Source organism: Streptomyces meridianus (genome assembly GCF_023703325.1).
Lineage (GTDB): Bacteria > Actinomycetota > Actinomycetes > Streptomycetales > Streptomycetaceae > Streptomyces > Streptomyces meridianus.
Genome location: NZ_JAMQGM010000039.1, coordinates 1 through 55,308 on the forward strand (window position 1 = coordinate 1; position 55,308 = coordinate 55,308).

The window sequence follows — 55,308 nt, forward strand, 5'->3', positions numbered from 1 at the left end:
GCGGACAAGCGGCGGGCGATCGCGGCGGCGAGGGAGATCGCGCAGATCGCGGCCGATGAGCTGGGTATCACCGACGCCCTGGACTGCTTCACCACGGGGGCGCTCGGGGCGTGTGGCGCGACCTTTGTCAATCTGGCCACCAGTTTGGGTCTGCTGCACGGATAGGTGACAGTCGGGTTTCATGCCGCGAGGGCTGCGGCGGGTTTCATGGTGGTCTCGAACTCGATGGGGGTCAATCGGCCGAGCCGCGCTTGTCGGCGGCGTCGGTGGTAGGTCCGCTCGATCCAGCTGACGATCGCGATGCGGAGGTCTTCGCGGGTGGCCCAGGGGTGACGGTCCAGGACGTTGTTCTGCAGGAGCGCGAAGAAGGATTCCATCGCGGCGTTGTCGCCGGCGGCGCCGACTCTGCCCATGGAGCCGGTCAGGCGGTGACGGTTCAGGGCGTGGACGAATTTTCGTGACCGGAATTGCGACCCGCGATCCGAGTGGACGGTGCAGCCGGCCACTTGCCCTCTCCGGGCGACTGCGTTGTCCAGCGCGTTCACCGCGAGGCGGGCCTGCATCCGGTTGCTGATCGAGTAGCCGACGATCCGGCCCGACCAGGCGTCCTTGACCGCGCACAGGTACAGCTTGCCCTCACCGGTGGGGTGTTCGGTGATGTCGGTCAGCCACAGCTGGTTCATCGCGGAGGCGGTGAAGTCCCGCCGGACGAGATCGTCGTGCACCGGCGGTCCCGGCCTCTTGCCGTTCTTCGCTCGCTTCTTGCCGAAGGCCGACCACCAGGCGTTGTCGCGGCAGATCCGCCAGGCGGACCGCTCGCACATCCGCTGGCCGGCGGTTTCGGCTTCGCCGGCGAGGAACCGGTAGCCGAACTCGGGATCATCGCGGTGGGCGTCGAACAGTGCGTTCGCGCGGTAGGCCACGGTGATCTCCGCATGGGTCACGGGCTGATGGAGCCAGCGGTAGTAGTGCTGGCGGGAGAGCTGGAGCACCCGACACGCGACCGCGACGGGGATCCCGTCGGCGGCGAGCTCTCTCACGAGCGGGTAGAGCCTTTTGCCGGCAGGTTCGCCTGCGACAGATACGCCGCCGCGCGGCGCAGGACCTCGTTCTCCTGCTCCAGCAGACGGATGCGCTTCTTCAGCTCGCGGTTCTCCGCGGACTCGGTCCTGGTGACACCGGGCGTCTCGCCGTCCTCGACGGCGGCTTGGCGCATCCACTTCGACAGGGTCATCTCATGGATGCCGAAGTCCTTCGCGATCTGCGCGAGGGTGACGCCCTTCTCGCGGCTGCGGGCCACCCGCACGACGTCGTCACGGAACTCTTGGGGATAGGGAACGGGCACAGCGACATCCTTCCAGGCCGCCCTACAGGCAAGCCAGATCAGATGTCACCAGACCGTGCAGCAGACCCGCTGCTGTTCGGGAAGCAGCCGTGAGTCGGTGGGGTCGCGAGACCGGTTCTAGTCAGGCGGTGTTGAGCCGAGTCGCGTGCCGGAAGCTGTTCGTGCAATAGGTTTGAGGCAGGAGCCGGGCACAGCCTGAGAGAGGGAGCCACATGGCCGAGTACCTCATCTACTTCAATCAGCAGTGGGTGGGCGACCACACCGAGGAGTGGTTCCGCGGGCGCGGGCGGCTCGCCATGGCTGTGGTGGACGAGATGAAGGCTGCCGGCGTGTACGTGTTCGCCGGGGGACTGGAGGAAGAAGCCGACACGGCCTTCAGCGCTGACGCGACCAGCGGCAGGTTGAGGTTCACCGACGGCCCCTTCGTGGAGACCGAGGAGTTCCTGGGCGGGCTCACCGTGGTGGACGTTGCGGACGACGAGGCCGCCAGGATGTGGGCCGGCAAGATCGCGGAAGCGTGCGGCTGGCCCCAGGAGGTTCGCCGATTCAAGCCGCGGCCCGGAACCCGGTGAGCGCTCAGTGAGAGCCTGCTCCTGGTGACCAGGAGCGTGCGCCCTCCTCAGGTAGGCCGAGGATCAGTGGTTCAGCGCTGAGTCAGAGCACCCTCTTCGGTGACCGTGAGCCAGGCCTGGGGACCGCCCGGTGCGCAGTCACGGCCGTTGGGGTAGTCGGGCTTCGGGGTGACAGTGATCGATTGTTGGAGCACGGTGCTTCCGCGGTTGTCCTTGAAGGACAGCGTGACGTCCACAGGTTCGTGTGGAAGGTCGGGCACGACCACCCATCCCGGTGGCCCGGCGAACTCGGGGGTGGGTGGGGTGCTCGTCGCCGGAATCTCCGGTACGGCGGGGGTCTCGGTGGTCAATACGGGATTCCCGGGTTCCCTCGGTGGGTCCGGTGGGACCTCCCGCAGTCGTAGGACATCTCTCCGGCAGGCGCCGTCCCAGCAGATGAGCATGGTCGCATCGACAACCGTGCGCGCCAGCTTCGGCGCGACGCTCACCCGGATTCCGGTGTACGAGTCCATCAGGGTGCATATCTGGCCGGGGCCCCCACAGGCGATCAGCAGCGCCAGACCTGCCGGGAACGCAGTTGCACGGACTGCCCGCCTCGAATGCCGCACATCTCTTGAGCCCACCATGTCGCGTTGATAATGGCACAGCGTCAAGGTGCGGTCCCGTCCGTAAGACGTGCTCCCACGTGGGCGGCGGCTCTCGGCGGCGGAGCGTGGTCGATCGGCCATGTCGGGATGGATCAACTGCGTCCAGAGGGCCGGGGCGTTCAGCCCGGGCTTCTCGCCCAAGTACCGGATGCTGGACAAGGCCCCGTAGGGGGGACCTCCCCGGTCCGCGCACTGCGGTGCAACCAAGGTGACCGTGGCTTGCACGGTTCCCAAGCCGTGACAAGTTGCCGACCGTTGGTGGGGTGGCACCAGCTTCTCGCTGTGCCCCACCTGCCCGGTGTTGCGCAGGAGGGGAAATCAGCAATGCCCGACAACCTCGCATGGATTGCCGATGCCTGGGGAAGCGCGAATTTGAATGCCACCGACCTCTACATCACCTGCGCCCGCGGCCTCAGCCCTCGGCAGCTGGCCGAACGGATGGCCGATCATGAGCCTGTCGAAGTCGGACCTGCCCTCACCATCGAGGAAGCGTCCCGGATGGTCGACCTCACGCAGATCTACTGCGTCGGCCGCATGGGCCGAAGCGGCGACTGGTCGTTCATCGTTGAGTGCGGGGGCAGCGAAGGCTGGTCCCTCGACCCGGCAGTGTCCCGCGGCGCGGAGGTGCTGATATTCGACCCACGGCCGGATGATCCGCCCTCCTTCTTCAGGTACCTCGCCGACGGCGAGCTGCAGCTGCACTGCGAGTTGGGCTTCGGCTACGATCCTGCGGGCGCCCGGCCTGACCTGCTGCGCCCGGCGCTGGAAGCGGCCGGAGTCATCCCGCCGGAAGACAGCATCGACGACCTGTTCGGCGAGGCCGACGCGTTGTCGTCCGTCGAAGAGAAGCGCCGGGTGTTGAAGGTCGTCGGTGAGTGTTTCGGGCTGTCACTGCCGCGGCAGATGATCGAGCGCGGGAGTCTTCCTGTTGTGGTCACCCGCACTGCACCTCCGGCCTCCTGGTGACCACGAGCGTGCTCAGCGACCCTCACGGTGACGACGCAGAGCAGGAAGTCGCGGAGGCCGTCGCGGGCGAGTTGCAGCTCATGGATCCGCTGGTCCGCACGTCGCGCGAACGAGCCGCTGTCGAACGGCAAGCCGCCGTGATCGGCCGGCGCGGCCCGGGCCTCGGGTGTAGGACGCATGTCCGACGCGACCGGGCCGCATGACTCAGGTGCTCCGCCGGGCGGACGGGTGAGATGGGATGCATGTCTGATCCTGTGGTTCCGCCCGAGCCTGTTGTCCGCGACCGTCTTGCCGGGGAGAAGAACGTCTGGCTGTGCACTGTGCGTCCGGACGGTACTCCTCATGTGACGCCGGTCTGGTTCGTCTTCGTGCGGAACGCCTGGTGGATCGGTGCGGACAGCGGATCGGTCAAGATCCGCAACCTCGAGAATGCCCCGCAGGTATCCCTGGCGCTGGAGGACGGCCGGTTCCCCGTTGTGGCAGAGGGGGAGGCCGTGCTGCACCGAGGCCCGTTCCCGGAGCAGATCGTGCACGCCTTCGCCGCAAAGTACGGATGGGACGTCACGGCCCCGCGCCGACCGGACGGTAGCCGCGTGCTGCTCGAAGTTCCGGTCCGTCGCTGGCTGCTGGCGGGAGCGGCCCAGCGATGGATCCGCCGGATCGCGCTGTGTCCCGGAGGGGCTTCGACGGAAGCGGTCCGGCGCATGCACCCGCCGGCCGCGTCCCCAACCTCACAGGGCAATACAGCTAGGGCGACGTCCCCTCGTCGACCATCTTCATCTCCCGTACCTTCTCCGGATAGTCCTCCAATTCGAAGGAGCCGTATTCGGGCTTCCCCGCCCGCTCGTACGTGCAGTACAGGACCCCGCTCCCCGTCTGCTGCACGGCGGCGAGCTTCATCGCGGCGGGTACCGTCCCCTCGGCGAACAGCCGCTTGCCGGTGCCGAGGACCACCGGTTCGATCAGCAACCGGTACGCGTCGACCAGATCGTGCTGTTGCAGGGTGCGGATGAGGTTGCTGCTGCCCTGGACGTTGATCTCGCCGCCGGAGCGCTGCTTCAGCCCGGCGACCGCCTCGGCGACGTTCCCCCGGGCATCGCCGCGGAGCAGGTGCGCGTTGTTCCACTCCACCTGGTCCAGGGTCCGTGAGGCCACGTACTTGGGCATGGCGTTGAGCTTGGTCGCCACCGGGTCGTTCTCGTCGGTGATCCGCGGCCAGTGGGCGGCGAAGATCTCGTACGTCCTGCGCCCCAGCAGCAGCGATTCCATCCCGGCGAACTGCTCGACCATGATGCGGCCCATGTCCTCGTCGGCGTACGGGACCGACCAGCCGCCGTGCGCGAAGCCGCCCTCGCGGTCCTCGTCAGGGCCACCGGGGGCCTGGGTGATGCCGTCCAAGGTCATGAACGCCGATACGACCAGCTTGCTCATCGTCTTCTCCCCTCGAGGAGGTGGCGGATGTGTCTCCCCCTGGTCAGGCCCGGCCGGCGCGGAGAACCCGTCGTCGGCACGTCGCCTCGTGCAACCCATCCTTCACCACGGTGAGGGGGCTCTCCATCCGGAAGAGGAGAGCTCGCGACCGGCTGTCTCCGGCTGCCCCCGTGGACGCCGTGTACGGGCTGGTCAGCCCATGCTTTTCGCCCCGTCCAGGGACTCGCGGACGATGTCGGCGTGTCCGGCGTGCTGGGCGGTCTCGGAGGCGATGTGCATCAGCACCCGGCGGGCCGACCACCGTGCACCGGGCTCGAACCACGGGGCCTTGGGCAGCGGCTGGGTGGCGTCCAAGTCGGTTAGTTCGGCGACCAGTTCGTCGGTGCGACGGGCCACCTCGGCGTAGTCGGCCAGGACGCCGGCCAGTGTCTCGCCGGGCAGCAGCCGGAACTCGTCGGCCCGCCGGGCCAGGTCCTCCTCGGTCATCGAGGTGAAGTCGCCCATTGCGGACGGGCCGTCCAGGATGAAGTCCACCCAGCCCCGCTCCACCGCAGTGACGTGCTTGATGAGGCCGCCCAGGCACAGTTCGCTGACGGTGGTCCGCTGCGCCGCCTGCTCATCGGTGAGATCGCGGGTGGTGAACCGCAGGAAGTGCCGGTGCTTGGCCAGCGTCTCCAGTAGATCGGCTCGCTCGCCGGTGGTCAGGTCGTTGACGGTCATGTCTCCACCTTCCGTCGTTCCTGTCGTTCCTGCCGTCCCTCAAGGCCCACGCTAAGAGTAATAGCGGTCACTTTCTGACCTGAATACGGGAAGAATCGATGACATGGCGAACACCAGTACCCGGACGCTGCGGCTGCTTTCCCTGCTCCAGACCCACCGGTACTGGCCCGGGACCGAACTGGCCGACCGGCTCGGAGTCTCGGTGCGCACCCTGCGCCGGGATGTCGACCGGCTGCGCGAGCTGGGCTATCCGGTCGACGCGCAACGGGGCGTCGACGGGGGCTACCAGCTCGCGGCCGGTGCGGCCCTGCCGCCGCTGGTGATCGACGACGAGGAGGCCGTCGCCCTGGCCGTCGGGCTGCAGGCAGCCGCGCAGGACGCGGTGGAGGGCATCGCCGAGTCCTCGGTCCGGGTGCTCGCCAAGGTCGTGCAGGTGATGCCCGTGAGGCTGCGGAACCGGGTCGAGGCGCTGCGCGCGATGACCGTCCCCGTCCGCTGGGACGACGCGACCGGGCCGGCAGTCGACCCGGGCGCGCTCACTGCCGTCGCGCTGGCCTGCCGGGACAGCGAACGGCTCCGCTTCGCGTACACCGGTGCCGACGGCCGGGGGAGCGAACGCCACGTCGAGCCGCATCGGCTGGTCCGCATCGGCCGCCGCTGGTACCTGGTCGCCTACGACCTCTCCCGGAACGACTGGCGCAGCTTCCGGGTCGACCGGCTCACCGTCCCGCACGGCACCGGCTCCCGGTTCCGGCCGCGCGATCTGCCTGCGGACGACGCCGCTGTGTTCGTCCGGACCGGACTGGACAAGCTGCCCCGCCCGTACCGGGTGGAGGTCCTGGTCGATGCGCCGGCAGCGGTCGTGCGCGATCGGATCGGCCGGTGGAGCACTGTCGAGGAGGTCGACGCAGAGCACTGCCGGATGCGCATGACCACCGACTCGCTGGACTGGCCGGTCATGGCGCTGGGCGTCCTGGACGCCGACTTCCGTGTCCTCGGCCCGCCCGAACTGCTCGACCGGATCCACGCGTGGGGCGCGCGGTTCGGTCGGGCTCGGGGTGCCTCGCGACGTCGACCGCGCTCCTCTCGGTGGTGCTCGTCCCCGGGCAGTGACGGGTGATGCCGGGGAACGGGGACTCGGCATCCCCGGTACCGATCGGCCCGGCCTTCCGGGAACAGCTGAACGGCGAGGGCAAGCCGCGTCGGCGGGCTCAACGAGGGCCGGTGTTCTGTGTCCAGACATCCCGGATCGTTCGGTAGTCGGTCACGACGATTCCCTCCTGCCGGAGCAGGTCGTGTGCCTGCGGGGACATCAGGAATTCGTAGTCGGTGCGGCGGACCGGCCAGCCGTCGTCGACCGCCTGCGCGTCCGTGCCGCCGAGGCCGGGGTGGACGGCCCATTCGCTGAGTCCGGCCGGCAGTTTGTGCAGCAACCGGACGTATCGCGCCGCCTTTCCCTCGAGGTCGAGGGAGAAACTGTCCAGGAAGTCGTTGTCGATGACCGGCAACCCCCGCTGCCGCATCGCCTGCCGTTCGGGCTCCAGCCAGACCCGGACGGCGAGGCCGTACTCCGCGGCCAGTTCCACGGTGAGATCGAGGATGTCGTCCCGCCCGCCGTCGGCCAGGCAGTGGAAGTCGAGATGAGTGGGCGTGAGCCCCGCGTTCCCGACGGTGTCGATCTGCGCTCGGAACTCCAGCTCGATCTCGTCGAGACGGGCCTGACGGAGCAGCGCGGCACGTCCGGCCGGCGTCGGGGCGAACAGGTCGCCTGCCGCGTCGAGCAGCGAGGGGACGTCCTCCCCGGCGGCCATCGGTCCCCACCGGAGGCGGGGCGTCTCGCAGACCAGCGTGAGGTGGACCCCGAAGGGGACCCCTGGCCGGCGGCGGAGAAGCCGTATGGCTTCCGGCGCCGCGGGACACGGGGTCATCAGGCTGCACGAGGCCGCGATGCCCTGCTCGATGGACTCGATCACAGCGGTGTTGATCGAGGGGTGCGTCCCGAAGTCGTCGCAGTTGACGATCAGCACGCGGGCGCCCGGGGGATGCCCCAGTAACTCGCTCGACAGCACCGATGAAATAACGGTCTCGCGTGTCCGGTCGTCTCGGTCCATGCCCTGCAGTCTGCGACGCCGGGCCGGGAAGGGGCGTCTGTTCTCCCGCCCGTCCCGGCTCGGTCGGCGGAAGGCATACCGGTCATCCGTGACGGCACCGCCGCTCCCACTGGAGATGCAGGCTGAGCGCCCCGGGGGCAACCCTCCGGCAGCCCCCGGGGCAGGACGTCATCGACGTCGGCGGACCGGTCGAGCAGTCAACGTCCGTCCTGCAAGCGGGTCGCGGACGGATGGAGGTACGGGCAGGCCTACCCGAAGGGGGCGGCCCGACCTCACCGGTACCCCCGGCATGTCCGGCCCCGTCCCCCTCCGGCCGGCCGCGCTACGACACCACGGCGACGCGCTCGGCTGTCGCTGCGGAGGGACGTCCGAGCGCCCGGTAGGACCAGTCCGCCGCCTCCCACCGCGCACGATCCAGCGTGTTACGCCCATCGATCACGCACTTCTCGTCGACCATGGAACCGAGAACCTCCGGGTCGATCTCCCGGAACTCCTGCCACTCCGTCAGGTGCAGGATCACATGGGCACCCTGCGCCGCCTCCAGCGCGGACGAGGCGTACGACAGGCCGGGGAATGCCTTGCGGGCGTTGTCCATGGCCTTGGGGTCGTAGACCGTGACCTGCGCACCCTGCAGCAGGATCTGCGCCGCCACGTTGAGGGCCGGGGAGTCGCGGATGTCGTCCGAGTTGGGCTTGAAGGCAGCACCGAAGACTGCCACCCGCCGGCCGAGGAAGCTGCCGCCGCACTGCTCGCGGGCCAGTTCCACCGTGCGGGAGCGGCGCCGCATGTTGATGGAGTCCACCTCGCGCAGGAAGGACAGTGTCCGGCCAGTGCCCAGTTCGTCGGCACGGGCCATGAACGCGCGGATGTCCTTGGGCAGGCAGCCGCCGCCGAACCCGAGGCCCGAGTTGAGGAACTTGCCCCCGATCCGCTCGTCGTGGGAGAGCGCCTTGCTGAGCTGCACGACGTCGGCACCAGCGCTCTCACAGATCTCGGCCATCGCGTTGATGAACGAGATCTTCGTCGCCAGGAACGAGTTCGCGGCGGTCTTCACCAGTTCGGCGGTCGGGAAGTCGGTCACGACCAATGGCACGCCCTGGCCGATCGGGGTGGCGTAGACCTCCCGGAGCATCGACTCGGCGCGCTCGCTGCGGACGCCCACGACCAGGCGGTCCGGGTGGAGCGTGTCCCCGACCGCGAAGCCCTCGCGCAGGAACTCCGGGTTCCAGGCCAGTTCCGCCTGGTCTCCGGCCGGGGCAAGCGCTGCGAGGCGCTCGGCGAGACGGTCCGCGCTGCCGACCGGCACGGTGGACTTGCCCACGACCAGAGTCGGTCGCGTCAGGTGCGGGGCCAGTGCATCGACTGCCGCGTCGACATGGCTCATGTCGGCCGCCGTGCCATCGCGCTGCTGCGGGGTGTTCACGCACACGAAGTGGACGTCCCCGAACGCGGCGGCCTCCTCCCAGGAGGTGGTGAAGCGCAGGCGTCCGGTGGATCCTTCGAGCCCGGCGACGTGCTTGGCCAGGAGCTCGTCCAGCCCCGGCTCGTACATCGGTACCCGACCGGCCGACAGGGCAGCGACCTTCTCTGGGACTATGTCCAGACCCAGCACCTCGAAGCCCAGTTCGGCCATGCACGCGGCGTGCGTGGCGCCCAGGTATCCGGTCCCGATCACGGTGATTGTGGAGACCATGAACATCAACTCTTTCGAATGCAGTGTGTTTTCGACCGCGATCGTCCGGCGCCCGGGCCGTTCCGAGGGCATCGGTACGGCGACGCGATCACGTGTGCGAGTGACGGGCGTGCACCTCGGCTCGTTCCAAGACGGGCCCGTCCGTCAGGCGGGCTGCTTGACGGCCTCGATTGTCGAAGCCGCGCCGGTCGGCCGGCCCAGGGAGACCTCGGCGCCGTTCTGACGCGTACCCCAGCCGGTGTTGGCGCAGGTGGCGATGCCGTACCAGCGCAGCCAGCGCAGGACGGTCCAGGCGAGGACGATCGCCAGCGGCATGGCGAGCCAGGTCAGCACGCGCGACCGGATGCGCTCGTCCGTTCTGATCACGCCCAGGTAGCGCAGGCCCTGGGCCCAGCCGATGAGGAACGGGATCAGGAGCATCGACGCGGGAGGCAGGTTGTTGTAGGCGATCGGTTCCACCAGCAGCAGCCACACCATGACCGCCTGGACCAGCACCATCTGGTACCAGCGCATGAGGTGCAGCCAGAACGCGGGCCGGTCCAGCGGGAGATAGCGCATGCGCCACACCGAGCGGATCGTCGAGCCGCGCATCCACCGCAGGTACATGCGGGTGAAGTGCCCCCACTTCTCGGGCATCGCGGAGAAGACGATGGCGGACGGCTGCTGAACGGTCAGCCCTCGCATCTGTGCGTAGAGGGTGAGCAGGCTGTCGTCGCTGAACACCACCGGACGGCCCATGAACGTCTCGTTCAGGTAGGAGTCCAGGTTGTCCCGGACGACTCCGGCCCGATAGGCGGCCAGGGGACCGGAGTTCACGATGACGGACCCCATCGCGGACTGCCCTGACCGGTCGACGAGCTGGGATGTGACGAACCACAGGTCGGTGATCCTGGCCAGCAGGTTCACCCGGTTGTTCGTCGCGATCACGATGCCCGCGACCGACTGCACCCTGGGGCGGACGAAGGGGATCAGCACCTGCTCGATGGCGTTGGGCGCGAGGCAGGAGTCCGAGTCCACCGTGACGTAGACGTCGGCCTCGGGGCTGGCCCGCGCCGCGTGGGCCTGGGCATGCCGCTTGCCCCCGTTGGGAACGCGCTGCCAGGTGGTGACGATTCCGGCGAGACGGGCCTCCTGTTCCCACCAGCCGCGCACGTCGGCGTAGTCGGTGTTCGTCGAGCCGTCGTCCACGATGTGGACGGAGTCGGGCAGGCGTGTCTGGCGCAGAAAGGATTCCAGTCCCAGCCTGAGATACCCCGGGTCCTCGTTGAAGGCCGGTACCAGGACGGCCACATGGAGCTGTGCGAGCTGTCGAGCGCCTCGGGCGGTCAGCTTCCTTGGTCGCTCCACGTGGTACAGCAACGTCTGGACGAGGAAGATTCCGAAGAGGGACAGCCAGACCGGGGCCAGCCGGCCGATGGAGTGCTCGCTGTAGCGGGATGCCTCGACGGCGTGGTGCAAAGTCCACGCGGCGGCGAGTACCAGGACGACGATGCCCATCAGCACTGTGACGGAACGGTGCTGATGGGCCCCGAGAACGGGCGTCCTGCGGCGTCGCCCGCTCACTTCTCGCCGACAGCGCGATCAGCGCGGAAGCGGAAGCGGATGAGGCCGACACCCAGGAGAAGTGCGGCCGCCGCGGCGCCGAGCATCCAGCTGCCGACGTAGAACGTCGTGCCGCCTATGACCAGAGCCCCGGCGCCGGTCTGGGCGAGCTGCCCGTAGTCAGACATGAGGTCCCCCCTCGTGTGAAGATTATGCGATGATTCTTTGGTCAACTATACGGGTTTGTAGAGGCATTGTGAGCATTTTGCTGCCTTGGCTCTCTCGAAGCTTGCTTTCGGGATACGGATGCGCAGGTCGCTTCGACGATCCGGCCGGTCGAGGGGCCGAGTCGCGTCCGTTGGCCGGTGTCGGGAAACGATCCGATGCGCTCGTGGAGTGACCTCGGTCGCACGGTCCAACGGGTCCGCATGTGTCGGCTCAACTGTGCTGCCGGATGTAGCCGTTGCCGTCGGAGTCGGATCCGCTCCCGGTGCAGGAGTGCACATCCGCGCGGCTGTCAGAGGGCTTGTCGAGGTAGACCGTGTCGCGGTCGTTGTTCCACAGGAAGCTGCAGCTTCCGCGGTAGGCGACGTTCTTCGCGTCGGGGTCGGCGCCGCGCCCGCCGCGGAGCTTCACGTAGTCACTGGGCTGGAGGGTGTGGCTCGCGGTGAAGGCGAAGCGGTTTCCGGAGGCATCCTTGACGACGTAGCCCTTGAGGTTGACGGTCACCGACGGCGAGTAGTTCTTGATGGTCAGGTACTCCTCGTCCGTGTTGCCCGAGGAGTGGCCGTTGGAGTCCCGGCCGGGGCGTCGTACTGGATCCCGCGAACCTTCGACGCCGAGCTGTACTCGGTGGCCTGGGCTGGAGGTGCCGAGGAGGGGGCCCGGGGCGCCGGCGGCTACGGCGGCGTTCAGGGCGTGGCGCTTGTGCAAGGAAATCCCTCTCGGAGTCACATGAAACCGCGATTCGTGTGAACGACTCGTGAGGGATTGTGATGGTTGCGCGGTGAGCAAAACTGGCCACAGAACGACGTGAAACATGTGCCGTCGGGCAGGTCCCAGGTGAGGACCACGGGGATGTCTGCTCCCCGGACATCCCCGCGGCGTACAGGTGTGCCGACCCTCCGGTGGGGTTTATTCGAACCGCGTCGTGTCGCCCGCGCCCCGGCGGACGATCTCGGCCTCGCCCTCGGAGAAGTCGATGACCGTGGTGGGCTCGGTGCCGCAGTCGCCCGAGTCGAGAACGGCGTCCACCACGTGGTCGAGACGCTCCTTGATCTCCCAGCCCTGGGTCATCGGCTCCTCGTCGTCGGGCAGCAACAGCGTGCTCGACAGGAGCGGTTCACCGAGTTCGGTGAGCAGGGCCTGGGTGACGACGTGGTCCGGGATCCGGACCCCGACGGTCTTCTTCTTCGGGTGCAGCAGCAGGCGGGGCACCTCCTTCGTTGCGGGGAGGATGAAGGTGTAGCTGCCGGGCGTCGCCGCCTTGATCGCGCGGAACACGTCGTTGTCGACGCGCACGAACTGGCTCATCTGCGCGAAGTTCTGGCACACGAGGGTGAAGTGGTGGCGGTCGTCCAGGTTCCTGATCGACCGGATCCGGCCGATGCCGTCACGGTTGCCCAGCTGGCAGCCGAGCGCGAAACACGAGTCCGTCGGGTACGCGACGAGCGCGCCGGACCGGATGCTGTCGACCACGTTGCCGATGGTGCGCTGCTGGGGATTCTCGGGGTGCACGTCGAAGTACTTCGCCATCCGCCGACCCTACGCGACGAGGTCGCCCGTGGTCAGGGTCGGAACGGTGTCGAGGGGCCGCAATGGCAATCAGGCCGGGGTCCGGGGCCGCGGGGGAGCCGCTGCGTCTTACCTCACGACGGGATGCGCAACTCCGGGGGGACGGCGGCGCGCAGGGCAGTGGTGATCGCGGCGACGGCGGGGTGTCCGGCGGCGCCGCGACGGAACGCGATCCTGGTACGCCGATGAATCGGCAGTCGGGTCAGCGTCACTCCCGGCACCGGTTTCCCCACGCCGAGTTCAGGCACCAGAGCAACGCCCTGTCCGGCCGCGACCAGGGCCAGCACGGTGGCGAACTCGTCGACCTGATGCCGGGTGCGCGGAGTGAAGCCGGCGGCCTGGCAGGCGCGGAGCGTCATCGCGTGGCAGAGGGTGCCCGGGGTCGCCGTGATCCAGGGCGCGTCGCGCCAGTGGGAGACCGCCGCGCCCTCGGCTGTCCCGCACGCCCCCGCGGGGGTCCCCGCGAAAGCCCCCGCTGAGGGCGCGGCGAGCGAGAGGGACTCGGTGCAGAGGGGTTCGGTGGCCAGGCCCGGCTCCGCGGGGGACGGCACGAAGTCGTAGTCGTGGACGAGGGCCACGTCCAGCTCACCCGCCCGCAGGGCGTTGGCGACACCCGCCGGGTCGATCTCCGAGACCATCGGCTCCAGGCCGGGGTGATGAACGGCGAGCGTGGTCAGCGCGGTCGGGACGATCGCCCGCGCCGCGGTCGGAAACGTCCCGATTCGCAGCGGGCCCGCCAGACCCCGGCGGGCATCGACCAGCTCCGCCGAGGCCTGTTCCAGACGCTCGAGCACCACCTCCGCGTGCCGGACCAGATTCCGGCCCGCAGGGGTGAGGACGACCCGACGCCCCGTCCGTTCCAACAGCGCCACGCCCGCCTCGCGTTCGAGCGCACTGAGCTGTTGCGACACCGCAGAAGGGGTGAACGCGAGGGCATCGGCGACGGCAGCGATGGTGCCGCGCAGGGACAGTTCCCGCAGCAGGCGCAGTCGTCGCACGTCGAGCATCAGCACAGCTTATGCTGAGACCAAGAAAAGCGAACTGGACCTACCGCATGGCCTGGGCCACCCTCGTGCGCATGGTTCAGGACGCGTCCCCGCGCGGGATTTTCGTGCCGCTCGTCACCCCGTTCACCACCGATGGCCGGATTGCGGTGGACGCCCTGGAAGGGCTTGCCCACGGAGTGCTGGAGGCGGGGGCCGACGGGCTCGTCGCACTCGGTTCCACCGGTGAGGCTGCCGCACTCGACACCGAGGAGAAAGCGGCGGTCATCGACGTGTGCGCCCGGGTGTGCCGGGAACGGCACGCATCCCTGCTGATCGGCGCGGGGAGCAACGACACGCGCAGCAGCGCGCTGGCCCTCGCCGAGCTGAAGCGGTGGCCGGAGGCGACCGGGGCGCTCGTGGCGGTGCCGTACTTCACCCGCCCGTCCGAGGCCGGGGTCCTGGCGCACTTCACGCGGCTGGCGGCGACGAGTCCCGTCCCGCTGGTCATCTACCACATCCCGTATCGCACCGCGCAACCGCTCGGGGCAGCCACGCTGCGGTCGCTGGCCACCCTGAGCGGGGTGAGCGGGGTCAAGTACGCGACGGGCGGCGTCGACCAGCCGGTCCTGGACCTCCTCGGTGACCTGCCGCCGCAGTTCTCGGTGCTGGCCGGCGACGACCTGTTCCTCTCCCCGATGCTGGCCCTCGGCGCCGCCGGCGGCATCCTCGCCTCGGCACACCTGGCCACCGGCCGTTTCACCGAACTCGCCACGGCCTGGCGCACCGGTGATGTGACGAGGGCCCGGCTGCTCGGCCACGCGCTGGCCAGGCTCTCGGCCGCCGCCTTCGCCGAGCCCAACCCCACAGTGATCAAGGGGGTGTTGTATGCCCAGGGCCGCATCCCCACCCCGGACGTCCGGCTGCCGCTGCTGCCCGCCCGCCCGGCCTCGGTGGAGGCGGCGCTGAGCGTGCTCATGCATCTCGCGGTCCCCGAGGTGCCGACGGCGGAACGTCGCTAGCGTCGGTGCATGCAGACACCACCGGAGCGCGTGCCCGCTGTCCTGGACGGCCCCGGCGTCGATGTCGACGACCCGCGCGAGCTGCTCATCGGCTACCTCGACTGGTACCGCGAGGCACTGATGCGGAAGATCGCGGGGCTGTCGGACGAGCAACTGCGCACCCCGGTCGAGCCGCTGGGGTGGTCGCCACTGGGCCTCGTCAAACACCTCGGCTGGGTCGAGCGGCGGTGGATGCGCTGGGGGTTCGCCGCCGAAAGCGTCCCCGCGTACCTCCCGGGTGGTGACGATGCCGAGTGGGACGCCCCCAAGGGGCAGTCGGCCGATGAGGTCCTGGCCGACTACAGAGTCGAGCTGAACACCTCACGGGCATTGGCCGCCGATGCCGCCCTGGCCGACCGGGCCCGTATCGGCGGCCGTTTCCGGACGGCCGAGGAGGCGCCGGCTCTCGGGCGGATCCTGTTCCACCTGCTCCAGGAGTACGCGCGCCACGTCGGGCAGTTGGACGTCGCCCGGGAGCTCATCGACGGAGAGACCGGCGAGTGACGGACCGGTGAGCGGCGGTCGGCGCCTGCCCCGACAGCGCCGTAATCGCCATCCCCGATACACCGTGTTCGACGGTGTTGGCCTCGCGTGATGCCCGTGCGGTTGCCACTCCCAGGCCGAATGGTCCCGTTGGGTCAGGATGCTGACGGAGAGCTGACGAAGGGCTCCTGGAGACGAGGCCCCGAGTGACGGTCCTCGCCCCGCGGTTTCCGGTCCGGAGCCGCGGACCGGAAACCGCGGCGACGGACAATCACCGGTCGCGCACGCTGAATGCTGTCAGTTCGTTGCGCAGCTCCGGGGTGAGGACGTGACCGGCCCGGCCCACGAACAGCGACATGTGGTAGGCCACGGCGCTCGCGTCGCAGTCCGGCGCGGCCTCCACACCGAGCAGCGAGCCGTCGCTGATGGACATCACGAACACACTGCCCTCGTCCATGGTGATCACGGTCTGCTTGACGTCTCCGCCGTGGATCAGCTCGGAGGCGCCGTCCGTCAGCGCGCCGAGGCCGGAGACGACAGTGGCCAATCCGGCGGACCGCTCGTCCGGAGAGGGACCGTCCTCTCCTGCTCCGGCCGGGCCGGGGTCGGTGGCCAGGAGCAGCACTCCGTCCGAGGAGACGACCGCCACGGACCGGATGCCCGGTACGCCCTCGACCAGGCCGGTCAGCAGCCACTGCAGGTCGTCGGCGGCCTTGCTCAGACCTTTGGCCGCCCGGGCGCCGTCCCGGTCGCCCGGCCCCTCGTTGCGGTTGGTGAACGCGTTCAACGCGCTTGCCTCCTCGATTGCTCAACGTGCTTCGGCGCGCCTGCCGGTGCCCCGAGTCCCGCCCCTCGTTCGGAGCGGGCCCTGGTCGGGCACACGCCGTCAGGGGGTGCTCAAAAACCGTGCGCCGGACGACGATGCCCGGTGGCTGGGCGTGCTCAACCGGACTGAAGAGTTCCGGTACTTGACGAGACGTCGGTTGATCGTCAAGCGGTTGCAATTCTGCCGCTTCGATGACGCGGAATGATCTCCAGGTGACCGAAAATGGCCTATTCGATTCGGTATTTGAGTTGGCTTTCTGTGCGGCATCGGGCACCCCGGCGGCGTCTCGTCCCCGGCCCGGACACCCCGGCGCGCGCCGCCCCGCTGCGCTGAGCCCGAGCCGTCCGCCGCTCTGCCGGCGTGCCGGCGGCCGCTCCCGCCTCCCCGGTACTGCCCAGGTGCTGCATGCGACGCCCCGCAGCACCGGTCCCCACGCGCGCGGGTCGAGCAGGGCCCGCGGCGACGACTCCACCCCGAACTCCCGGTACAGCCGCCTGTCCGGGCCGGCGACCACGGCGAACGGCAGGTCCGCCACGTAATCCCGCAGTTCCCCGGCGGGGGAGAGACGGTGCTCGGGATTCTCGCCGACGCCGGGATCCGGGGCGAGCAGCAGGCCGTCGCCCTGCGCGGCCTGATCGGCTACGTCATCGGAGCCATCCAGCTCGAACACCTGGGGCCGCTGTCCGGACGGGGCACGGTCGCCATCACCGAGTTGCCCGACACCGAGTTCCCGCATCTGACCGAGGTCGCCCGGCACGCCCGGGAGAGTGGACGCCGACCGGGAGTTCCTCGGCGGCCTCGACCTGCTGCTGCGCGGTCCGGGCGCATGAGCCCGGGCGGTCCGGGCGACCGCCCGCGCGGCACCCCGATCGGCTGCCCTGCGCATGCGGATCCCCCTCGCCGCGTCCACCCTGGTGGCATGGCCGGACGTCCGCCCGTCGTGATCCACCCGCCGCTGCCGGGTGGCGGCCGTCGTGTGCACGCCGACGGCGAGGACCTCGGGCTGGCCGGAGGCCCGGCCGACGTCCTGGAGTTCCTGCGCCGCGCCGGCCTCGACCCGGACCGGGTGAGCCTCGACGACACCAACCTCATCGAATGGCGGGGCGGCGGCCCGGACATCTGGGAGCAGCCGCCCGAGCCCGGGTGAACTGCGCGGTTCGCGTGCTCACGGGCATCCGGGCGAACGGCCCGAGCCCGGACGGGGCACCGGGGGAGCCTTCGCCCTGTGCCGTCGGATCGGCTGAACAGGCGGCCCGCCACCCCGGCGACGGGCTCGAACCCGGAACGGTCCAGTAACTCCCGGCCGCGGAGGATCCGCTCGTCGCGGACCGCCCGGAACGACGCCACCCGGTGCAGGCCCACGGTCTCGTGCGGGACCTCCACCTCCGAGACGACCTGGCCGCCGTCGGCCACGATCCGCAGCACTCTGATCGACCAGCCCTCCGGGTACTCCGCGTTGAGGCTCACGAAGTTCCCGCTCCCCACGATCCGCTCGCCGCTGACCGGCCGTTCCACGACCAGGTCGTCGGCCAGCAGCTCGCGGACCCCGGGCCAGTCCCTGGCCTGCATGCGGCCCACATCTCCCGAACAGTCCGCTCCGGTTCCATGGCACGCATCCCGGCAGACGACCGACCGCCGGATCCGGACAACGCCGAAGGCCATGACGCCCGTCCTGGTGCGGCATGGCCTTCGGCAGCTGGAGCCGGTTCAGCCCTGGGGCGTCGTGCCCACCCGGGCGGTGTCCTGAACGGCCAGGTATCCGCCGGCGCCGGCGAACGAGGCGAGGTAACCGTGCCGGTTCAGGTCGGTGTAGAGGCGAAGCGACGTGCGGGCCCCGTCGACGGTGGCGGCGCACTCGGCCACACCCCGGCTGTCCGTGACCGCCGAGCACAGCGTCCTGCTCTTCGCGGTGTTCGTGAACGTGACGGTGCGTCCGTCGAGCGGGGTCCCGCCCGCCGTGGTGAGGGTGGCGGACAGGCCCGTGACCCGCAGCCGCGGGGGCAGCAGCCGCAGCTCCTCGGTGCCGTCCCGGGCCACAAGCCGCGTCGTGGCTCCGTGTCCGGGCGGAATGGTGACCTCCGGTGACGGGTCCGAGCTCCGGCCGGTCGCTCGCGCCGCGTTGGTGGCCGTGACCGTGAACGTGTAGCGGTGGCCCGGAGCGAGCCGCTTGACGGTGATCGGCGAACCGGCGCCCCGGGCGGCCTGCCCGCCGCGCGACGGGTGGGTGAGGTCGGCGGCCGTCACGGTGTAGCCGGTGACCGACTCGGACGGGCCGGCGGTGAACGACACGATGGCGTGCCGCTCGCCCGGCGCCGCCTTCACGTTCGTCGGTGCGGCCGGGTACGGCGGGAAGGCGACCCCGGCCGGGGTGCTCAGTCCCGCCACCGGAACGGTGGACTGCCCGCCGCCCGGCGCCACCTGTACCACCCGGTCGTTGCCGAAGTCGGCGATGAACAGGCTGCCCAGGCCGTCGACCGCGAGCCCCTGCGGAGAGCTCAGCCCGGTGGCAGGGACGGTGGTCTGCCCGCCGCTCTCGGGGACCTTGACCACCCGGTTGTTGCCGCTGTCGGCGATGTACAGGTCGCCGTCCGGGTCGAGCGCCAGTCCGGTGGGCTGGGAGAGACCGCTGGTCGGCACGGTGGACTGCGGGCCGCCGGCCACGGGCACCTGCACCACCCGGTCGTTGACGAAGTCGGAGATGTACAGCTCCCCGTCACCGTCCAGCGCCAGCCCGTACGGGTGGAGCAGCCCGCTGGTGGCGACCGTGCTCTGCGGGCCGCCGTTCAACGGGACCTTGACCACCCGGTCGTTGAAGCTGTCGGCGATGTACAGGTTGTTGCCCTCGTCGAGCGCGAGCCCGATCGGCCGGAGCAGGCCGGTGGTGGGGACGGTGGTCTGCGGGCCGCCGCCCGCCGGCACCTTGACGATCCGGCTGTTCACCGTGTCCGAGACGTACAGGTTGCCGGCGGCATCGAGGACCATCTCGGTGGGCCGGGTCAGGCCGGTGGTGGGGACGGTGGTCTGCGGACCGTCGGGCGGCAGCTCGAACACCTGGTTGTCGGTGTAGTCGCTGACGTAGAGCGGCGCGCTGCCCGGGGCAGGCTCGCCGGCCGGTGGGGGCGGTGCCGCCGCGGCGAGACCGCCCATGCACAGCATCACGGTGCCCATCGCCGCGGTGAGCCGGACCTGCCACGAGCGCCGGCCGCGGGGACGGCCCGGAGGCCGCGAGCGTGATGCGAGGAAACCGGGCTCGGAGAACCGGCCCATGACACACCCACCTGTTCTGGACGGTCGGCGTGACGCCGTACCCGGCCCGGCAGAGACGGCGGGCGTCCCGTGGCCGCTCGTGGGGGAGAAGCCGGGGACGCCGTTGACGTGACGGTCCGCCGCCGAATGCCGTCCCGATGCGCCGGTCACCCGGCTGCGGGCCGTCAGCCCTCGACCCTAGGGACCGCCTGTGCAGGCCCGTCTCCACCACGCCACCGGCCCGCCCCGGTCCACCCCAACGGCAGAGGCGGCTCCCGTGCTCCTTCACGAGGGAAAACGCGCTCAGGAAATCGGTGCACGGACGGCCTCGCGGACGACCAGGCACGCCGCGCCCCGGGCCCACATGTCGTCATGGACCGGATGAACCCGGACGAGGCAGTCGCGGGCGGCGTCCGAGAAGGCGTGCTCTTCGAGGGTTGCGGTCATCGCGGGGCCGAACAGGTCGTATGCCGCAGCGCCCTCACCGGCGATGATGATCTTCTGAAGGGCCAGGAGGTTGCAGAGCCCGGCCAGGCCCCGTCCGAGCGCCGTGCCCGCATCGGCGAACGCAGCGCGGGCGGCTTCGCCCGCGGCGCCGGATCCGTCCCTGGCCAGGGCGGCAGCTTCGGTGATGGTGGCGCAGTCGAACGGTCCGGCGATGCGGATGCGGTCGAGGACGGCGCCGTCCGAGGCCAGGGCCTCCAGACAGCCGCGGCGCCCGCAGCCGCACAGCGACCCCCGGGGATCGATCGGGAGGTGACCCAGTTCACCGGCCATGCCCGTGGCACCCGTGTAGAGGGAGCCGCTCAGCAGCAGTCCACAACCGATGCCAGGGCCGACCGTGACCACCGCGAAGTCGTCCACGTCGCGTCCCTGACCGAACCAACGTTCCGCCACCACCAGGGTGTTGACGTCGTTGTTGACCACCACCGGCATGCCCGTGGCGGCCTTCAGCGGACCGGCGACGTCGACCGACCGCCAGCCGAGCATCGCCGAGTACCGGCATGTGCCGACTGTCGGCTCGACGTGACCGCTCACCCCGACGCCGAGGCCCAGCACCCGGTCCGCCGCACCGTCCGGCGCCGCGTCGAGAAGCCGCCCGGTCAGCGCGGCGGCTGCCGACAGCGCCGGCCCGGGCGAGCAGTCCTCGAGGGGCTGCTCCGCCCGGGCCAGTACCTTCGCCGCCATGTCGGTCACGACCCCCGCCACGCGGTCGGGCCCGATCTTGACGCCGACGACGGTGTGCTTGTCCGGGTTGACGCGCAGCATCCGCTGGGGCCGGCCCCGCCCGAGCGAGACCGACTCCGACTCGCGCAGATAGCCGCCCTCCAGCAACGGCGGCAGCATCCGGGTCACGGAGGAATGGGCCAGGCCCAGACGCCGGGCCAGGCCCGTCCGGGAGACGGGACCTCCGGTCAGCACCGAGGCGAAGATCTCCGCCCGGGTGTGCCCGCCGATCAGATCCGCCGTCGGGATCCGTGCCTGGCCGCCCGCCGAACCCATTCCCCCGTGCCTCCCCTTGAACTCCCGGCGGTCCCGAACCCGCGCTGTTTCAGCGCTCAGCGTCGTTCGACGTGATTCAGCGCGATCGAACCGCTGTCCCCGGGGGCCCGCATGACGGTCACCAGATTCTCACCCGCGGAGAGCACCAGGGTGCCGGTGGCCGTGCGCCAGCCCCCGCCGGTTGCCGGGAAGGAGAGCCGCTGCGCCGGGGCGACCGGCGTGCGGTCGGGCTTCTCCGCACCCACGGTGAGCTGCGACGCCCCGTCGGCCCGGTAGCGGTAGCCGATCCCGTAGGTGCCGGCGCGCGGTGCGTGGATCGCGAACGTGACCGAGGCCCCGTCCTTCCCGATCTCCGCATACCCCATGGCGTCGTGGCCGTCGAGGGTGTTGCCGAAGCCGGCGCCTCCGCCCCAGGCGGCGAACGCGGCCTGGTAGCGGGCAGCCCGTCCGTCCGGGAAGACCTTGACCAGCAGGGTCCCGTGCGGGGGCAGTTCGGCCGCGACCGTGCCGAGCCGGCCGAGTTCCTTGTGCCGCCACAGGTCGCGCACGCGGGCCGGGCCCTTGATGCCCAGCGCGGACAGGTCCAGCGACCGCCTCGCCGGGGCGTCCGAGCGGTTGAACAGCGCCACCGCCCAGCTTCCGTCGGGCAGTTGGCCCGCCCAGCGCTCGCTGTCCCGGCTGGAGGGATCCGAGGAGAACGGGTTCGCGCTGTGGAAGTAGGGCTTGCCGACGAGCCCCTGCCGGTTGAGCTCCAGCACCTCCGGGTTGGTGTAGACCCAGCCGTGGTCGGCGATGTCACTGTGCAGGTCGGCGATGGTCAGCGGCGAGCCGGCCACGGTCATGAGGGTGGCCATGGTGCGGCGTTCGTCGTCGTTCGCGAACGTGTGGGCGCGCAGGAAGTCGCCGTCGAGGATGAGCTGTCCACGGCCGGACCGGTCGGCGTAACCGGTGAAACCGAGGAACGGGTTGTGCCAGTTGGGCCACATGTCCTGCCACGACTGCCGGCCGCCGCTGAGCCGTTCCCAGCCGCCCTTGTCGGTGTCGGCGTTGATGCGGATCAGGTCACCGCGCCTGACCTCGGCCTCGGCGTGGTCGAAGAGATGCGGCATGACGAGGGACAGCTCCATGTCGTCCCCGGTCGCCTCGTCCATCCAGCGCAGCGCCGTCTCGTAGTTCTCCCGGCCGTGGCCGATGCCGACGGTGCCGAGGTTGGCGTCCTGCCCGTCCTCGTACCAGGACAGGAAATCGACACGCAGATACGGGACGCCCATCCGCTTGAAGTACTCGACGTATCCCTGGACATACTCCCGGGCGCCTTCCTTCGTGACGTCCACCCAGTACAGGGTGTCGCCGCCGATGCCCTTCGCGAAGAAGTCGCCCTCCGTGACGATGTCGGCGATGCGGACGTCCGGACGGCCCACCACCGTCTTGGAAGTGTCGGCCACCGCCGCCTTGTGCACCCACAACGGGTTGTAGTACACGCCGAGCTGCATGTCCTTGGCCGCGAGATAGTCGGCCCAGTACGCCCAGTCGTGCTCCCAGCCGTCGTTGTAGGTGACGACGTAGCCGTGCTCGGTGGTCCGGGACGACCCTTCGATCCAGCCGTCGGTGCACGCCATGCGGTAGCCGTGGGACGCGAAGTCCCGCGCCAGCCAGTCGATGTTCGCCTTCCACTCGGCCTCGGGGATGGGCGCGTTGTGCGGGAACGCCCAGCCGTAGATGCTCCAGTACAGGGGGCCGGCGCCGGAGCGGGTCCAGACGCTGTTGCGGGAGGCGATCGGCAGGGAGGCCCCGGTGGAGGGGGAGGCCGCACCGGCCACCGGGACGGCCCCGGCGGCGGGCGCCGAAGCGAGGAGCGTGCCGGTCGCCACCGCACCGGCACCGGCTATGACGGATCGTCGGGAGATCGTCATGGTTCTCCGTCCGTGTTGCGCGGCGGGATGCCGCTGAGTTGGCTCGGGGGGCCTTCGGAGTCTGTTGCCGGCGATTTTTGTGCGTCAAGCAAAAAACAGGGTTTTGCCCAACCGTGATGCCTGCTGCCGTCCCACCCGGGGGGGGATGCCGGGCGTCGTCCGGGCGTTTGTGGCTCATCGCAGGGGGGAAGCGCCCAGCGTGGCCCGGCCCGGGCCTCCCACCCCGAGCAACGGAGTCGAACGTGACGATCACCGATCCCGGTCACGGACCACGCGCCGACGAGGCCGGTACCACGAGCAGGACCAAGCGCCGGTCCGGCAGCCGGTTCGCCGGATCCAGATCCTGGAGGGCCGGCGCATCCGGCAGCATGGACTTCACCGCGCGGGTCGGCGCTGCCTGCGCCGCCCTCTGTGCCGTCCTCTATCTCGGGTGCATGACCCACACGCTGGCCGACCACCGGGACTGGGTGGGTGTGGCCGCCTTCGTGGTCGCCCTGGTGTTCGCGGCTCTCGCGCTGCTCACCGCCGCGCCGTACGTCATACGCGGGGACCGGCCCGCCGTCCTGCTGCCGCGCGCGACGATGTGGGGGACCGGAATCGTTCTCGCCACGCTCCAGCTCATCGCCGCGGTGCTCGGCGACGCCGAGTTCTCCATGGTCGCCGTCATCGGGATCACCGCCGCTCTCGCGGTGCCCTGTTTCGGCGAACTCGCCGCACAGCCGGCCCGCGGCCCCCGTAGCGGGCGTGTCCCGGGCGAGGGCCACCGCACCCCGGCGTCCGCCGCACCGGGTGCGGCGACCGCAGCGGAGCCCGCTGCTCCGGCCCCCACCGCCGATTCCGAGACGGTTTCCGTGCCTGCTCCGGGATCCCGCCCCGCGGCCGGGACCTCCGGCATCCGGGGAAACGCCCACCCGCCCGCCGGCAACCCTGTCGAGACTGCCGGCCCCGCGGTGCCCGCTGCGCCGGCCGCGTCCGAGCCGGGAGTCGTGCCCCCGCCGCCGCAGGAGCGCCCGGTCGCGGACCGGCTGCGCAAGAGCGACCGGCTCCGCAAGGAGTGAACCACCGCTCCGCACGGGCCCGTTCGGCCGCCGGGCCGGGGACTCAGCGCAGGGTGATGACGTTCCCCGTGACCAGGGCCGCCGCGTCGGAGGCGAGGAAGGCGACGGCCTCCGCGACCTCCTGCGCGGCGGCCACGTGGAAGTGCGTGCCGCTGTCGGCGACGAACTGCCGCACGGCATCGGTGACCCAGCCGGTATCCGTCACCGGTGGATGCACCATGTTGGCCGTGATCCCCACATCGCCCAGTTCCAGGGCCGCGGACATCGTGTAGTTCGTCTGGGCCGCCTTCGCCGCGCCGTAGGAGACCTCGCCGGGGAAGCCGAGTTCGCCGCCGGACGTCAGGCCCACGATCCGCCCCCAGTCGGCGCCGCGCTCGCGGTGGCGCCGGGCGAACTCGGCGATGAGCAGCGCGGGGGCCATGGCGTCGACGCCGAACTGACGGGACCAGGTCTCGACGGTCACCGGCTGCTGTGGCCGCCCGACGTGATCGGTCTCCCGTTGGCCGAAGGAGTCCTGGACCCAGCTGCTGGCGTTGTTGACCAGGATGTCGACGGGCCCCAACTCCCCTTCCGCGGCGTCGAAAACGGCGGCCGCGGACGCCGGATCGCTGAGGTCCGTCTCCAGGGCCGCGGCCTGCCCGCCGGCAGCGCGGACAGCGGCGACGACCTCCTCGCCGCCGCTCGCACGGTTGTGTCCGTACGTCTCGGGGGTTCCGGGGTCGACCGCCGCGTCGAGCCGCAGGTACGTGCACAGCACCGCGGCTCCCCGGGCTGCGAGGAGCGATGCCGTTGCGGCCCCGATGCCGTGGTTGGCGCCGGTGACGACCGCCACCCGGCCGGTGAGAGGTTTCTGTGCCATGCCCCACGCCTACCAAGGCGGGGGGTGCGGGCGCCACGGTTTTTCGGGGCCGTCGCTGTCCGGTGGCGCGGGCCCGAATTCGTAGCGCGCGGCCCGATCCCGCCGGTGCCGGAGCCTGGCCGACGCCGCCCGGCGGGGGAGCGCCGATGACGCGTGGTCCGGTCCCGGACGACCTTTCCGATGGGGCGCTTTTGAACAGGACATGTCTATTAGGATCCGGATCGGCAGGACATGGATCCATGGGGGGTGAGTCCGGCGAACTTCGTGGAGCAGCGCCTGGGAGGGCGGCAAGGAGCTGGTCGGCGACGTCGCGGGCGTGGCCAAGGACATCGTGATGGCGCCGGCGGAGATCGCCCGCTGGGCCCTGGGCGAGATGTTCGGCACCACCGACGAACTGCGCCGGATCGCGGGTGAACTGGAGACGCTGAGCCGGCAGATCGAGACGCTCACCCGGGAGATCAAGTCGGCGGTCGAGAACCTCGATTGGCACGGAGCCGCTGCTGACGCCTTCGTGGCGCACGCCGGTCAGCGCATCAAGGAACTCACGGTCGTCGCCGACGAACTCGAAGCGCTCGGCACGTCGATCAGGCGTCTGGCCGACGTGTGACCAGTACCGACCACTGACCGGGCCGGGGTCCGTCGCAGGAACAACAGGGGGAACGCACACGCATGGCGAAGGAAGAGTTCGGATTCCGGCTGGGCGAGCTCGAGGAGCTGGAGCGGGACTGGAAGGCCGTGGGCAAGCGGGTCGCGGAGATGTCCGGCAAGCTCGGTGAGGTCAGGGAGACCGTCGCGCAAGCCGTCACCATCGATCTGGCGACGAGCGGACTGGCCGGTGTCGTCGGGGGACTCGGCACGGCCTTTCAAGTCCTCCAGGACGTCAAGGACATCAAGGCCCGGATGGACGGCCTCGCCGAGATCAAGGACAAGCTCGCGGAGGGCCTGGCCGACGACGGCCGGAAGCTCAAGGCCGTCGTGGACGCGTACACCGAGGCCGAACGCAAGGCTCGCGACGACCTCGACAAGGGCGGGAAGGACGACGACATCCCCGCGCCGCCGCGGCACGGCGGCTCCGGCGGTGGCGGCGCGTCCTCCGGTGGCGGGGCCGGCGGTGGCGGCGGCTCCGGGTCCGGCGACTACGGCGGCCGCGGTGACGGCAAGTGGCAGACCGAGGGTGACTGGGACGCCTGGTCGCCCGGCAGGACGCACCCCCGGACCGGGGCGGGCGTCATCGCCGAACCGGACCTGTCCGCGGTCTCGGGCGAGCGTCGCGAGATCCTCGACCGGGCGATGGAACGGGTCGAGCACCGCATCGGCTACAGCCAGTCGGCCTTCACCAACGACTACCGCGACGACTGCTCCGGGCTGGTCTCGGCTGCCTGGGGGCTCGAACCGCCGGGCCTGAACACCTGGGGCCTGATGGAGTCCGACGTCGCGCAGCCCATCACCAAGGACGACCTCCAGCCCGGGGACGCCCTGATCGCCGGGGATCACACCGTGGTCTTCGGCGGGTGGGCCGACGAGGCCCACACCAAGTACATCGGCATCGAGTCGAACGGGTCGCAGGGGCACGTCTCGCAGGTGATCCCGTACCCCTACTTCCCCCGCGACGTGGCGCACGAGCAGTCGATCGGCGCCCCGTACAAACCCTTCCGGCGGAACGACCTGTAGCCGAGCCGCACGTACCGACCGACCCTTCCATCCGTCCGCATCAAGCACCGGGAAACCCCACCATGTCTCGTCGCCTTCTCCTGACCGCAGCATCGCTGGCTGCCGCCCTGCTCACCCTCACCGCGTGCGGACCGGACGAAGGGTCCGACGACGCACAGCCCGCCACTCCCACCGCCACCACGAGTCCGGCCCCCACGGCGAGCCCGAGCGATCCGGCGACCAGCGCGGCGCCTACAGCTTCGGCGTCCGACCCGGCGGGCCTTCCCGCGGGTGACGAGGGCCCGTCGGCGGCCGACGGCTGCGCCGCCCCGTCCCTGCCGCCCGGGAACCGGGTGCTGGAGGTCACCGCGAAGCCGTCCGGCGGGGTGGTGAAGGCCCAGGCCACGCGGTACAGCTGCGGGATGAACGGCGGCAGCTACCACGGCGCCGGTGCGGTCAAGGCGTACCGGCTCGCCGGCGGGGCCGGCTTCGAGCTGGCGACCGACGGGGCGAAGCACCGCAAGGCATCCCTCGCCGAGGTGTCCCGGGTGATCGACGCGTGCGTGTCGAGCGCCGACGCGAACTACTGCCGCGACAACATCTTCACGGTGACGACGGACTCCTCCGGCCGCATCACGAGGATGAGCCAGGTCTGGCACTCGTGACGAGGGTCTGCGACGCGCCGGTCTTCGGCAAGGAGGGGCCCGGACGCAGCCGACAGGCAGGGGGAGCCGGGTGCCCCGCCCGGTTTCGGGCCGTGACCGGCCCCGTAACTCCGCGCGAGGTACGGGCAGGTGACCTGGACAGGCCGTCTTCGTGACGGGACGGTCATGTGAGTCCACGGATCCAGCGACCACCGACAGGATTGCCATCCCGCTGTCCTTCCGTCCCCGGTGGACGGCGGAGTCTTCGACCGGTGGTCCGGGGGCAGAGTTTCACGATCACCACGCGGTCTCCGCACAGTCGGCGGCAGTTCGTCCTCGTCGGAGGTGAACACGGTGACAGGGCCCGGCTGTCAGAGCGATCGAAGCCAGGGCCGCGTCGATGGCGTACTTTTGGCCGTGCAGTCCGGCTTCCTTGAGGAGACCCGTGGCCTCCCGGGCGACCGCCTCGGTGACGGGCTCGACGTGAATGCGTGATTCTCGAAGGCCGCCCGGGCCGGCCGTCATCCCCGGAACAGCTCCGGAAGACTGCCCTCCGGAGGCAGGTGGATCCAGCCCTCCACCTCGGCGGTCGGCCGGTCGTCGGCCGACGGCCGGGGCGTCAGGCCGAGGGCGGCTGCGCGGGCGACAAGGGCTGCGATGAGGGCGTCGAAGGCGTGCTCGCTCCGCTCGTACTGCTCCCGGGCCTTCGGCGAGCAGCTCAGGCCCGGTGCGGCGGCGAGAAGTTCGGCCAGGGAACGCTCCTTGCCGAGTCCCCAGCGCCGGCGGGCGGCGGACGGGTAGACCTCCACGACCGGGCCCTCCCCGGTCCGTTCCACAGGTCGCCCTCGTGAGGCCAGCTCATCGGCGAGATGGGCCCAGCGGGCCGTGGTGGCACCGAGTTTGTCGAAGGAGACCGAGAGGGGCGGGCGGCTTCCGCGACCCATCGCCCGATGAGTCAGCAGGTCGGTACGACGCAGGCGCAGCCCGGCCCGGTGCTCTCCGCTGTCGAGACCGCGCCCGGGCCATGGTGCGCCCGCCGCGTGTGCGGAGACCGCCTGCACGAAGGGGATCGGCCACCCGAAGGGGCAGTCGACTCCCACACGGTCATCCGGTTCCAGTCGCTCCAGGAGTCCGAGCAGTTCGAGGTCGGTGCAGCGCACTCGCGGCGCCGCTGCCACCGCGGTACGTCCCTCCCACGACACCACGGCCGCGGCCGTGTTCGGAGCACTTGCGGCCAGGTCGACGCCCACGGTTCGCATGCCCTCATGGTGACCCATGGCGAGCCTGATGAGGGCTTCCCGGGCGCGGGGGCGGGCCGACAGGCGTGCCTTCACGTCCGATCCGCCCCTGGTGGCAGTGCCTGCCCGGGCGAACACCCCTGGTGCACCCTGGTGTTGCAAGTACATCTGCAATTACAGTTGTAAGCACATCTGCAAGAACGGATGTGCCATTTACGGCGACGGGGGCCGATCAGCAACCCGAGAGGAGCCGGCGGATGTCGGAGTTCGGCAACGGGGTTCCGTCCACGCGGATCCAGGGCGTGGTCTGGAGGAAGAGCCGTCGCAGTGCCCCCGGAGGCAACTGCGTGGAGGTTGCGGCGCTGCCGGACGGGGAGTTCGCGGTCCGCAACTCCCGCCACCCGGAGGGCCCTGCGCTCGTCTACACCCATGAGGAAATGGCGGCGTTCATAGCCGGCGCCAAGGACGGCGACTTCGATGCCATGACCGGTTTCGTGCGAGCTCTGTGACGGACCCGCTCGCCGGATGAACTGTCCGTGCGCCTCCGGTCACACCTCGGGTGAGACTCTGTACCCGGAGGGGTGCAAATGCCAGACTGTCCGAACTGGTCAGTCTGGCAGGGGAGTTGGCATGACCGCGATAGTGCGGCCGAACGATGGGGAAGCGATCCGCCGTTACCTGGGTCAACCCCATGTCGGCCCCACGGCACTGCGCATCGTCCTCGGGGCGCAGCTGCGCAAGCTCCGCCAGGCCCAGGACATCAGCAGGGAAGCCGCCGGGAAGTCGATCCGCGCCTCCCACGCCAAGATCAGCCGTCTCGAACTCGGCCAGGTCGGCTTCAAGGAGAACGACCTCGGGGACCTGCTCACTCTCTACGGGGTCCGTGACGAGGGCGAACGCGGGGACTACTTCGCCCTGGCCCGTGAGGCCAACACCCCCGGCTGGTGGCACCGGTTCAACGACGTCCTCGAGGACTGGTTCGAACTGCACATCGGCCTCGAGGAAGCCGCCTCGATCATCAGGACCTACGAAGTCCAGTTCCTCCCCGGCCTCCTCCAGACCGAGGAGTACGCCCGCGCCGTCAGCCTGCTCGGGTACGCGGACGCTCCCCGCCGCAAGATCGACCGGCTGGTCGAGTTGAGGATGGAACGGCAGAAACTCCTGGCGCGCCCCGACGCCCCCCGCCTGTGGGCGGTGATCGACGAGGCCGCGGTGCGCAGGCCCTTCGGCGGTCCCGATGTCATGCGCGCGCAGCTGGCGCACCTGCTGGAGGTCTCGCAGCTGCCGAACGTGACCCTCCAGGTCGCGCCCTTCAACGTCGGGGCGCACGCCGCGGCCGGCTGCCCCATCACCATCCTCCGCTTCCTGGAGGCCGACCTGCCCGATCTCGTCTACCTGGAGCAGCTGACCAGCGCCGTCTACCTCGACAAGCGGGAGGACGTCGAGCAGTACACGCTGATCATGGAGCGGCTCGCCGCCGAGGCATCGACGCCTGCAGAGACGACCGCCTTCCTCAAGGGCCTCCTCGACGGCTCCGTCTGACCTCGCGGAACCCGTCGCGTCCGACGACGGCAGCGTTCCTCCCCCCTGTGCCGGGAAGTGGCGGCCCGCCACGTCCCGGAGGACAGTGAGGGGGGAGGTTCCCATGCACGAGCACGAACTACGGGCCGAGTACGCGCCCGCCGTGGAATCGCAGGACGATCCCCTCGCCGCTGACCTCGGACCGGTCAGGAACTGGCACATGGTGCGCGACGCCGAGACGACCGCGATGTGCGGACGCGAGCTGCGGCGCCGGGCCGCTGTGAAACCGGAGAGCGACTGGGGGCGCACCCGCGAGCGCTGCTGCCACACCTGCGGTGCTCTCTACCTGCGCGAGGTCCCGTTCCTCCACGAGGTCCCCTGAACGTCGCGCCGCTCGTTCCGCCCGCACGCCTGCCGTGGCCGCCCGGACCGGGCGCGAAGGCGCCGCAGGACGGCCCGACCGTCCACCACCCGCATCGGTGACAGTGGGGAGTGCCCCGCCGGATTACGGGGAAAAGGATCTCCCGCCCACCTTTCGGCGGCGGCCCCCGGCCCCGCCGGCCCTCGACGCCACGCGGAGGCCCTGTGCGAGTCGGACTGCTACGCCTGGTCGGAGCGGCGACCGCCGTGTACGGCATCGCCGTCGCCGCCAGACCCGGACTGCTCGCCCGCCCCTCGGGGCTCGTCGACGGATCCGGACGAACGGCCCCCGCCACCGCCACGTCCCTGCGCCCGCTGGCCTGGCGCGACGCGGCCAACGGGATCGCCATGGCCGTCGCCCCCGAGGGGGCGCCCCTGCGGGCCGCGGCCCTGCTGCGCATTGCCTCCGATTTCGGTGACGCCGTCCTGCTCGGCGCCACTCTGCCCGGCCGCGACAAGCGCCTGAAGGCCGTCGCCGTGTCCGTGGGATGGGGCGCGCTGTCGGTCGCCGGGCTGCTGCCGCGGCGCCTTTGACCCCGGCCGGGTCGGACGCAATCCGCAGCCGCGGCGGCCACGAATACCGCACAGGGGGACCGGCGCCGGCGAGGGGAGACACGAACCGCGTGAACGTACAGAGCGACGAACCGGGAACGCACCGGGCCCTGCGCCTGAGAACCTGCCCCGGGCCTGCCGAGGCCGGAGTGCTCCTGCTGCACGGCGGCCGCGCCGACGGCCTCGACGCCCCTTCCCTGCTGAACCTGCCCGGCCTGCGGATGCGCCCGTTCGGTGCGGCCGTGCTCCGGGCCTCGAACGGACATGCCGTCGCCCTCGGCGAGGTCCGCTACCGCCACCGCGGATGGAACGGCGACCGGGCCGACACCGTCCGCGACGCCCGTGCCGCACATGCCGAACTGACCGGAACGCACGGTCCGCTGCCGGTCGTCGCCGTCGGCCATTCGATGGGCGCTCGTGCGGCACTGCGGATCGGCGGCGACCCGGGCCTGAGCGGGGTGGTGGCCCTCGCGCCGTGGTGTCCGCCCGGCGAGCCCGTCGCGCATCTGGCGGGCCGGCGCGTGGTGCTCGTCCACTCCGACCGGGACCGGATCACCGATCCCGCCGGATCGCTGCACTTCGCCCTGCGCGCCCGGCAGGCCGGCGCCGAGGTCTGCCGGGTGGTGATCCCGGGGAGCGACCACGCCATGCTGCGCCGGGCCGCCGACTGGCACGGCCTGGCGGGACGGCTTGTGGCCGGGCTGCTGGGGCTCGCCGATCTGCCCGCCGACATCGCGGCGGCGCTGGCCATCGGCCGCCACGGCAACCATGGCCTGGCGCTGCCCACCCCACCACCTACGGGATGACGGCCGCCGCCGGACGGGCATGGGCACGGGCATGCCCCTGGGCAGTCGTCCGTGCCCGCCGGGCGGCGCCGCCTCGTCAGACCGTGGCCTCAGCCCTGCGCTGCCGCATCCTCGGTTGTCTGATGGCGTAGGCCGCGACGGCGCCGGCGAGGAAGAGGGCACACACCGAGACCGCCGTGGCGATCCACGTCGCCCCCAACCACTGACCGCCGAACCAGCCCAGCCCGACGCTGTACCCGGCCCACATCAGGCCGGCCAGCGCCGACCAGGGAAGGAATTCGGCAGCGCTGCGCCGCGTCGCACCGGCACCCAGGCTGACCAGCGAGCGCCCCGCGGGGGCGAACCGGGCGAGGACGACGAGCAGCCCGCCGCCGTGCGTCAGGGCGCTGCCGAGCCGGGACCGGGCGGTGGCCAGCCGGCGGGAGCGGGCGAGGACCCTCTCGATACCGGTGCCGCCGCGCCGGGCCAGCCGGTAGGCGACGAGGTCTCCGAGGAAGGACGCGGTGGCGGCGCACAGCACCAGCGGCAACAGGCCGGGGACGCCCGGCTGGTCGCTCCCCGGCACCCCGGCGGCGCTTCCGGCACCCGAGGCCGCAGTGGCCGCGGTGATCACGAGAATCCCGCTCGGCAGGACGGGCAGGAAGACGTCGAGGAGGACGGACACCCCGATGATCAGGTGGATCCAGGGCGCCTCGGCCAGCGGTCCCAGGCATTCGTGCAACGTCTCTCCCGATACGGTCCCCCGCCGCGACGGTCGCAGGGGAGCGGCTGGAGCGGCATCACAGCCATGCAGCGTACGCCTGCACCGACGGCGCGCCGCACTGCGGAGCCGGTGTTGCGAGGATCAGGGGCGGAGCCGCCGACACCGCCGCCCCGGCTGTTGCGACGGACCGCCGGATCCGGGGGCCTTGCGCAGACCGGTGACCGGCTGGGTCGCGTTAATGTCCTGGTGTGATCCGAGAGAGCTCCTCCGTGCTGGTCGACATCCGGAAGTACGACGGCAGCCTGAGCGCGCAGTGGACTGCTGACCGGCTTGGCGAAGACGAGTACGGTGTGTGGTTGAGCACGGCGCGCGGTGTGGCCGTCAGTTCGGCCACGGGCGGCTGGACCAGTCGATTCGCGTACGTGATGTCGGTCCCGTGTGGTGAGTGGTGGACGACGACGTTCTGTGCGGATCCGGGCCTTGAGATGTACTGCGACGTGTGCACGGTGCCCGAGTGGAACACGGATCGGGCCGTCCTTGCGCACGGTGGACCTCGATCTCGACGTCGTGCGGCCCATCGGCGGTGAAGTCCGGATCGAGGACGAAGACGAGTTCGCCGAACACAGCGTGCTCTACGGCTACCCCGAGAGCGTCGTCAGAACGGCCCGGCAGACCTGTGAGTGGTTGATGGATGCGGGCCGTCGCGACGGTGACGGCACCGAACCCTTCGCCTCGGCGTACCGCTACTGGCTCGCCCGCATCGGGTAGGCCGGGGGGCTGCCTCGCCGTCGATGTGCGTCATGGGCAGCATGATGCAGGTGCCCTCCGACAACGCCGGCTGCGCACGCCCGCGCCGACCGTCCGGGGCCGACCGTCCGGGGCCGGCCGGTGAGGCCCGGTCAGGTCACGTCGTCCTCGTACACCGTGCTGAGCCGGGCGGTTCCGCCGCCCTCGCGGTCGGCGCGGTCGAGACGCAGCCGGGCCCGGCGTCCCCGCAGGCTGAGCGTCATCAGCTGGTTCCCGAACCACGGGCCGCCGCTGCGCCGCCAGTCGATCTCCGGCGGACGCACCCGCCCGTGCCGGGCCAGGGCCCGGCCGACCCAGCGGCCGAACGGGCTCCAGCCGAACCGGAATCCGGCCTTCATCGTCGCGGGGACGCTGTTGTGCACGGGGGAGCAAGTCAGTTGCAGCACCCGCGACTGCGGCCGGTCCTCGCCCCGCCAGCGCGGTTCGGCGACGTAGGCGTGGTGCACGTCCCCGGACAGGACGAACACCCCGGCCGGCGCGTGCGGACCGCTGCCGACCTGCCGGACGAGGTCGGTGAGGTCGTCGAACGACTCGGGGAATGCCGCCCAGTGCTCCAGGTCGCCGGCCTGGCGCAGCTTCTCGCCGATCCGTGCCCAGCGTTCACCGCGCCGCCCGGCGCACAGCGCGGCGTTCCACTGCTCCGTGTCGTGGATGGCGGGCGGCAACAACCAGGGCAGGGAGGTACCGATGAGCAGGTGGTCGCAGTCCTCCGGTTCGCTCAGCGCCTGTTCGCGCAGCCAGGCCGCCGAGCCGGCGTCGAGCATCGCGCGTTCCTGTTCCGGCAGGACGCGGGCGGCGCGGCTGTCGACCATGAGGACCCGGGTGCGCCCGAAGTCGCGCCGGTAGCTCCAGCGGGTGCTGCCGGGGTCGGCGTCGGCGCGTTCGGCGAACTCCCGCAGCAGCGCGGTCCCGTCGTCCGATCCGGCGATCGCGGCGAGGAGCGGGTCGGCGTCCAGCTCCGCGGGCGAGAGGTTCCCCAGGTGCTGGTAGACCCAGTACGACATCAGCCCGGCCGTGATGCGTTCGTGCCACCAGCCGGTCCGCCGCATGCCGTCGAGCCAGGTCTCGCTGGTGTTCCAGTCGTCGATGACGTCGTGGTCGTCGAAGATCATGCAGCTGGGCACGGACGAGAGCAGCCAGCGCACCTCCGGGTCGAGCCAGGACTCGTAGTAGAGGTGGGCGTACTCCTCGAAGTCCGTGACCTGGTCGCCGGGGGGCTCGTCGAGGTCGCGTCGGGTCGCGATCCAGGCGCGGGTGCTGTCGGAGGTCTCGTCCGCGTACACCTGGTCGCCGAGCAGCAGCAGCACGTCGGGGCGCTGGGCGGCCGGGTCGGTGGCCAGGCGGTGCGCGAGGGTGTCCAGGGCGTCCGGGCCGACCGGGTCGTGAACGTGTGCCCGGCTGCTCAGCCGGGTCCCGGCTCCCGAGGGCGGGGCGGCCCACCGGCAGGAGCCGAAGGCCACGCGCACCTCGTCGCCCGACCCGGGGACGGGGGTGCGGATGGTGCTCACCGGAAGGGCGCCGGTGCCGTCGGGCGGGCTGTCCAGCGGCCACACCCGGTCGCCGTCCAGCAGGACCCGGTAGGCGACCTCCTTGCCGGGGCGCAGTCCCTCGACCCGGACCAGGGCGTAGTGGTGGCCGGCGACCTGCCACGTCCGGGCCGAGCCGCGGGCGCCGTCGTCGCAGATCACCTCCGCCACGCAGGCCCGGTCGGTCTCGACCCAGACGGTCACGCTCTCACCGGTCTTCCAGTCCACCTGCCGCAGCAGCGGTCCCAGGCGCAATCCGGCCATCGGTATTCCCTCCGTGCACGTCATCGCCCCGTACGGTACGGAACGACGGAGCGCTGTGGAGAGTTTCCGGCGGCCGGATTCCGCCGTTCAGGCAGGTGGCAGCGGCGTCAGCAGTTCTTGAGGACGTTGTAGAGGGCGTCCCGCTCCGCCTGGTCGACCGACAGGTCGTAACCGTGCTTGATGTCGACCCACATGCGCGCGTACATGCAGTGGTACGCGGACCGCGGCGGCAGCCACTCGGCCGGGTCCTTGTCGCTCTTGGACTGGTTGACATTGTCGGTGACCGCGATCAGCTGCGGCTCGGACAGATCGTTGGCGAAGGCCTGACGCTGGCTCGTCGACCACGAGTTTGCGCCCGACGTCCACGCCTCGGCCAGCGGAACGACGTGGTCGATGTCGACGTCCGAGGAGGCGTACCAGGTCGCGCCGTCGTACGGGGAGTACCAACTGCCACTGGTGGCCTGGCAGCTGGAGTTCGTCACCACATTGGTGCCGTCGCGCTTGAGGACCTGCTCGCGGGTGTCGCAGGTGCCGGACTGGGTGATCCAGTGCGGGAACAGGTCACGGCTGTAACCGCTGGTCGAGCCCTCGGCCTTGAGGGTGAGCTCGTACAGGTACGTGCGAGCGGTGGAGGCGGCGATCGGGGTGGGCGGTGCGGCCTGGGCGGGGGGTGCGGACAGCAGCAGGCTGCCCAGGACTCCCGCGGCGACGGCGGCGCCGGCCTTCACCAGCCGGCGTGGGACGAGAGAACGTCGACGCGCGTAGAAACCGCGGCGGGTCTCGGCTATGTGGGACATCGGAACTCCCTCTGGAAGTGGGGGTGTTGGGCCCCGGTGGCCCGGCAAGCGTTGCGGCGCCAGGTTGCGTGGGGGTGGGTGCCAGGTAACAGAGTGGCGACATGTTCACGTCATATCAAGAGGTCTGAAGGGATTGGCGTGATGTAGGAAATGGCATGACCGGGGGTTCGGGGGCGGAACGCCGAGGCGACGCGCACCCGGGAGCGTGCGGAGAAGCCCGCGTACGTCCCGGCGGCCCGGCACGATGATCCGGCCGGGGCCCGTCGCCCCCTCCTAGGATGAGGACGTGCACGCACACGCTCATCGCGCAGCGGCGGAGCCCCTGTTGCCGGTCGACGCCCCGCTCGGCTTCGTCCTCGCCGCGCTGCTGGTCGCCGCCGTCGGCGTCGCCGCACTGGCCCGGCTCCGGGACCGGGACGGGCGCAGCTACTCCACCGCCGTCGCCGTGGCCGGCGTCCGGGCGGCCGTGCAGCTGGCCGCCGTTTCCTTCCTCATCGGCTGGGTGGTCAGCGCTGCCGGGCTGCTGTTCGCCTTCCTGCTGCTCATGCTGGCCGTCGCCGTCCGGACTGCGGGCCGGCGCGTCACCCGCAACCACACCTGGTGGTGGGCCGTCGTCCCGGTCGCCGCCGCAGTGGTGCCGGTGGTCACCGCACTGCTGCTCACCGGTCTGGTTCCGGTCGACGGCATCGCACTGATCCCGATCACCGGCATCCTCATCGGCGGTGCGATGACGGCCACCACCCTCGCCGGCCGCCGCGCCCTCGACGAACTGCACACGCGCCGCGGCGAGGTGGAGGCCGGGCTGGCACTCGGCCTCCTCGACCGGGACGCGCGGCTCGAGATCGCCCGGCCTGCCGCATCCGACGCTCTCCTGCCGGGCCTCGACCAGACGCGCACCGTGGGGCTCGTCACGTTGCCGGGCGCCTTCGTCGGCATGCTGCTGGGCGGGGCCTCCCCACTGGCGGCAGGGGCGGTGCAGCTGTTCGTGCTGGTCGCGCTGTTGGCGGTGCAGGCGGTGGCGGTGGCGCTGGTGATCGAACTCGTCGCCCGCCGCCGCCTGCACAGGGCCGAGGAGGGCCACGCGCGGAGGTCCCGTACCCTGGGGGCAGCAGAAGGGGAGTAGTCCTTCGCCGGACCGTCGACATACTGCCCGGCCCCTCGTCAGGGGATCCGGGCCGGCGCCCGGGGGCGTGCCGCGTGCGGCACGCCGACGAGACCTTCGGTCCAGTGTCCCGACGCTGCCGTGCCGAAGCGATCCCCTGACCGGAGCGCTGTCGGTGCGGTGGCCCGACCGATTGAGGAACATCACCGCGTGCTCAGCTTCGCGATCATCGCAGTCGTCTTCGGCGTCGTCTTTCTCGCCGAGTTGCCCGACAAGACCGCCCTCGCCGGACTGGTGCTCGGCACCCGCTACCGGGCTTCCTACGTCTTCGCGGGGGTGGCCGCCGCCTTCGCGGTGCACGTCGCGCTCGCCGTGGCGGCGGGCAGCGTGCTCACCCTGCTTCCGCACCGGCTGGTGCAGGTGGTGGTCGGCGTGCTCTTCCTGGCCGGCGCGGCGGTCCTGCTGTTCCGGAAGGGCGGCGACGAGGAGGAGGACGCGCCCGAGCCGGAGGGGCAGAGCTTCTGGAAGGTCTCGGGTGCCGGCTTCTCGCTCATCCTGGTCGCCGAGTTCGGCGACCTCACCCAGATCATGACGGCGAACCTCGCGGCCCGTTACGACGACCCCGTGTCGGTCGCCGTCGGCGCCGTGCTGGCGCTGTGGGCGGTGGCGGCCATCGGGATCCTGGGCGGGCGCACCCTCATGAGGTTCGTGCCGCTCACCGTGGTCACCAGGGTGGCGGCGGGCGTGATGGTCGCGCTGGGGGCGTTCAGCCTCTACGAGGCGGCGGCCGGCTGACCCCGTCGTTTTTCGACCGCCGGGAGGCGGCCCGGGGGCCGCAGGGTCAGTCGTGCACGTGCACGGTCAGGGCACCGTCGGCGCAGGCCTCCACGCGTACCTGCTCCAGCGTCGCGACCTGGGCCGTCGGACCGTGTGCCGAGGCCCGCGGTCCGACGCCGACGACGCGCATCCCCGCCGCACGGCCCGCCGTGATGCCCACCTCGGAGTCCTCGAAGACGATGCAGTCCTCGGGTGCGTACCCCAGTTCGGATGCGGCCTTCAGGAAGCCCTCCGGGTCCGGCTTGCTCGCCCCGACGCGCTCGGCGGTGACCCTGAGGTGCGGTATCGGCAGTCCCGCGGCCCCCATCCGGGCCTGCGCGAGCCGCTCGTCGGCGGAGGTCACCAGGGCGTGGGGAAGCCGCTGGAGGGAGGCCATGAAGGCGGGCGCACCGGGCACCGGCACGATGCCCGCCACATCGGACGTCTCCTGTTCGAGCATCCGCCGGTTGTCCTCGTGGTTGAGGGCGGCGGGGCGGTCCGGCAGCAGGACGGCCATGGTCGCGTGGGCCTGCCGGCCGTGCACGTGCCGCAGGACGTGATCGGCTTCCAGACCCTGCTCGGCGGCCCACCGGCGCCAGCACCGTTCGACGACGGCGTCGGAGTTCACGAGCGTGCCGTCCATGTCGAGCAGGAGTGCGCGTGCCGTGAGGGGCCGTACGGGCGTCATCAGGTGGTGCTCCAGGCGGTGACGGGAGGCAAGTGGTTCCGCCCGCCGGTCAGGGATTCGCGGGCGGAACCACTTTGTTCCTCCAACATACAAAAACCCGGGGCGGTGCGCCAGACCCCCGGGCGATCGGATGTGCGGATCCGGTCATCCGCAGCGAGAACCGGGGATCGACACGGCCCGGGAACCGGAGGGAACGCGGCGCGGAGGCGTCGGGAAGGGGCGGGAAGGCCCTACGGCTCCCGCGTCCTCGCCTCCGGATACCGCCGGGTGTCCGCCCCGTAGACCCCGCTCCGGTCACCCCGGATCTTGCACTGCGACTGGCAGACCCCCGGCGCTCTGCACAGGCTCGGACACCACCGGGACGCACGTGTTCCACCCGCCCCGGCACGAACCGCAGTCAGCCCGTGAGCTCCTTGGCGAACCAACGCTGCGCGTAGCGGCGGCTGTTGAAGGCGGGCACCTCCGCATAGCCGTGCCGGGCGTACAGGGCCCGCGCCTCCACGAGATCGTGCCGGGTGTCCAGGACGATCCGCTCCGCCCCCATCCCGCGCGCGGTGTGTTCGGCCTCGGCCAGCAACCGCGCCCCACCGCCGCATCCGCGTCGCTCCCGGCGGACGAACACCCGGCTCAGCTCGGCGGTCCGGTCCCGGTCGTCCACCAGCCGGATGCCCGTGCACCCGGCCGCCTCCCCGCCGTACCGGGCAACCAGCAGTACGCCCTTCGGCGGCTCCAACTCCGCGCCCGTTTCCTCGGCCAGGCACCTCGCCAGCTCCTCCGGCGCCGTCCGGTGCCCCTCGTGCAGCAGGTAGTACCGGTCGCTGACCTCGGTGTAGTAGTCGCGGAACAGGGCGAGGGCGTCAGCGGAACCGACCGGCTCGCGGGCAACGCCCCAACTGGCCTCGAAGGTCGTGGTGTTGGTCATGGATCCGGATTGTCGCACCGCAGCAGGGTCCGGATCACGCGTGTTTGGCCCGACGCTGTCCGGCAACACGGAGGAACAGCAAACCTCCGAGGAGGGTCTCGACGGGAAGGCATCCCATGTCCACCGGAGTCATCATCATTCTGGCCCTCACGGCCGTCGTCATCCTCGCGCTCGTCTTCGCCCGGCCGGCGACGCGCGGAGGCGTCGGCGGGGGCCTCAGAAAACGGTTCGGCCCCGAGTACGAGCGGACGCTCGCCCGCCACGACGGCAACGACAGGGCGACGAAAGCCGAACTGCGTCAGCGCCTCAAGCGGCACGGCAGGCTCCGCGAGAAGCCGCTGAGCCCTGAGGCCCGGGAGCAGTACGTGGCCCAGTGGGCCGGCGTGCAGGAGCAGTTCGTCGACTCGCCCGCCGCCGCGGTGGCAGCGGCCGAGCAGCTGCTCACCCGCCTGATCCACGACCGCGGGTACCGGGCCGAGTCGCACGAGGACCGGATCGAGGCGCTGTCCGTGCACCGCGCCCACCACGTCGACGGCTACCGCCGAGTCCACGCCGTGGCCGGCCGCGTCCACGAGAGCAGCACCGAGACCGAAGAGCTGCGGGAGGCTCTGGTCCACGCCCGCGAGCTGTTCGAGCAGTTGGTGACCTCCGGCCCGCGCGACGGCAAGGCCTCGGCCGAGCGGACCGCCTCGCACAGCACAGGGGACATGCGACCCGCCGCCGGTGAACCCACCGGTGGACATGGTGAATTCGCCGGGCAGCCGCGCGGCGAACAGCACATGACGACCGGCGAACAGCACATGACGGCCGGCGAACAGCACATGACGGCCGGCGACCAGCACATGACGAAGGGCGGTGCGTGATGACAGCGCGTCCGGAGGAACGGTCCGAGTTCGATCCGGTGGCCGAGCACGGCAGCAGCCCGGAGAAGCCCTTGCTGCGCTCCGACGAGCACGTCGGCGAACCGGCGGCGAAACCGTCCGGAAAGCAGTCCGGTGGCCTGCTCGACAAGCTGGGCAAGCACGTCGGCATGGGTGCCGGGAGTCACCCGGGCAAGAGCGTGAACCGGCGCACTGACGAGGGGGTGGACAAGCGTCCGGACGAGCGGACCCTGCGGGAGGAGAGTCGCGAGCGGCACACCCGCGAGACCGGTCCGGTTCCTTCCGGCGAACCCGGCGCGCCGGCCCGGCCGGGGTCGCATGCCGGTGCCGCAGGTCAGCCGGGGCGCGACGCCGAGCGCATGGCGCCCGAGCAGCCGCCCGCGGACCCGCGGGACGAGCATCGCGGAGCGGACCGGCACACGGGGTCGCAGCCGGTCGACGCCGGGCACGCCCTCGCCGAGCGCATGGCAGGCACGACGCGCGACGGGACACTCCCGGCGCAGCGCACCTCCCCGCCCGGCGGCGACGGGCACCCCGGGCACGCGCCGCACCACGGCCACGAGGGTTCCGCCCCGCCGCAGGACCCGCCTGCCGGCGGCGACCGGGACTTCGGAGCGGACGCCCGTCACGCACACCGTCCTCACGGAGCGGACGACGTTCCGGGTACGGCCCCGGTGCTGGCCGACCGCGCCGGTGCTGCGGAGAAGCGCCTGCATGAGGCCGTGACGGGGTTCGTCGACGATCCGCGGAGTTCCGTGGAAGCTGCCGACGCCCTGCTCGAGGAGATCGCCACAGTCTTCACCGAGGCGCTCGCGGAACGCCGTCGCGCCCTGCGCGACGGCTGGCACGGCGGCTCCGAGGTCACCGACACCGAGGACCTCCGATCGTCGCTGCGGGGCTACCGCGACCTCGTCGCGCGCCTGCTGCACGTCTGAGAGATCCGGCCGGCCGCGCGCAGTGGCAGCGCGGTCCGGAACGCCGATGCGCCGGCGCATCGGCGTTCCGTGGTGCCGGGCGCGGCGGAGAGGGCCGGCCGGGGAGGCCCGTCTCAGCCCTTCGGCGCCGCCTGCTGCACGACCTCGAACGACCACAGCGTCGAACCGCTCGCGGCCGGCTTCGGACGCTCCTGGCCCTCGCCGCCACCGCCCCGGTGGGCCGCCTGCATGGGGCCCTCCATCCACGCCTGGAAGTCGGCCTCGCTGCGCCAGCGCGTATACACGAGGTACTGGTCGGTGCCCTCGACGGGGCGCAGCAGCTCGAACCACTCGAACCCGTCCGAGTTCTCGACCGCCCCGGCCCGGGAGGCGAAGCGCTTCTCCAGGACCTCCCGCTGCTCGTCCGGCACGGTCAGTACGTTGATCTTTACAACACTGGGCACATGACACCTCTCACCAAGAGGGCCCCGGGCTGGGGCCCTACCTCGACCATGTGCGTGCAGTCTCTTACATCAGGCAGTCCAAGCGTCGGGACGACGGGAGCGAGGCTTCCCCGGAGTCCCAGCGGGAGAAATGCGCTGCCCTGATCACGGCCAAGGGCCCGGTGCAACCGGGCGAGTGCCGGACTGGTTCCGGGCCATGGCGGGTTGGTGGTCAACCGGGAGCCGGTGGACGAGGTCGTGAGCCGGGCCGTGCGGAACCGCTTGACCGCCATCGACCCGTCCGACCCGGACGACCTGGAGTGGCCGGCCGTGGCGGCCCGGCGGTTCGCTGCCCGGGCGACACATCCGGCCGGGACGCGGAACTGGCAGCCGCCAAGGCTGATTTGGAGCATGTAAGCGCTGCCCTCCGGACGTTGTTCCAGGACCGTCAGGACGGCGTGTATGGGGGCACCGTGGGCCTGGAGATGTTCTTGGAGGGGAAGGCATGGAGGCTCACGAGGCCCGTACGGCCGTGCACGTGGCCTTTCTGGAGGCTGCCGCCAGCGGTGCCGTGGAGATCCCCACGGAGTGGACGGAACCGGGGGAGGACCCGGTGGGAGAGGGCTCCCCCTGGGCCGCCTGGGACCTCCAGGAGCGCCGGGAGTCCTGGCGTTGTTCCTGGACCGTGTGTCCATCACGAAGGCCATCGGTCGGGGCCGGAACGCGAACACGGCGGACCGGGTCCGGATCACGTGGGCCCAGACGCCGGAGGCCGCAGAGTGACCGCCCGCATCAGCGTCCGACGGGACGCCGAACCGGACTACGCCCTGGCGGCACCGGCCGTCCGCGGGGGGTGACTCTTCGCGGCCGACGTAACCGGGCCTGTCGGGATGCCGTTAGTGGGGGTGGCAGCCGTTCGAGTGCTGCCGCACATCATCGTCGGGGCGGAGCGGCGCGGACGCCTAGCGCAGTGCCACGGCGCACCCGACCGCAAGACACCGGAGCCAGCGATGAACCGCATCACGACGAAGCCGCAGCGGAAGACGGTGCTCAGGGCAGCAGCCGTCGTAGGCGCGGCGGTACTGGGGCTGACGGCCACTGCCTGCGGCGGGAACGACGACGACGCGTCGAAGGTCTCGGAGGCGTCCTTCCCGGCCGCCTCGTCGTCCGCTCCGCGGGAGAGCGAGGCCGCGCCCACGGCCTCTGCACAGGACCCCTCCGGCGCGCCGTCCGGTGAGGAAGAGGCGTCGGACGAGGCCGCTCCGTCCGACTCCGCCGCCCCGAGGCCGTTCGTCCTGAGCCAGGACGAGGAGCCGCAGGCGAAGGAGGCCGACCGCCGTCCGGACAAGCTGGTGCTCTCGGAGTTCACCACGGTCGACCGCATCACCTGGACGCAGTGGCGGGAGGCGGACGCCACGGGCACCGGCGATGTCACGGGCACGTGGTGCCTCGAGACGTGCCAGGACAAGCCGCTGAAGGGCACCGTCACACTTTCCGACCCGAAGACGGTGAACGGCAAGCGCTACTTCTCCGCCTACACGCTGCAGTTGGCCGACGGCACGAAGAAGACGTACGAGACCGAGGACCTGAACGGCAAGCGGCAACTCGCCACCCCCTGAGCACGGGGCCGGGCGGTTCCACGGACGGGCGGGGGAGCAGCGCACGGCTGCTCCCCCGCCCGTCGGTGGATCGTTCGCGTTCCGCCCAGGATCCTGCATGGTGCGATGATCCGCCACCGGAACGGGTGCAGCCGTCGATCCTCCGGCTCCCGGGGGATGCGGCCGCCGGTTGTCCCGAGCGGCGGGGGTCTCTCCCGGTGTTCAGCACGTCGCACACAACCGCCCCCGGACTTTCACATCGTATGAATAATTCGATGGAATGCTTCCCCCAGGCCGAGCAACGGCCCGTTGGCAGTCGCCGCCAGCCCCCCACCTCCGCGGCGACGTCACCACCCGGGGAAGGGAAAGCCCGTGCACGTTGCCCGCACCATTCGCAGAAATCCCCTGATCGTCGTGGCCGGCGCCGTCATGGCGACCCTCACGGCACTGACCCCGGCCTCCGCGGTGAGTGCCCCGAAGCCGGCGAGCGCCGCCGCGCCGGCAAGGGCCGCCACCGTCACGCCGTACGACGACACCTACTACGCAGGCGCGCTCGGCAAGTCCGGGCAGGACCTCAAGGACGCGCTCCACGGGATCATCAGCTCCCAGAGCAAGTTGACGTACTCCCAGGTGTGGGAAGCGCTCAAGGACACCGATGAGGACCCGAACAACAGCTCGAACGTGGTCCTGCTCTACACCGGCCGTTCGCAGAGCAAGTCCACCAACGGCGGTGACGCGGACGACTGGAACCGCGAGCACGTCTGGGCCAAGTCGCACGGCGACTTCGGCACGTCCACCGGCCCGGGCACGGACATCCACCACCTTCGCCCCACCGACGCGTCCGTCAACAGCACGCGCGGCAACAAGGACTTCGACAACGGCGGTTCGCAGGTCGGCGAGGCCCCGGGCAACTACACCGACGCGGACTCCTTCGAGCCCCGCAACGCGGTCAAGGGCGACGTCGCCCGCATGATCCTCTACATGGCTGTCCGTTACGAGGGCGACGACGGCTTCGCCGACCTCGAGCCCAACGACTCGGTCAACAACGGCAGCGCCCCCTACCACGGGCGGCTGTCGGTCCTGAAGCAGTGGAGCACCCAGGACCCGCCGGATGCCTTCGAGAAGCGGCGCAACGAGGTCATATACACCACCTACCAGCACAACCGGAACCCGTTCGTCGACCACCCGGAGTGGGTCGAGTCGATCTGGTGACGCGGTGACCGCGGCGCCTTTCCCCACCCGGACGTGCGGGGAAAGGCACCGTCGTGCGCGGCGGGTCCCGCGCGGGCCGTCGCGGGACCGGCATCCCGGCGCCCGACCGCGCGCCACCCGGGGCGAGAACCGACCGGATCCCTCGTCGTGCCGCTTGCCCCGGCACGGGTGGCTGCCGCAGCGCACCGTTCCGGGCCATTCCGCCGCCCGCTCGTCCACAGCGGCCCGCACGACACGCTCGATGCGCACGGCCGCACTCCAGGTGCCTGAGCCCGGCCCTCCGGACAAGGCGACTACGGCTTGCCGGCGGTGTTCCGGGCTCCGGTCATCAGAAGCTGCGCCTGGTGGCGGGCGTGGCCGATCGGGTCGGGGAACGTTTTCATCCCGTGGGCGACCAGGGCCCCTTCGTGCAGCAGGGTCAGCGACCGGCCGAGCTGCGTCGCAGCCGTCGGAGTGATCTCCCGCGCGAGATCGGTGAACAGCCCCAGCATCCACGCCTTCTGGCCGGTGATCACGGCGTGGGCCGGGTGGGACGGGTCGCTGATCTCGGCGTGGGCGTTGACCATGCTGCACCCCTTGGGGCTGCTCTCGCCCATCCAGGCCTTCGAGGCGTCGAACACCGCCGTCACCTGGTGTACGGGTCCCGGTTCCGCCTCGGCGAGCCGACGGGCGAGGAAATCCCGCCAGCGCTCGTCGCGTTCGGCAAGGTACTCCACCACGACCTGGTCCTTGGAGCCGAAACGGTCGTAGAGCGTCTTCTTCGTCACCCCCGCTTCGGCGGCAATGAGGTCCACTCCCACGGCGTGGATGCCGCGTTCGTAGAACAGCCGGGCGGCTGCCTCCCTGATGCGCAGCGCGCCGGGGGTCATGGCGATTCTCTGCACGGGTCCCGTCCTCTCCATGGCACCAGGGTATACCGATCTGTATAGTCACTGGGTATACCGATCTGTTTACACGTTGTGGAGGTGCGCGTGAACGTCCTGCTCCCGGCCGCGTTCGTGCTGTGCTGGAGCTCCGGGTTCATCGGCGCCAAGCTCGGTGCGGGAAGCGCCGGGGCGATCACCCTGCTGATGTGGCGCTTCGTGCTCCCGGCCGTCCCCCTGCTGGCCTGGGCCGTGCTCCGCCGCTCCTCCTGGCGAAGACTCGGTATCCGGGACCTGGCCCGGCAACGGGTGATCGGCGTGCTGTCGCAGAGCGGATACCTGTTCACGGTCTACCACGCGATCCAACTCGGGGTTTCCAGCGGGACCACCGCCCTGATCGACGGCACCCAGCCGTTGGTCGCGGGGGCACTCGCGGGCCCTCTTCTGGGGCAGGCGGTCACCGGCCGCCAGTGGCTCGGGCTGCTCTTGGGGCTGACCGGAGTCGCCGTCGTCACGACGGCCGACGCCTCCGCCGGGTCGGGTGTCCCCGGGTTCGCCTACCTCGTCCCGTTCCTGGGGATGCTCTCGCTGGTCGCGGCCACCTTCCTGGAGGGCCGCTCGCCGGCCCCGGTCGCACCGGCGGTGGCGATGACGATCCACTGCGGTGCCAGCGCGGTCGTCTTCACCGTTCTCGCGGGTGCCACCGGCAATGCGGCGCCCCCGGCCGAGCCGGTGTTCTGGACTGCGGTCGTCTGGCTCGTCGTCCTGTCGACCTTCGGCGGCTACGGGTTGTACTGGCTCGTCATGCGCCGTTCGGGCGTCACCCGGGTGAATGCCCTCATGTTCCTGATGGCTCCGGTCACGGCGGTCTGGGGCGCCCTGATGTTCGACGAGCCGTTCGGCGCCCGGACGGCCGTGGGCCTCGTGATCGCCCTCGCGGCCGTGGTCGTCGTCCACGGCGGGGCGCGGACACCGCGGATGCCCTGTGCGGGCGCGTCAATCGGTTCGCCACACCGCGGTCGCGTCGAAGGCGGCACGACGGGTCGCGCGGCGCAGCGCCTTGAGGACCGTCGCCCCGAGGGTGAGGGTCAGCACCACGGTCAGTGCGGCGCGCGGCAGGTCCCACCCCAGTGAGGTCGCCAGGCAGTACGCCACGAACCGCACCAGGTTCTCGTGCACCGGATCGCCCGGAACGAACGACACCCCCGTGCCCAGGCCGCCGATGTACGGCCAGCCCTGGAGGTTCATGACCGTGCCGTAGAACACCGATGCGGCAGCCCCGTAGACCGCAAGCATCCACAACTCGCCCCGGCCGCGCAGCCGGTGGGGTCCGGGCAGCAGACCCGCGCCCATCGCCACCCAGCCCATGGCAAGCATCTGGAACGGCATCCACGGCCCCACCCCGCCGGTCAGCAGAGCCGAGGCGAACATCGTCAACGAGCCCAGCACGAAGCCGAATCCGGGACCGAGCACCCGCCCCGAGAGCACCATGAGGAAGAACATCGGCTCCAGGCCCGCCGTGCCCGCTCCCAGCGGCCGCAGCGCCGCACCGGCCGCCGCGAGTACGCCCAGCATCGCGATCGCCTTGGCGTCCAGCCCGGGGCTCCCCCCGGTCGGTCCGCCGCCGGGCGCGTCCGCGATCGTCGCCATCACCACCGCCACGAGCAGCGGCAGGACGACGGCGAACAACCACGGCGCGTCCCGCGAGTGCGCCACCAGGCCCGACGCCGAGTCCGCCAGCAGCGGCCAGCCGAACGCCACCACCCCGACCAGCGACACCAGGGCCAGCGCTGCCACCGACAACGGCCCGAGGCGGACGGCGCGCACCTGCCTCCCGGCACTCATCGCCCGGCCTCCGTTTCCGTCTCCGCCTCGGCCGCTGCGTCCGCCGTCAGGGCGTCACGCACCTGCACCACGGTCAGCCAACGCTGCGGGGTGAGAACCTTGGCCACCTGCGGGGCGAACGCCGGCGAGGAGAGGACCACGTCCGCCGTCGGACCGTCCGCGACGATCTCGCCGTCGGCCAGGATCACCACCCGGTGGGCGAGTTCGGCGGCCAGTTCCACGTCGTGCGTCGCCAGCACGATCGCGTGCCCGTCGGCCGCAAGCCCGTGCAGGATGCCGGTGAGGCGCGCCTTCGCCGCGTAGTCGAGGCCGCGCGTCGGCTCGTCCAGCAGCAGCAGCGGAGGCCGGGCGGTGAGCACCACGGCCAGGGCCAGAGCGAGGCGCTGTCCCTCGGACAGATCGCGCGGGTGGGTCGCATCCGGTACGTCCGGCAGCAGCCCGGCGACCAGCGTCCGGCAGGTGCCGGACTCCGCGCCGCCGTCGGCGTCCGCCGCCGTGCACTCCGCCGCCACCGTGTCGGCGTACAGCAGATCGCGCGGCTCCTGGGGGACGAGTCCCACCCGGCGGATCAGTTCGCCCGGACGCGTGCGGTGCGGGACCGCACCGGAGACCGTGACGGTGCCGGCGGACGGCGCGTGCAGGCCCGTGAACGCCGACAGCAGCGTGGACTTGCCCGCTCCGTTGCGTCCCATCAGGGCGACCGTCTCCCCGGGGAGCACCCGCAGGTCCACTCCGCGCACGGCCTCGGTCCTGCCGCGCCGTACCGACAGCCCCTCGGCTGCCGCCACGGGAGCGGCGGACGGAGGCGCAGCGACCGCAGGCGGCGCGAGCGGCGACAGCCGTGCCCGGAGTTCCCCGGCGCTGCGCCGGGCGTCCCGCACCGACAGGGGCAGCGGGGACCAGCCCGCGAGCCGGCCGAGGTCGACCACCGGCGGGCGCACGGGGGAGAGCGCCATCATGTCGGCGGGTGTCCCGGCCACCGGTGGGAGGCCGGGGCCGGGCAGGACGATAACTTGGTCCGCGTACTGCACGACGCGCTCCAGCCGGTGCTCGGCCATCAGGACCGTGGTGCCCAGGTCGTGCACCAGCCTCTGGAGGACGGCCAGTACCTCCTCGGCCGCGCCCGGGTCCAGGGCGGACGTCGGCTCGTCCAGCACCAGGACCCGCGGGTGCGGGGTGAGTACCGACCCGATGGCGACGCGCTGCCGCTGGCCGCCCGAGAGGGTGGCGATCGGCCGGTCCCGCAGTTCGGCGAGGCCCAGCAGGTCGAGGGTCTCCTCGACGCGGCGGCGCATGACGTCGGGGGCCAGGCCCAGCGACTCCATGCCGTAGGCCAGTTCCTCCTCGACGGTGTCGGTGACGAAGTGCGCCATCGGATCCTGCCCCACCGTGCCCACCACGTCGGCGAGTTCACGCGGCTTGTGGGTGCGGGTGTCGCGGCCGGCCACTGTCACCCGGCCGTGCAGGACACCGCCGGTGAAGTGCGGCACGAGACCGCTGACAGCCCCCAGCAGGGTGGACTTGCCGGCGCCCGAAGGCCCGACGAGCAGGCACAGTTCGCCTTCGGGCACCTCGAGGTCGGCTCCTCGCACCGCGGGCTGCACGGCGCCCTCGTAGGTCACCGACAGCTGCTCGAACCGGATCATGGTGCATCCTTCGGTGGCGGTGGCGGTGGCGGTGGCGGTGGCGGTGGCGGTGGCGGTGGGGGGACTGCGCTGCGCGCCGGCCGCGGGGCGGTGAACGCCGGCAGCAGGCCGAGCAGCAGGGCCGCAGCCGGCCACAGCGGCAGCACGGGCGCCTCGAGTGGCACGACGGACGGGTTGAGCACCGCGGGATCCCGCCCCGAGAACCAGATCGTCAGGGCCGCGGCCGTCACTCCGGAAGCGCTGACCAGCCAGGCCCGTGCACCCCATCGGTCGGGCCGGTAGCGGCTGCGCACCGAGCGGCGCCCGCCGAGTCGCAGCCCGACGAGGGACGCGGCCGTCCCGGCCAGCAGCAGGGGCAGCCCGAAGCCGGCGCCCTGAGCGGCGAGCAGCCCGTAGCTTCCGGCGCAGACGCCGAGCAGGCCGCCGATCACCAGCGTGTTGGTCGTGTACCGGACGGCCGGAGGCACGGCGGCCGTGCGTCCGTAGCCGCGGGCGTCCATGGCGGCAGCCAGCGACACCGAGCGTTCCAACGCTCCTTCCAGCACGGGCAGTCCGATCCGCAGAACGGCCCCGATCCCCTTGTCGGACCGGCCGCGCAGCCGCCGTGCGGAGCGCAGCCGGACCACGTCGGCGACGAGGTTCGGGGCGAAGGTCAGGGCGACGACGACCGCGACGCCCGCCTCGTACAGCGCGCCGGGCAGGGACTTGAGCAGCCGGGCCGGGTTGGCCAGGGCGTTGGCGGCGCCGACGCAGGCCAGCAGGGTGGCCAGCCGCAGCCCGTCGTACAGTGCGAACACCAGCCCCTCGGCGGTGACCCGGCCGCCGATCCGCACCCCGCGCGCCCACGCGGGAAGCGGAACCTCGGGCAGGGTGAACAGCACGCTGCTGCCGGGGATCGGGGATCCGAGGACGACCGAGAAGACGAGCCTGATGGCGATCACGGCCAGGCCGAGCTTCAGGAACGCGCCGTAACTGCGGGCCCAGGGCGCATCGGTGCGACGTGCGGCGACCACGTACCCGGCGACCGCGGTCAGCAGCGCGAGCAGCAGCGGGTTGGTGGTGCGCGACGCGGCCGCGGCGAGGCCCAGCGCCCAGAGCCACCAGGCACCGGCGTGCAGGGCGTTGCTGCGCGTCGCCTCCGGTGCCCGCAGGGACCGCAGTCCGTTCCGGGGAGTCATGCGCGGTTGCGGCGTGCCTGCCACACGGCCGCCCCGCCGAGGGCGAGGACCGCCGCGATCCCGGCCAGCACGCCGCCCGACGGTCCGGACGCGCTGTCGCCGGCTGCGTCGGACGGAGCGTCGGAGTCCGCGGACCGGCCGGTTCCGGAGCCGCTGTCCGAACCGCCGTCCACCACCTGCTCGCCGCAGCCCCGGCGCGGGTACCCGCCGATGGCGCACAGCATGGCGGAGGAGTCGTAGCGCAGCGGCTTCGCGACGGCGGCGAGCGCCTCGGCGCTGGTCGCGTCCACCGGGACCCGGGCACACGCGGTGCGGGACTCCGGCGGGGTCTCGCCCTGCGGAGCGTCGTGCCGGGTGCCGAAGTCGAGGACGAACGCCACACGCTTGGCGCCCTTCTCGGCCGGGGTCCCGGAACAGACGGCTTCGAAGGCCCGGTCGTCGCGCGGACGGGCGGCCTCAGCCGAGTTCTCGCTCACCGCGAACCGGAAACCCTGGACGTCGCCGTCCTCGGGCCGCAGGCTCGCCGGGCCCTCGGTCGCGTACGCCCAACTGCCCTTCTCCTGCTGCCAGAAGGACCAGTACCGGTAGCTGTCGGCGTGTGCCGGCGCGGCGGAGGCCAGGACGAGCGCGGCGCCGAGCGCAGCGCCCGCCGTCCGTATCCGTGCGGCTGTCATTGCCTCTTCTTCCGGGCGCTGAGCACGAACCCGATGCCGGCCCCGGCGATCAGGCCGGCGCCGACGAGCCACCAGACGGTCCGGGAGTCCGCGCCGTCCTCCTCGGCCTCACCGGCGGTGCCGGACACCGGGCCGAGCGACTGCGGCTGCGGGCCGGTCTCGCTCAACTGCCGCACCAGGTCGGTGCCGCCGAACGCCCGGGGGTTCTCGCCGGCGGCGCGGGCGGCGAGTACCAGGACGGCGATGCCGGCCGGGTTGTCCTTCGTCCACGTGGAGGAGTTCTTCTCGAGCCAGGCCAGGGACGCCCGGGCGGCGTCCCTGTGGCCGCCGGCAGCCAGCGCGATGACGGCTTCGGCGGTGTTGGCGTGGTCGGGGACCGGCTTGTCGGATCCGGGGGCGACGGCCTCGAGGTGCTTGTCCTTCTTCAGGGCTGCGGCGAGGTGGTACGAGGCGCCGGCCGCGGCCTCGTCGGGCTCCCGCTGGTCCTTGGAGTCGGCGGCGCCGCAGTCCAGCGGCTCCACCTCCTCGTTCTTCGAGCCGGCCGGCTCGACGATCATGTTCTTGCCCAGGCCGGCGAGTGCCGCGGCCGCAGTGGCGTCCAGATTCGGGGCGAGCTTGCCGGACTTGTCCGGCTGGTAGGCGAACGCCCCCTGCTCGGAGCCCTTCCGGCCGCAGCCGAGCTGGAGGTCGAGCAGCGCGTCGTAGGGAGACTTCTTCTTCCCCGCCAGGACGTCCTCCGGGTCTTCGTCCGCCGCGGTCAGCGCGCCGATCACGACCGAGGTCGAGTTGGCGTCGCTCGGTCCGCCGGGCAGGTAGCCCCAGCCGCCGTCCTTGTTCTGTACCGACTCCAGCCAGCCGACGGCCGCGGACATCTCCTTGTCGTGTCCTCCGAGCGCGGCCAGTGCCTGCACCGCTATGGCGGTGGAGTTGCTGTCGACCTGGGTCTTCTTGTCGCACGCGGCCTTCGCGTCCGCCCGGTAGGCGGCGAAGGCGCCGGTGGCGCACTGCTGGCCGGCCAGCCAGTCCACCGCCTTCTTGGCCGGGACCGCGCCGGCCGCGTCCTGTGCGAGCAGAGCCAGCGACTGCCGCCACACACCGTCGTACGTCGGGTCCTCGGAGCCGAAGAGACCCGCGGGCAGCTTCGCGGACGGCTTCGGCGACCCGGACGCGGCGGCGGCCGCGGGAGCAGCCACGGCGCAGAGCACGGCGGACGCGGTCAGAGCAGCGAAACTGCGGCGTACGTTCATGGCGGGCGGGTGCCTTTCGGTGGGCGGTGTGCGCCGGGCACGGCCGCCCCCGGGCGGTCGTGCCGCGGGGTGCCACCGGGCTCAGCTCCGTATACCTCGACGGGGCCGCTCATCCGGCACGGCCGGCGGGCGGGAGCCTGTTCGTGCCCGGACGGGTGCTCCGGCTCGTACGGTCCGGGCCCGGGGCTCGGTGTACTCACGGTTGCGGGTCAGCGCCGGATTCGCACCGGTCTTTCCCCGTCGGGCACGGATGAAGTTGTCGCGGGGCATCCTATCGGCCGCCCCGGAACAGCTCCACGGGGCCCACTGACCGGACGGTCCCACCGGGTGGTCTCAGGCCGGCCGGCCCGGTCCGGGGTCCGCAGTCGTGACGTCGATGAGCAGGCAGGCGGTCCGGATGTCCCTCTCGACCTGGTCGGTCGGGGCGCGCCCCGACAGCCAGGTGATCAGGGCCGAGTGCCAGGTGTGTGCGACGACCCGCACCGCGGACAGTTGCGCCGGGGCCGGTGGGCCGTCCAGTCCCACCGCGTCCAGGATGATGGCGGTCGTCAACCGGGAAACGGTGTCCACCTCGTGATTGACCGAACGGTCCGCGAACGTCAGTGCGCGCACCATCGCGTCGGCCAGGTGCGGTTCGCGCTGCAGCGCCCGGAACGCCCGCATCAGCGTCTCTGCCACCCGGGCCGAGGGTTGCGGCTCGCTTGGCGGCCGCTTGCGCAGCGTCTCGTGCAGATGCTGCAGCTGGTCCTCCATGGTCGCCACCAGCAGGTGCACCTTGGAGGGGAAGTACCGGTACAGCGTGCCGAGCGCGACGTTCGACGTCTCGGCCACCTCCCGCATCTGCACCGCGTCGAAGCCGCCGCGCCCGGCGAGCAGGGCGCTCGCCTGCAGGATCCGGCGGCGACGTGCCTCCTGGCGTTCGGTCAGGGGAGAAGCCGGAGGCTTGGGTTCCGTGGTCATCTGTCCCGTTCCGCGAGATCGACGGCATGTGCCGGACGGCGCGGCCGGCGGGGGCGGTGCACTGAGCGCCGGAAGCGCCCGGCCGTGGCGCGAATCACCTGCTCCACCCCTCCCGCGCTCGCTACCTGCCGGTAGATTCGAAGCTTCCTGAGCGATCAAGTCTGTAACTTGTTCTAGATTAGCGCCAGCGGTTACGCTCCGGCAGAACTGCAGTGAAGAAGGGGGCCGAGAGTGACCGCAGAGGCCGTTCAGGCAACCGTGCCTCCTCCTCCGGCGCAGGCGGCAGCGGCGGGTGAGCGTCCCCTGCGCATCGCGCTGCTCAGCTACAAGGGCAACCCGTTCTGCGGCGGCCAGGGCGTCTACGTCCGCCACCTCTCCCGCGAACTGGCCCGGCTCGGCCACTGCGTCGAGGTCATCGGCGCCCAGCCCTACCCCGTCCTCGACGAGGGCGTTTCCCTCACCGAACTGCCCAGCCTCGACCTGTACCGCCAGCCCGACCCCTTCCGCACCCCGGGCCGCAGCGAGTACCGCGACTGGATCGACGCCCTCGAAGTGGCGACGATGTGGACCGGTGGATTCCCCGAACCGCTCACGTTCAGCCTCCGCGCCCGCCGTCATCTGGCCGCTCGCAGCGGCGAGTTCGACGTCGTGCACGACAACCAGACCCTCGGTTACGGCCTGCTCGGCCTCCGGCGGTCGGGAATGCCGCTCGTCACCACCATTCACCACCCCATCACCGTCGACCGGCAGCTCGACCTCGACGCCGCCGCGGACTGGAAGCGCCGGGCGTCGGTACGCCGTTGGTACGGCTTCACGCGCATGCAGAGGCGCGTCGCCCGCCGCCTGCCGTCGGTGCTGACCGTCTCCGGCTCCTCCCGGCAGGAGATCACCGCGCACCTCGGGGTCCCCGAGGAGCGGGTCCACGTCGTGCACATCGGTGCCGACACCGGCCTCTTCTCGCCCGACCCGCGGGTGCCCGAGATCCCCGGCCGCATCGTGACCACCTCCAGCGCCGACGTCCCCCTCAAGGGGCTGATCCACCTGGTGGAGGCGCTGGCGAAGCTGCGCACCGAGCGCCCCGACGCCCACCTCGTCGTCGTCGGCAAGCGCGCCGAGGACGGGCCCGTCGCCGCCGCCATCGAGCACTACGGACTCGGCGGCGCCGTCGAGTTCGTCAAGGGCATCAGCGACGCCGAACTCGTCCACCTCGTGCGCGGCGCCCAGGTCGCCTGCGTCCCCTCCCTCTACGAGGGCTTCTCGCTGCCCGCCGCCGAGGCCATGGCCACCGGCACCCCGCTGGTCGCCACCACCGGCGGCGCCATCCCCGAGGTTGCGGGGCCGGACGGTGAGACCTGCCTGGCCGTTCCGCCCGGCGACGCGGGGGCGCTGGCCGCGGCCCTCGGCCGGCTCCTCGCCCCGGGCAGCGGAGAGCAGTTGCGGCGCCGGCTCGGCGCAGCCGGCCGGGAACGGGTGCTGCGCCGCTTCACCTGGGAGCAGGCCGCCCGCGGCACCGTGGCCCGGTACCGCGAGGCCATCGCCGCGCAGACCGGCTCCGTGCGCACCCCCTGAACTCCTCGAAAGCAGTACGCACCCCCCCATCGAAAGTGAGGGCAGCCCCCGTGCTGACCGTCGACTTCTCCCGCTTCCCGCTCGCCGCCGGTGACCGCGTGCTCGACCTCGGCTGCGGTGCCGGCCGCCACGCCTTCGAGTGCTACCGCCGCGGGGCCCAGGTCGTCGCCCTCGACCGCAACGGTGAGGAGATCCGCGAGGTCACCAGGTGGTTCGCCGCCATGAAGGAGGCCGGGGAGGCGCCCGCCGGCGCCACCGCAACCGCAATGGAGGGCGACGCGCTCGCGCTGCCCTTCCCCGACGACAGCTTCGACGTCGTCATCATCTCCGAGGTCATGGAGCACATCCCGGACGACAAGGGCGTGCTCGCCGAGATGGTCCGTGTCCTGCGCCCCGGCGGCCGGATCGCGGTGACCGTCCCGCGCTACGGGCCGGAGAAGGTCTGCTGGGCGCTGTCGGACGCCTACCACGAGGTGGAGGGCGGGCACATCCGCATCTACCGTGCCCACGAACTCCTGGCCAGGATGCGCGAAGCCGGGCTCCGCCCCTACGGCACCCATCACGCCCACGCGCTGCACTCGCCGTACTGGTGGCTCAAGTGCGCCTTCGGCGTCGACAACGACAAGGCCCTGCCCGTGAAGGCGTACCACAGGCTTCTCGTCTGGGACATCATGAAGAAGCCGCTCGCCACCCGGGTAGCCGAACGCGCCCTCAACCCGCTGATCGGCAAGAGCTTCGTCGCCTACGCCACCAAGCCCCACCTGCCCGCCGCCGAAGCCGGGGCGGACGCCCGGTGACCACCCACAGCCGCGGGCCCGGCCGCACCGAGCACCTCGTCCTGCCGGGAGTGCTGACCGCCGAGCAGGCCGCCCGGACCGTCGAGGGCATCCTCGCCGTCCAGCGCGCCGACGGGGCCATCCCCTGGTTCCGCGGACACCACCTCGACCCGTGGGACCACACCGAGGCCGCCATGGCCCTGGACGTCGCCGGGGAGCACGCCCGGGCCGAGGCCGCCTACCAGTGGCTCGCCGACCACCAGAACCCCGACGGCTCCTGGTTCGCGGCCTAC

General features: G+C 71.5%; 54 protein-coding genes and 4 pseudogenes (1 of these 58 only partly in view). 27 read left to right on the top strand and 31 right to left on the bottom strand.

The window, feature by feature from the left end; translation table 11 throughout:
- Positions 1-179: 179 nt before the first annotated feature.
- Positions 180-1,345, bottom strand: a protein-coding gene (locus M1E25_RS18230) for an IS3 family transposase (protein WP_251416888.1) whose coding sequence is annotated in 2 segments (ribosomal slippage) — positions 180-1,058 and positions 1,061-1,345 — 1,164 coding nt in all. Because the reading frame shifts where the segments join, the coding sequence is not laid out codon by codon here.
- 212 nt (positions 1,346-1,557) lie between these two features.
- On the opposite strand from M1E25_RS18230, the gene M1E25_RS18235 reads away from it, so the two are divergent.
- Positions 1,558-1,917 carry a YciI family protein gene (locus M1E25_RS18235; protein ID WP_251416889.1) on the top strand — a complete coding sequence of 120 codons (360 nt, stop codon included), beginning with the start codon at positions 1,558-1,560 and terminating at the stop codon, positions 1,915-1,917.
- 71 nt (positions 1,918-1,988) lie between these two features.
- Here the strand turns inward: M1E25_RS18235 and M1E25_RS18240 are convergent, their stop codons facing one another.
- Positions 1,989-2,267 (bottom strand): hypothetical protein, encoded by a 279-nt coding sequence (locus M1E25_RS18240; RefSeq protein WP_251416891.1) that lies wholly within the window; start codon positions 2,265-2,267, stop codon positions 1,989-1,991.
- 621 nt (positions 2,268-2,888) lie between these two features.
- Here M1E25_RS18240 and M1E25_RS18245 point away from each other — a divergent pair.
- Both M1E25_RS18245 and M1E25_RS18250 read left to right on the top strand, forming a co-directional pair.
- On the top strand, positions 2,889-3,530 hold the full coding sequence (locus M1E25_RS18245) for a DUF6461 domain-containing protein (protein ID WP_251416893.1): 642 nt from the start codon (positions 2,889-2,891) through the stop codon (positions 3,528-3,530).
- 242 nt (positions 3,531-3,772) lie between these two features.
- Positions 3,773-4,141: pseudogene (locus M1E25_RS18250) on the top strand (pyridoxamine 5'-phosphate oxidase family protein); the annotation flags it as partial.
- Positions 4,142-4,277: 136 nt separating this feature from the next.
- Here the strand turns inward: M1E25_RS18250 and M1E25_RS18255 are convergent.
- Entirely contained in the window at positions 4,278-4,961 is a 684-nt protein-coding gene (locus M1E25_RS18255) for a dihydrofolate reductase family protein (protein ID WP_251416896.1), read from the bottom strand.
- A 192-nt stretch (positions 4,962-5,153) separates the two neighbouring features.
- On the bottom strand, positions 5,154-5,681 hold the full coding sequence (locus tag M1E25_RS18260) for a DinB family protein (protein ID WP_251416898.1): 528 nt from the start codon (positions 5,679-5,681) through the stop codon (positions 5,154-5,156).
- A gap of 103 nt (positions 5,682-5,784) precedes the next feature.
- Here M1E25_RS18260 and M1E25_RS18265 point away from each other — a divergent pair, with 103 nt between their 5' ends.
- Positions 5,785-6,801: a helix-turn-helix transcriptional regulator gene (locus tag M1E25_RS18265; RefSeq protein ID WP_251416900.1), complete on the top strand. Its 1,017-nt coding sequence runs from the start codon at positions 5,785-5,787 to the stop codon at positions 6,799-6,801.
- 91 nt (positions 6,802-6,892) lie between these two features.
- Here the strand turns inward: M1E25_RS18265 and M1E25_RS18270 are convergent, their stop codons facing one another.
- The 7 genes and pseudogenes from M1E25_RS18270 to M1E25_RS18300 form a co-directional block, all read right to left on the bottom strand.
- On the bottom strand, positions 6,893-7,792 hold the full coding sequence (locus M1E25_RS18270; protein ID WP_251416902.1) for a polysaccharide deacetylase family protein: 900 nt from the start codon (positions 7,790-7,792) through the stop codon (positions 6,893-6,895).
- Positions 7,793-8,114: 322 nt separating this feature from the next.
- Entirely contained in the window at positions 8,115-9,485 is a 1,371-nt protein-coding gene (locus tag M1E25_RS18275; RefSeq protein WP_251416904.1) for a UDP-glucose dehydrogenase family protein, read from the bottom strand.
- A gap of 144 nt (positions 9,486-9,629) precedes the next feature.
- Entirely contained in the window at positions 9,630-10,982 is a 1,353-nt protein-coding gene (locus M1E25_RS18280; protein ID WP_251416905.1) for a glycosyltransferase, read from the bottom strand.
- A 62-nt stretch (positions 10,983-11,044) separates the two neighbouring features.
- Positions 11,045-11,215 carry a hypothetical protein gene (locus tag M1E25_RS18285; protein ID WP_251416907.1) on the bottom strand — a complete coding sequence of 57 codons (171 nt, stop codon included), beginning with the start codon at positions 11,213-11,215 and terminating at the stop codon, positions 11,045-11,047.
- Between the two features lie 250 nt (positions 11,216-11,465).
- Positions 11,466-11,960, bottom strand: a pseudogene (locus tag M1E25_RS18290) (lamin tail domain-containing protein).
- A gap of 201 nt (positions 11,961-12,161) precedes the next feature.
- Entirely contained in the window at positions 12,162-12,782 is a 621-nt protein-coding gene (locus tag M1E25_RS18295; RefSeq protein ID WP_251416908.1) for an L-threonylcarbamoyladenylate synthase, read from the bottom strand.
- A 113-nt stretch (positions 12,783-12,895) separates the two neighbouring features.
- Positions 12,896-13,828 (bottom strand): LysR family transcriptional regulator, encoded by a 933-nt coding sequence (locus M1E25_RS18300; RefSeq protein ID WP_251416910.1) that lies wholly within the window; start codon positions 13,826-13,828, stop codon positions 12,896-12,898.
- Positions 13,829-13,899: 71 nt separating this feature from the next.
- Here M1E25_RS18300 and M1E25_RS18305 point away from each other — a divergent pair, with 71 nt between their 5' ends.
- Together M1E25_RS18305 and M1E25_RS18310 are read left to right on the top strand one after the other, a co-directional pair.
- Positions 13,900-14,826 carry a 4-hydroxy-tetrahydrodipicolinate synthase family protein gene (locus tag M1E25_RS18305; RefSeq protein ID WP_251416911.1) on the top strand — a complete coding sequence of 309 codons (927 nt, stop codon included), beginning with the start codon at positions 13,900-13,902 and terminating at the stop codon, positions 14,824-14,826.
- Between the two features lie 9 nt (positions 14,827-14,835).
- Complete coding sequence (locus tag M1E25_RS18310; RefSeq protein WP_251416914.1) at positions 14,836-15,369, top strand: DinB family protein; 534 nt, start codon at positions 14,836-14,838, stop codon at positions 15,367-15,369.
- A 250-nt stretch (positions 15,370-15,619) separates the two neighbouring features.
- Here M1E25_RS18310 and M1E25_RS18315 read toward each other — a convergent pair whose 3' ends face one another.
- The gene (locus M1E25_RS18315) at positions 15,620-16,135 is read right to left on the bottom strand and encodes a roadblock/LC7 domain-containing protein (protein WP_372501058.1); all 516 of its coding nucleotides are present in this window, start codon (positions 16,133-16,135) and stop codon (positions 15,620-15,622) included.
- 607 nt (positions 16,136-16,742) lie between these two features.
- On the opposite strand from M1E25_RS18315, the gene M1E25_RS25800 reads away from it, so the two are divergent.
- Positions 16,743-17,321 (top strand): hypothetical protein, encoded by a 579-nt coding sequence (locus M1E25_RS25800; protein ID WP_308290449.1) that lies wholly within the window; start codon positions 16,743-16,745, stop codon positions 17,319-17,321.
- A 218-nt stretch (positions 17,322-17,539) separates the two neighbouring features.
- Here M1E25_RS25800 and M1E25_RS18325 read toward each other — a convergent pair.
- From M1E25_RS18325 to M1E25_RS18345, 4 genes and pseudogenes are all read right to left on the bottom strand, one after another.
- A pseudogene (locus M1E25_RS18325) lies at positions 17,540-17,836 on the bottom strand (nuclear transport factor 2 family protein); the annotation flags it as partial.
- 45 nt (positions 17,837-17,881) lie between these two features.
- Positions 17,882-19,441, bottom strand: coding sequence for an SMP-30/gluconolactonase/LRE family protein (locus M1E25_RS25805; protein WP_308290443.1), 1,560 nt, complete (start codon positions 19,439-19,441; stop codon positions 17,882-17,884).
- A 282-nt stretch (positions 19,442-19,723) separates the two neighbouring features.
- Positions 19,724-20,923 carry an ROK family transcriptional regulator gene (locus M1E25_RS18340; protein WP_251416916.1) on the bottom strand — a complete coding sequence of 400 codons (1,200 nt, stop codon included), beginning with the start codon at positions 20,921-20,923 and terminating at the stop codon, positions 19,724-19,726.
- A 56-nt stretch (positions 20,924-20,979) separates the two neighbouring features.
- Positions 20,980-22,836: a hypothetical protein gene (locus tag M1E25_RS18345; RefSeq protein WP_251416918.1), complete on the bottom strand. Its 1,857-nt coding sequence runs from the start codon at positions 22,834-22,836 to the stop codon at positions 20,980-20,982.
- Positions 22,837-23,078: 242 nt separating this feature from the next.
- On the opposite strand from M1E25_RS18345, the gene M1E25_RS18350 reads away from it, so the two are divergent.
- Entirely contained in the window at positions 23,079-23,894 is an 816-nt protein-coding gene (locus tag M1E25_RS18350) for a hypothetical protein (RefSeq protein ID WP_251416921.1), read from the top strand.
- A 43-nt stretch (positions 23,895-23,937) separates the two neighbouring features.
- Here M1E25_RS18350 and M1E25_RS18355 read toward each other — a convergent pair whose 3' ends face one another.
- On the bottom strand, positions 23,938-24,753 hold the full coding sequence (locus M1E25_RS18355; protein ID WP_251416923.1) for an SDR family NAD(P)-dependent oxidoreductase: 816 nt from the start codon (positions 24,751-24,753) through the stop codon (positions 23,938-23,940).
- Positions 24,754-25,069: 316 nt separating this feature from the next.
- Between M1E25_RS18355 and M1E25_RS18360 the strand changes: the two genes are divergently transcribed.
- From M1E25_RS18360 to M1E25_RS18370, 3 genes are all read left to right on the top strand, one after another.
- Complete coding sequence (locus tag M1E25_RS18360; protein WP_251416927.1) at positions 25,070-25,360, top strand: WXG100 family type VII secretion target; 291 nt, start codon at positions 25,070-25,072, stop codon at positions 25,358-25,360.
- Positions 25,361-25,422: 62 nt separating this feature from the next.
- Positions 25,423-26,424 carry a hypothetical protein gene (locus M1E25_RS18365; protein WP_251416929.1) on the top strand — a complete coding sequence of 334 codons (1,002 nt, stop codon included), beginning with the start codon at positions 25,423-25,425 and terminating at the stop codon, positions 26,422-26,424.
- A 62-nt stretch (positions 26,425-26,486) separates the two neighbouring features.
- Positions 26,487-27,068: a hypothetical protein gene (locus tag M1E25_RS18370; RefSeq protein WP_251416933.1), complete on the top strand. Its 582-nt coding sequence runs from the start codon at positions 26,487-26,489 to the stop codon at positions 27,066-27,068.
- A 500-nt stretch (positions 27,069-27,568) separates the two neighbouring features.
- Here the strand turns inward: M1E25_RS18370 and M1E25_RS18380 are convergent, their stop codons facing one another.
- Entirely contained in the window at positions 27,569-28,306 is a 738-nt protein-coding gene (locus tag M1E25_RS18380) for a DUF429 domain-containing protein (protein ID WP_251416935.1), read from the bottom strand.
- 236 nt (positions 28,307-28,542) lie between these two features.
- Here M1E25_RS18380 and M1E25_RS18385 point away from each other — a divergent pair, with 236 nt between their 5' ends.
- The 5 genes from M1E25_RS18385 (at position 28,543) to M1E25_RS18405 (ending at position 31,584) form a co-directional block, all read left to right on the top strand.
- Positions 28,543-28,794: a DUF397 domain-containing protein gene (locus M1E25_RS18385; RefSeq protein WP_251416937.1), complete on the top strand. Its 252-nt coding sequence runs from the start codon at positions 28,543-28,545 to the stop codon at positions 28,792-28,794.
- A 121-nt stretch (positions 28,795-28,915) separates the two neighbouring features.
- On the top strand, positions 28,916-29,827 hold the full coding sequence (locus M1E25_RS18390) for a Sco1979 family transcriptional regulator (protein WP_251416940.1): 912 nt from the start codon (positions 28,916-28,918) through the stop codon (positions 29,825-29,827).
- A 103-nt stretch (positions 29,828-29,930) separates the two neighbouring features.
- A complete protein-coding gene (locus M1E25_RS18395) occupies positions 29,931-30,188 on the top strand; it encodes a hypothetical protein (RefSeq protein WP_251416942.1) in 258 nt (85 codons plus the stop codon).
- Between the two features lie 203 nt (positions 30,189-30,391).
- Positions 30,392-30,760, top strand: a complete 369-nt coding sequence (locus tag M1E25_RS18400; protein ID WP_251416944.1) for a hypothetical protein — start codon at positions 30,392-30,394, stop codon at positions 30,758-30,760.
- A gap of 89 nt (positions 30,761-30,849) precedes the next feature.
- Entirely contained in the window at positions 30,850-31,584 is a 735-nt protein-coding gene (locus tag M1E25_RS18405; RefSeq protein WP_308290444.1) for an alpha/beta hydrolase, read from the top strand.
- A 76-nt stretch (positions 31,585-31,660) separates the two neighbouring features.
- Here the strand turns inward: M1E25_RS18405 and M1E25_RS18410 are convergent, their stop codons facing one another.
- Positions 31,661-32,305, bottom strand: a complete 645-nt coding sequence (locus M1E25_RS18410) for a DedA family protein (protein WP_251416947.1) — start codon at positions 32,303-32,305, stop codon at positions 31,661-31,663.
- A gap of 528 nt (positions 32,306-32,833) precedes the next feature.
- Here M1E25_RS18410 and M1E25_RS18415 point away from each other — a divergent pair.
- Positions 32,834-33,055: a DUF402 domain-containing protein gene (locus tag M1E25_RS18415; protein ID WP_251417143.1), complete on the top strand. Its 222-nt coding sequence runs from the start codon at positions 32,834-32,836 to the stop codon at positions 33,053-33,055.
- 131 nt (positions 33,056-33,186) lie between these two features.
- On the opposite strand, the gene M1E25_RS18420 is transcribed toward M1E25_RS18415, so the two are convergent.
- Entirely contained in the window at positions 33,187-34,884 is a 1,698-nt protein-coding gene (locus tag M1E25_RS18420; RefSeq protein WP_251416949.1) for an alkaline phosphatase D family protein, read from the bottom strand.
- A gap of 107 nt (positions 34,885-34,991) precedes the next feature.
- Positions 34,992-35,681 carry an HNH endonuclease family protein gene (locus tag M1E25_RS18425; RefSeq protein WP_251416952.1) on the bottom strand — a complete coding sequence of 230 codons (690 nt, stop codon included), beginning with the start codon at positions 35,679-35,681 and terminating at the stop codon, positions 34,992-34,994.
- Between the two features lie 286 nt (positions 35,682-35,967).
- On the opposite strand from M1E25_RS18425, the gene M1E25_RS18430 reads away from it, so the two are divergent.
- Together M1E25_RS18430 and M1E25_RS18435 are read left to right on the top strand one after the other, a co-directional pair.
- Positions 35,968-36,804, top strand: coding sequence for an ABC transporter permease (locus tag M1E25_RS18430; RefSeq protein ID WP_251416954.1), 837 nt, complete (start codon positions 35,968-35,970; stop codon positions 36,802-36,804).
- Between the two features lie 189 nt (positions 36,805-36,993).
- The gene (locus M1E25_RS18435) at positions 36,994-37,578 is read left to right on the top strand and encodes a TMEM165/GDT1 family protein (RefSeq protein ID WP_251416956.1); all 585 of its coding nucleotides are present in this window, start codon (positions 36,994-36,996) and stop codon (positions 37,576-37,578) included.
- Positions 37,579-37,624: 46 nt separating this feature from the next.
- Here M1E25_RS18435 and M1E25_RS18440 read toward each other — a convergent pair whose 3' ends face one another.
- Together M1E25_RS18440 and M1E25_RS18445 are read right to left on the bottom strand one after the other, a co-directional pair.
- Positions 37,625-38,287 carry an HAD-IA family hydrolase gene (locus M1E25_RS18440; RefSeq protein ID WP_251416959.1) on the bottom strand — a complete coding sequence of 221 codons (663 nt, stop codon included), beginning with the start codon at positions 38,285-38,287 and terminating at the stop codon, positions 37,625-37,627.
- Between the two features lie 397 nt (positions 38,288-38,684).
- Positions 38,685-39,209 carry a GNAT family N-acetyltransferase gene (locus tag M1E25_RS18445; protein WP_251416961.1) on the bottom strand — a complete coding sequence of 175 codons (525 nt, stop codon included), beginning with the start codon at positions 39,207-39,209 and terminating at the stop codon, positions 38,685-38,687.
- Between the two features lie 116 nt (positions 39,210-39,325).
- Here M1E25_RS18445 and M1E25_RS18450 point away from each other — a divergent pair, with 116 nt between their 5' ends.
- On the top strand, positions 39,326-40,072 hold the full coding sequence (locus M1E25_RS18450) for a hypothetical protein (protein WP_251416964.1): 747 nt from the start codon (positions 39,326-39,328) through the stop codon (positions 40,070-40,072).
- Complete coding sequence (locus tag M1E25_RS18455) at positions 40,072-41,025, top strand: hypothetical protein (protein WP_251416966.1); 954 nt, start codon at positions 40,072-40,074, stop codon at positions 41,023-41,025. The genes M1E25_RS18450 and M1E25_RS18455 overlap by 1 nt, the downstream gene beginning before the upstream one ends.
- A gap of 113 nt (positions 41,026-41,138) precedes the next feature.
- Here M1E25_RS18455 and M1E25_RS18460 read toward each other — a convergent pair whose 3' ends face one another.
- A complete protein-coding gene (locus M1E25_RS18460; RefSeq protein WP_251416968.1) occupies positions 41,139-41,468 on the bottom strand; it encodes an antibiotic biosynthesis monooxygenase family protein in 330 nt (109 codons plus the stop codon).
- Between the two features lie 989 nt (positions 41,469-42,457).
- On the opposite strand from M1E25_RS18460, the gene M1E25_RS18465 reads away from it, so the two are divergent.
- Both M1E25_RS18465 and M1E25_RS18470 read left to right on the top strand, forming a co-directional pair.
- Positions 42,458-43,066 carry a hypothetical protein gene (locus M1E25_RS18465; RefSeq protein ID WP_251416971.1) on the top strand — a complete coding sequence of 203 codons (609 nt, stop codon included), beginning with the start codon at positions 42,458-42,460 and terminating at the stop codon, positions 43,064-43,066.
- 408 nt (positions 43,067-43,474) lie between these two features.
- Entirely contained in the window at positions 43,475-44,257 is a 783-nt protein-coding gene (locus M1E25_RS18470) for an endonuclease I family protein (RefSeq protein ID WP_251417145.1), read from the top strand.
- Positions 44,258-44,550: 293 nt separating this feature from the next.
- Here the strand turns inward: M1E25_RS18470 and M1E25_RS18475 are convergent, their stop codons facing one another.
- Positions 44,551-45,159, bottom strand: a complete 609-nt coding sequence (locus M1E25_RS18475) for a TetR/AcrR family transcriptional regulator (protein ID WP_251416974.1) — start codon at positions 45,157-45,159, stop codon at positions 44,551-44,553.
- Positions 45,160-45,228: 69 nt separating this feature from the next.
- On the opposite strand from M1E25_RS18475, the pseudogene M1E25_RS18480 reads away from it, so the two are divergent.
- A pseudogene (locus tag M1E25_RS18480) lies at positions 45,229-46,086 on the top strand (DMT family transporter); the annotation flags it as partial.
- A gap of 30 nt (positions 46,087-46,116) precedes the next feature.
- On the opposite strand, the gene M1E25_RS18485 reads toward M1E25_RS18480, so the two are convergent.
- From M1E25_RS18485 to M1E25_RS18510, 6 genes are all read right to left on the bottom strand, one after another.
- Positions 46,117-46,965, bottom strand: a complete 849-nt coding sequence (locus M1E25_RS18485; RefSeq protein ID WP_308290445.1) for an ECF transporter S component — start codon at positions 46,963-46,965, stop codon at positions 46,117-46,119.
- Positions 46,962-48,611: an ABC transporter ATP-binding protein gene (locus tag M1E25_RS18490; protein WP_251416980.1), complete on the bottom strand. Its 1,650-nt coding sequence runs from the start codon at positions 48,609-48,611 to the stop codon at positions 46,962-46,964. The genes M1E25_RS18485 and M1E25_RS18490 overlap by 4 nt, the downstream gene beginning before the upstream one ends.
- Positions 48,608-49,789: an energy-coupling factor transporter transmembrane component T gene (locus tag M1E25_RS18495; protein WP_251416983.1), complete on the bottom strand. Its 1,182-nt coding sequence runs from the start codon at positions 49,787-49,789 to the stop codon at positions 48,608-48,610. Before M1E25_RS18495 ends, M1E25_RS18490 begins: the two co-directional genes overlap by 4 nt.
- A complete protein-coding gene (locus tag M1E25_RS18500) occupies positions 49,786-50,463 on the bottom strand; it encodes an SCO2322 family protein (RefSeq protein WP_251416986.1) in 678 nt (225 codons plus the stop codon). Before M1E25_RS18500 ends, M1E25_RS18495 begins: the two co-directional genes overlap by 4 nt.
- Positions 50,460-51,710, bottom strand: a complete 1,251-nt coding sequence (locus M1E25_RS18505) for an SCO2321 family membrane protein (protein WP_251416988.1) — start codon at positions 51,708-51,710, stop codon at positions 50,460-50,462. The genes M1E25_RS18500 and M1E25_RS18505 overlap by 4 nt, the downstream gene beginning before the upstream one ends.
- A 333-nt stretch (positions 51,711-52,043) precedes the next feature.
- On the bottom strand, positions 52,044-52,670 hold the full coding sequence (locus M1E25_RS18510; protein WP_251416990.1) for a TetR family transcriptional regulator: 627 nt from the start codon (positions 52,668-52,670) through the stop codon (positions 52,044-52,046).
- A 231-nt stretch (positions 52,671-52,901) separates the two neighbouring features.
- Between M1E25_RS18510 and M1E25_RS18515 the strand changes: the two genes are divergently transcribed.
- The 3 genes in view from M1E25_RS18515 to M1E25_RS18525 are tightly spaced (at most 50 nt apart) and all read left to right on the top strand, a layout consistent with a single transcriptional unit that may run on beyond the window.
- Positions 52,902-54,239: a glycosyltransferase family 4 protein gene (locus tag M1E25_RS18515; protein WP_251416992.1), complete on the top strand. Its 1,338-nt coding sequence runs from the start codon at positions 52,902-52,904 to the stop codon at positions 54,237-54,239.
- 50 nt (positions 54,240-54,289) lie between these two features.
- On the top strand, positions 54,290-55,036 hold the full coding sequence (locus tag M1E25_RS18520) for a class I SAM-dependent methyltransferase (protein ID WP_251416994.1): 747 nt from the start codon (positions 54,290-54,292) through the stop codon (positions 55,034-55,036).
- Positions 55,033-55,308, top strand: partial view of a prenyltransferase/squalene oxidase repeat-containing protein gene (locus M1E25_RS18525; protein ID WP_251416996.1) — the start only. Its footprint extends 834 nt past the window's final position; the window shows 276 of its 1,110 coding nt (coding positions 1-276); it begins with the start codon at positions 55,033-55,035; the stop codon falls past the right edge of the window. The genes M1E25_RS18520 and M1E25_RS18525 overlap by 4 nt, the downstream gene beginning before the upstream one ends.

Bases quoted from the DNA above. Each gene is read 5' to 3' on its own strand.
- M1E25_RS18370 (WP_251416933.1), top strand. From the start codon at position 26,487: ATGTCTCGTCGCCTTCTCCTGACCGCAGCATCGCTGGCTGCCGCCCTG.
- M1E25_RS18485 (WP_308290445.1), bottom strand. From the start codon at position 46,965: ATGAGTGCCGGGAGGCAGGTGCGCGCCGTCCGCCTCGGGCCGTTGTCG.
- M1E25_RS18425 (WP_251416952.1), bottom strand. From the start codon at position 35,681: ATGTCCCACATAGCCGAGACCCGCCGCGGTTTCTACGCGCGTCGACGT.
- M1E25_RS18285 (WP_251416907.1), bottom strand. From the start codon at position 11,215: ATGTCTGACTACGGGCAGCTCGCCCAGACCGGCGCCGGGGCTCTGGTC.
- M1E25_RS18380 (WP_251416935.1), bottom strand. From the start codon at position 28,306: ATGCGAACCGTGGGCGTCGACCTGGCCGCAAGTGCTCCGAACACGGCC.
- M1E25_RS18445 (WP_251416961.1), bottom strand. From the start codon at position 39,209: ATGACCAACACCACGACCTTCGAGGCCAGTTGGGGCGTTGCCCGCGAG.
- M1E25_RS18505 (WP_251416988.1), bottom strand. From the start codon at position 51,710: ATGAACGTACGCCGCAGTTTCGCTGCTCTGACCGCGTCCGCCGTGCTC.
- M1E25_RS18385 (WP_251416937.1), top strand. From the start codon at position 28,543: ATGTCGGAGTTCGGCAACGGGGTTCCGTCCACGCGGATCCAGGGCGTG.
- M1E25_RS18450 (WP_251416964.1), top strand. From the start codon at position 39,326: ATGTCCACCGGAGTCATCATCATTCTGGCCCTCACGGCCGTCGTCATC.
- M1E25_RS18420 (WP_251416949.1), bottom strand. From the start codon at position 34,884: ATGGCCGGATTGCGCCTGGGACCGCTGCTGCGGCAGGTGGACTGGAAG.
- M1E25_RS18300 (WP_251416910.1), bottom strand. From the start codon at position 13,828: ATGCTCGACGTGCGACGACTGCGCCTGCTGCGGGAACTGTCCCTGCGC.
- M1E25_RS18295 (WP_251416908.1), bottom strand. From the start codon at position 12,782: ATGGCGAAGTACTTCGACGTGCACCCCGAGAATCCCCAGCAGCGCACC.
- M1E25_RS18245 (WP_251416893.1), top strand. From the start codon at position 2,889: ATGCCCGACAACCTCGCATGGATTGCCGATGCCTGGGGAAGCGCGAAT.
- M1E25_RS18310 (WP_251416914.1), top strand. From the start codon at position 14,836: ATGCAGACACCACCGGAGCGCGTGCCCGCTGTCCTGGACGGCCCCGGC.
- M1E25_RS18475 (WP_251416974.1), bottom strand. From the start codon at position 45,159: ATGGAGAGGACGGGACCCGTGCAGAGAATCGCCATGACCCCCGGCGCG.
- M1E25_RS18440 (WP_251416959.1), bottom strand. From the start codon at position 38,287: ATGACGCCCGTACGGCCCCTCACGGCACGCGCACTCCTGCTCGACATG.
- M1E25_RS18470 (WP_251417145.1), top strand. From the start codon at position 43,475: ATGGCGACCCTCACGGCACTGACCCCGGCCTCCGCGGTGAGTGCCCCG.
- M1E25_RS25805 (WP_308290443.1), bottom strand. From the start codon at position 19,441: ATGGGCCGGTTCTCCGAGCCCGGTTTCCTCGCATCACGCTCGCGGCCT.
- M1E25_RS18490 (WP_251416980.1), bottom strand. From the start codon at position 48,611: ATGATCCGGTTCGAGCAGCTGTCGGTGACCTACGAGGGCGCCGTGCAG.
- M1E25_RS18495 (WP_251416983.1), bottom strand. From the start codon at position 49,789: ATGACTCCCCGGAACGGACTGCGGTCCCTGCGGGCACCGGAGGCGACG.
- M1E25_RS18365 (WP_251416929.1), top strand. From the start codon at position 25,423: ATGGCGAAGGAAGAGTTCGGATTCCGGCTGGGCGAGCTCGAGGAGCTG.
- M1E25_RS18260 (WP_251416898.1), bottom strand. From the start codon at position 5,681: ATGACCGTCAACGACCTGACCACCGGCGAGCGAGCCGATCTACTGGAG.
- M1E25_RS18265 (WP_251416900.1), top strand. From the start codon at position 5,785: ATGGCGAACACCAGTACCCGGACGCTGCGGCTGCTTTCCCTGCTCCAG.
- M1E25_RS18510 (WP_251416990.1), bottom strand. From the start codon at position 52,670: ATGACCACGGAACCCAAGCCTCCGGCTTCTCCCCTGACCGAACGCCAG.
- M1E25_RS18280 (WP_251416905.1), bottom strand. From the start codon at position 10,982: ATGGGCATCGTCGTCCTGGTACTCGCCGCCGCGTGGACTTTGCACCAC.
- M1E25_RS18340 (WP_251416916.1), bottom strand. From the start codon at position 20,923: ATGGGTTCGGCGGGCGGCCAGGCACGGATCCCGACGGCGGATCTGATC.
- M1E25_RS18465 (WP_251416971.1), top strand. From the start codon at position 42,458: ATGAACCGCATCACGACGAAGCCGCAGCGGAAGACGGTGCTCAGGGCA.
- M1E25_RS18255 (WP_251416896.1), bottom strand. From the start codon at position 4,961: ATGAGCAAGCTGGTCGTATCGGCGTTCATGACCTTGGACGGCATCACC.
- M1E25_RS18305 (WP_251416911.1), top strand. From the start codon at position 13,900: ATGGTTCAGGACGCGTCCCCGCGCGGGATTTTCGTGCCGCTCGTCACC.
- M1E25_RS18390 (WP_251416940.1), top strand. From the start codon at position 28,916: ATGACCGCGATAGTGCGGCCGAACGATGGGGAAGCGATCCGCCGTTAC.
- M1E25_RS18355 (WP_251416923.1), bottom strand. From the start codon at position 24,753: ATGGCACAGAAACCTCTCACCGGCCGGGTGGCGGTCGTCACCGGCGCC.
- M1E25_RS18235 (WP_251416889.1), top strand. From the start codon at position 1,558: ATGGCCGAGTACCTCATCTACTTCAATCAGCAGTGGGTGGGCGACCAC.
- M1E25_RS18345 (WP_251416918.1), bottom strand. From the start codon at position 22,836: ATGACGATCTCCCGACGATCCGTCATAGCCGGTGCCGGTGCGGTGGCG.
- M1E25_RS18270 (WP_251416902.1), bottom strand. From the start codon at position 7,792: ATGGACCGAGACGACCGGACACGCGAGACCGTTATTTCATCGGTGCTG.
- M1E25_RS18500 (WP_251416986.1), bottom strand. From the start codon at position 50,463: ATGACAGCCGCACGGATACGGACGGCGGGCGCTGCGCTCGGCGCCGCG.
- M1E25_RS18275 (WP_251416904.1), bottom strand. From the start codon at position 9,485: ATGGTCTCCACAATCACCGTGATCGGGACCGGATACCTGGGCGCCACG.
- M1E25_RS18395 (WP_251416942.1), top strand. From the start codon at position 29,931: ATGCACGAGCACGAACTACGGGCCGAGTACGCGCCCGCCGTGGAATCG.
- M1E25_RS18455 (WP_251416966.1), top strand. From the start codon at position 40,072: ATGACAGCGCGTCCGGAGGAACGGTCCGAGTTCGATCCGGTGGCCGAG.